The organism is Rhodococcus sp. 5G237 (assembly GCF_053764735.1).
In genome coordinates this window covers 1-57,671 of record NZ_JBSNCD010000006.1, presented here as the reverse complement: position 1 = coordinate 57,671, position 57,671 = coordinate 1, and the positions used below count along the sequence as shown (strand labels likewise).

At 69.1% G+C, this 57,671-nt stretch carries 51 protein-coding genes, 1 rRNA gene and 1 pseudogene; 37 read left to right on the top strand and 16 right to left on the bottom strand.

Annotated features, from left to right (window positions below):
• Positions 1-152: 152 nt before the first annotated feature.
• Together ACWPOC_RS15150 and ACWPOC_RS15145 are read right to left on the bottom strand one after the other, a co-directional pair.
• Positions 153-1,184, bottom strand: coding sequence for a GlxA family transcriptional regulator (locus tag ACWPOC_RS15150; RefSeq protein ID WP_183070715.1), 1,032 nt, complete (start codon positions 1,182-1,184; stop codon positions 153-155).
• Between the two features lie 232 nt (positions 1,185-1,416).
• Positions 1,417-1,935, bottom strand: coding sequence for a 2'-5' RNA ligase family protein (locus ACWPOC_RS15145; RefSeq protein WP_120283060.1), 519 nt, complete (start codon positions 1,933-1,935; stop codon positions 1,417-1,419).
• Between the two features lie 37 nt (positions 1,936-1,972).
• Between ACWPOC_RS15145 and ACWPOC_RS15140 the strand changes: the two genes are divergently transcribed.
• The 4 genes from ACWPOC_RS15140 to ACWPOC_RS15125 all read left to right on the top strand — a co-directional run bounded on the left by ACWPOC_RS15140 (position 1,973) and on the right by ACWPOC_RS15125 (position 5,801).
• Positions 1,973-3,040 carry an isocitrate/isopropylmalate dehydrogenase family protein gene (locus ACWPOC_RS15140; protein ID WP_174247137.1) on the top strand — a complete coding sequence of 356 codons (1,068 nt, stop codon included), beginning with the start codon at positions 1,973-1,975 and terminating at the stop codon, positions 3,038-3,040.
• 120 nt (positions 3,041-3,160) lie between these two features.
• Positions 3,161-4,033 (top strand): ABC transporter substrate-binding protein, encoded by an 873-nt coding sequence (locus ACWPOC_RS15135; RefSeq protein ID WP_230791392.1) that lies wholly within the window; start codon positions 3,161-3,163, stop codon positions 4,031-4,033.
• A gap of 11 nt (positions 4,034-4,044) precedes the next feature.
• A complete protein-coding gene (locus ACWPOC_RS15130) occupies positions 4,045-5,031 on the top strand; it encodes an amino acid ABC transporter permease (RefSeq protein WP_016691439.1) in 987 nt (328 codons plus the stop codon).
• Positions 5,028-5,801, top strand: coding sequence for an amino acid ABC transporter ATP-binding protein (locus ACWPOC_RS15125; RefSeq protein ID WP_120283054.1), 774 nt, complete (start codon positions 5,028-5,030; stop codon positions 5,799-5,801). Before ACWPOC_RS15130 ends, ACWPOC_RS15125 begins: the two co-directional genes overlap by 4 nt.
• A 39-nt stretch (positions 5,802-5,840) precedes the next feature.
• Here ACWPOC_RS15125 and ACWPOC_RS15120 read toward each other — a convergent pair whose 3' ends face one another.
• Positions 5,841-6,749, bottom strand: coding sequence for a class I SAM-dependent methyltransferase (locus tag ACWPOC_RS15120; RefSeq protein WP_159418112.1), 909 nt, complete (start codon positions 6,747-6,749; stop codon positions 5,841-5,843).
• A gap of 219 nt (positions 6,750-6,968) precedes the next feature.
• Here ACWPOC_RS15120 and rpsA point away from each other — a divergent pair, with 219 nt between their 5' ends.
• The gene (gene rpsA, locus ACWPOC_RS15115) at positions 6,969-8,429 is read left to right on the top strand and encodes a 30S ribosomal protein S1 (RefSeq protein WP_016691436.1); all 1,461 of its coding nucleotides are present in this window, start codon (positions 6,969-6,971) and stop codon (positions 8,427-8,429) included.
• A gap of 177 nt (positions 8,430-8,606) precedes the next feature.
• Here the strand turns inward: rpsA and ACWPOC_RS15110 are convergent, their stop codons facing one another.
• Entirely contained in the window at positions 8,607-8,819 is a 213-nt protein-coding gene (locus ACWPOC_RS15110; RefSeq protein ID WP_016934979.1) for a hypothetical protein, read from the bottom strand.
• A gap of 293 nt (positions 8,820-9,112) precedes the next feature.
• On the opposite strand from ACWPOC_RS15110, the gene ACWPOC_RS15105 reads away from it, so the two are divergent.
• The 4 genes from ACWPOC_RS15105 (at position 9,113) to ACWPOC_RS15090 (ending at position 12,639) form a co-directional block, all read left to right on the top strand.
• The gene (locus tag ACWPOC_RS15105; RefSeq protein ID WP_183070714.1) at positions 9,113-9,475 is read left to right on the top strand and encodes a hypothetical protein; all 363 of its coding nucleotides are present in this window, start codon (positions 9,113-9,115) and stop codon (positions 9,473-9,475) included.
• A 47-nt stretch (positions 9,476-9,522) separates the two neighbouring features.
• The gene (gene coaE, locus ACWPOC_RS15100) at positions 9,523-10,740 is read left to right on the top strand and encodes a dephospho-CoA kinase (RefSeq protein WP_183070713.1); all 1,218 of its coding nucleotides are present in this window, start codon (positions 9,523-9,525) and stop codon (positions 10,738-10,740) included.
• Positions 10,741-10,837: 97 nt separating this feature from the next.
• Complete coding sequence (locus ACWPOC_RS15095) at positions 10,838-11,980, top strand: LLM class flavin-dependent oxidoreductase (RefSeq protein WP_455408925.1); 1,143 nt, start codon at positions 10,838-10,840, stop codon at positions 11,978-11,980.
• Positions 11,977-12,639, top strand: coding sequence for a CE1759 family FMN reductase (locus ACWPOC_RS15090; RefSeq protein ID WP_120283046.1), 663 nt, complete (start codon positions 11,977-11,979; stop codon positions 12,637-12,639). Before ACWPOC_RS15095 ends, ACWPOC_RS15090 begins: the two co-directional genes overlap by 4 nt.
• 512 nt (positions 12,640-13,151) lie before the next feature.
• Here ACWPOC_RS15090 and ACWPOC_RS15085 read toward each other — a convergent pair.
• From ACWPOC_RS15085 to ACWPOC_RS15065, 5 genes and pseudogenes are all read right to left on the bottom strand, one after another.
• Positions 13,152-13,551, bottom strand: a pseudogene (locus ACWPOC_RS15085) (sigma-70 family RNA polymerase sigma factor); the annotation flags it as partial.
• Between the two features lie 170 nt (positions 13,552-13,721).
• A complete protein-coding gene (locus ACWPOC_RS15080) occupies positions 13,722-14,243 on the bottom strand; it encodes a DUF7373 family lipoprotein (RefSeq protein WP_455408924.1) in 522 nt (173 codons plus the stop codon).
• Positions 14,244-14,386: 143 nt separating this feature from the next.
• Positions 14,387-14,518 carry a putative transporter small subunit gene (locus ACWPOC_RS15075; RefSeq protein WP_220659986.1) on the bottom strand — a complete coding sequence of 44 codons (132 nt, stop codon included), beginning with the start codon at positions 14,516-14,518 and terminating at the stop codon, positions 14,387-14,389.
• A complete protein-coding gene (locus ACWPOC_RS15070) occupies positions 14,515-16,230 on the bottom strand; it encodes a sodium:solute symporter family protein (RefSeq protein WP_120284351.1) in 1,716 nt (571 codons plus the stop codon). The genes ACWPOC_RS15075 and ACWPOC_RS15070 overlap by 4 nt, the downstream gene beginning before the upstream one ends.
• A 463-nt stretch (positions 16,231-16,693) precedes the next feature.
• Entirely contained in the window at positions 16,694-17,212 is a 519-nt protein-coding gene (locus ACWPOC_RS15065) for a DUF402 domain-containing protein (RefSeq protein WP_160876903.1), read from the bottom strand.
• Between the two features lie 69 nt (positions 17,213-17,281).
• Between ACWPOC_RS15065 and uvrB the strand changes: the two genes are divergently transcribed.
• The 3 genes from uvrB to ACWPOC_RS15050 all read left to right on the top strand — a co-directional run bounded on the left by uvrB (position 17,282) and on the right by ACWPOC_RS15050 (position 20,968).
• Positions 17,282-19,441 carry an excinuclease ABC subunit UvrB gene (uvrB, locus tag ACWPOC_RS15060; protein ID WP_016692792.1) on the top strand — a complete coding sequence of 720 codons (2,160 nt, stop codon included), beginning with the start codon at positions 17,282-17,284 and terminating at the stop codon, positions 19,439-19,441.
• A 45-nt stretch (positions 19,442-19,486) separates the two neighbouring features.
• Complete coding sequence (locus ACWPOC_RS15055) at positions 19,487-20,359, top strand: SCO6745 family protein (RefSeq protein WP_455408923.1); 873 nt, start codon at positions 19,487-19,489, stop codon at positions 20,357-20,359.
• A 156-nt stretch (positions 20,360-20,515) separates the two neighbouring features.
• Positions 20,516-20,968, top strand: coding sequence for a universal stress protein (locus ACWPOC_RS15050; protein ID WP_059381080.1), 453 nt, complete (start codon positions 20,516-20,518; stop codon positions 20,966-20,968).
• A 4-nt stretch (positions 20,969-20,972) separates the two neighbouring features.
• Here the strand turns inward: ACWPOC_RS15050 and ACWPOC_RS15045 are convergent, their stop codons facing one another.
• The 4 genes from ACWPOC_RS15045 to ACWPOC_RS15030 all read right to left on the bottom strand — a co-directional run bounded on the left by ACWPOC_RS15045 (position 20,973) and on the right by ACWPOC_RS15030 (position 26,916).
• The gene (locus tag ACWPOC_RS15045; RefSeq protein WP_455408922.1) at positions 20,973-21,392 is read right to left on the bottom strand and encodes a DUF732 domain-containing protein; all 420 of its coding nucleotides are present in this window, start codon (positions 21,390-21,392) and stop codon (positions 20,973-20,975) included.
• A 112-nt stretch (positions 21,393-21,504) separates the two neighbouring features.
• Entirely contained in the window at positions 21,505-23,823 is a 2,319-nt protein-coding gene (locus tag ACWPOC_RS15040; RefSeq protein WP_455408921.1) for a HelD family protein, read from the bottom strand.
• A gap of 188 nt (positions 23,824-24,011) precedes the next feature.
• On the bottom strand, positions 24,012-25,055 hold the full coding sequence (locus ACWPOC_RS15035; protein ID WP_202400264.1) for a DoxX family membrane protein: 1,044 nt from the start codon (positions 25,053-25,055) through the stop codon (positions 24,012-24,014).
• A gap of 166 nt (positions 25,056-25,221) precedes the next feature.
• The gene (locus ACWPOC_RS15030; protein ID WP_455408920.1) at positions 25,222-26,916 is read right to left on the bottom strand and encodes an alkaline phosphatase D family protein; all 1,695 of its coding nucleotides are present in this window, start codon (positions 26,914-26,916) and stop codon (positions 25,222-25,224) included.
• Between the two features lie 193 nt (positions 26,917-27,109).
• Between ACWPOC_RS15030 and ACWPOC_RS15025 the strand changes: the two genes are divergently transcribed.
• The gene (locus ACWPOC_RS15025) at positions 27,110-27,364 is read left to right on the top strand and encodes a hypothetical protein (RefSeq protein ID WP_120284349.1); all 255 of its coding nucleotides are present in this window, start codon (positions 27,110-27,112) and stop codon (positions 27,362-27,364) included.
• A 310-nt stretch (positions 27,365-27,674) separates the two neighbouring features.
• Here ACWPOC_RS15025 and ACWPOC_RS15020 read toward each other — a convergent pair whose 3' ends face one another.
• The gene (locus ACWPOC_RS15020) at positions 27,675-28,364 is read right to left on the bottom strand and encodes an MBL fold metallo-hydrolase (RefSeq protein ID WP_455408919.1); all 690 of its coding nucleotides are present in this window, start codon (positions 28,362-28,364) and stop codon (positions 27,675-27,677) included.
• A gap of 131 nt (positions 28,365-28,495) precedes the next feature.
• Between ACWPOC_RS15020 and uvrA the strand changes: the two genes are divergently transcribed.
• Positions 28,496-31,504, top strand: a complete 3,009-nt coding sequence (gene uvrA / locus ACWPOC_RS15015) for an excinuclease ABC subunit UvrA (protein ID WP_455408918.1) — start codon at positions 28,496-28,498, stop codon at positions 31,502-31,504.
• A 96-nt stretch (positions 31,505-31,600) separates the two neighbouring features.
• Here uvrA and ACWPOC_RS15010 read toward each other — a convergent pair whose 3' ends face one another.
• Positions 31,601-31,966, bottom strand: a complete 366-nt coding sequence (locus ACWPOC_RS15010) for a DUF1844 domain-containing protein (protein ID WP_016692782.1) — start codon at positions 31,964-31,966, stop codon at positions 31,601-31,603.
• 319 nt (positions 31,967-32,285) lie between these two features.
• Between ACWPOC_RS15010 and infC the strand changes: the two genes are divergently transcribed.
• From infC to pheT, 6 genes are all read left to right on the top strand, one after another.
• Positions 32,286-32,999 (top strand): translation initiation factor IF-3, encoded by a 714-nt coding sequence (gene infC, locus ACWPOC_RS15005; RefSeq protein WP_080597679.1) that lies wholly within the window; start codon positions 32,286-32,288, stop codon positions 32,997-32,999.
• A 71-nt stretch (positions 33,000-33,070) separates the two neighbouring features.
• Positions 33,071-33,265 (top strand): 50S ribosomal protein L35, encoded by a 195-nt coding sequence (rpmI, locus tag ACWPOC_RS15000; protein WP_006553978.1) that lies wholly within the window; start codon positions 33,071-33,073, stop codon positions 33,263-33,265.
• Between the two features lie 67 nt (positions 33,266-33,332).
• Positions 33,333-33,713 carry a 50S ribosomal protein L20 gene (rplT, locus tag ACWPOC_RS14995; RefSeq protein ID WP_006553977.1) on the top strand — a complete coding sequence of 127 codons (381 nt, stop codon included), beginning with the start codon at positions 33,333-33,335 and terminating at the stop codon, positions 33,711-33,713.
• A gap of 38 nt (positions 33,714-33,751) precedes the next feature.
• Positions 33,752-34,564, top strand: a complete 813-nt coding sequence (locus ACWPOC_RS14990; RefSeq protein WP_455408917.1) for a TrmH family RNA methyltransferase — start codon at positions 33,752-33,754, stop codon at positions 34,562-34,564.
• 83 nt (positions 34,565-34,647) lie between these two features.
• Positions 34,648-35,718 carry a phenylalanine--tRNA ligase subunit alpha gene (gene pheS / locus ACWPOC_RS14985; protein WP_120283025.1) on the top strand — a complete coding sequence of 357 codons (1,071 nt, stop codon included), beginning with the start codon at positions 34,648-34,650 and terminating at the stop codon, positions 35,716-35,718.
• Between the two features lie 59 nt (positions 35,719-35,777).
• Positions 35,778-38,264: a phenylalanine--tRNA ligase subunit beta gene (pheT, locus tag ACWPOC_RS14980; RefSeq protein ID WP_120283023.1), complete on the top strand. Its 2,487-nt coding sequence runs from the start codon at positions 35,778-35,780 to the stop codon at positions 38,262-38,264.
• Here the strand turns inward: pheT and ACWPOC_RS14975 are convergent.
• Positions 38,253-39,320 carry an Lrp/AsnC family transcriptional regulator gene (locus tag ACWPOC_RS14975; protein WP_455408916.1) on the bottom strand — a complete coding sequence of 356 codons (1,068 nt, stop codon included), beginning with the start codon at positions 39,318-39,320 and terminating at the stop codon, positions 38,253-38,255. The genes pheT and ACWPOC_RS14975 overlap by 12 nt on opposite strands.
• A 58-nt stretch (positions 39,321-39,378) precedes the next feature.
• Here ACWPOC_RS14975 and ACWPOC_RS14970 point away from each other — a divergent pair, with 58 nt between their 5' ends.
• From ACWPOC_RS14970 to ACWPOC_RS14890, 17 genes are all read left to right on the top strand, one after another.
• Positions 39,379-40,710 (top strand): flavin-containing monooxygenase, encoded by a 1,332-nt coding sequence (locus ACWPOC_RS14970; RefSeq protein ID WP_455408915.1) that lies wholly within the window; start codon positions 39,379-39,381, stop codon positions 40,708-40,710.
• Complete coding sequence (locus ACWPOC_RS14965) at positions 40,707-41,618, top strand: bile acid:sodium symporter family protein (protein WP_455408914.1); 912 nt, start codon at positions 40,707-40,709, stop codon at positions 41,616-41,618. The genes ACWPOC_RS14970 and ACWPOC_RS14965 overlap by 4 nt, the downstream gene beginning before the upstream one ends.
• Positions 41,615-42,619 (top strand): SDR family oxidoreductase, encoded by a 1,005-nt coding sequence (locus ACWPOC_RS14960; RefSeq protein ID WP_120283017.1) that lies wholly within the window; start codon positions 41,615-41,617, stop codon positions 42,617-42,619. Before ACWPOC_RS14965 ends, ACWPOC_RS14960 begins: the two co-directional genes overlap by 4 nt.
• On the top strand, positions 42,616-43,131 hold the full coding sequence (locus tag ACWPOC_RS14955; RefSeq protein ID WP_120283015.1) for a PspA/IM30 family protein: 516 nt from the start codon (positions 42,616-42,618) through the stop codon (positions 43,129-43,131). Before ACWPOC_RS14960 ends, ACWPOC_RS14955 begins: the two co-directional genes overlap by 4 nt.
• Before the next feature lie 60 nt (positions 43,132-43,191).
• The gene (gene argC, locus ACWPOC_RS14950; RefSeq protein ID WP_120283013.1) at positions 43,192-44,265 is read left to right on the top strand and encodes an N-acetyl-gamma-glutamyl-phosphate reductase; all 1,074 of its coding nucleotides are present in this window, start codon (positions 43,192-43,194) and stop codon (positions 44,263-44,265) included.
• Entirely contained in the window at positions 44,262-45,512 is a 1,251-nt protein-coding gene (gene argJ, locus ACWPOC_RS14945) for a bifunctional glutamate N-acetyltransferase/amino-acid acetyltransferase ArgJ (RefSeq protein WP_120283011.1), read from the top strand. The genes argC and argJ overlap by 4 nt, the downstream gene beginning before the upstream one ends.
• Positions 45,509-46,447, top strand: coding sequence for an acetylglutamate kinase (gene argB / locus ACWPOC_RS14940; RefSeq protein ID WP_120283009.1), 939 nt, complete (start codon positions 45,509-45,511; stop codon positions 46,445-46,447). The genes argJ and argB overlap by 4 nt, the downstream gene beginning before the upstream one ends.
• Positions 46,444-47,631, top strand: coding sequence for an acetylornithine transaminase (locus ACWPOC_RS14935; protein WP_120283007.1), 1,188 nt, complete (start codon positions 46,444-46,446; stop codon positions 47,629-47,631). Before argB ends, ACWPOC_RS14935 begins: the two co-directional genes overlap by 4 nt.
• A gap of 6 nt (positions 47,632-47,637) precedes the next feature.
• Positions 47,638-48,567 (top strand): ornithine carbamoyltransferase, encoded by a 930-nt coding sequence (argF, locus tag ACWPOC_RS14930; RefSeq protein WP_120283006.1) that lies wholly within the window; start codon positions 47,638-47,640, stop codon positions 48,565-48,567.
• 2 nt (positions 48,568-48,569) lie between these two features.
• A complete protein-coding gene (locus ACWPOC_RS14925) occupies positions 48,570-49,079 on the top strand; it encodes an arginine repressor (protein ID WP_016692767.1) in 510 nt (169 codons plus the stop codon).
• 47 nt (positions 49,080-49,126) lie between these two features.
• Positions 49,127-50,326, top strand: coding sequence for an argininosuccinate synthase (locus ACWPOC_RS14920; protein WP_060652959.1), 1,200 nt, complete (start codon positions 49,127-49,129; stop codon positions 50,324-50,326).
• Positions 50,327-50,328: 2 nt separating this feature from the next.
• Positions 50,329-51,750, top strand: a complete 1,422-nt coding sequence (argH, locus tag ACWPOC_RS14915) for an argininosuccinate lyase (protein ID WP_455408913.1) — start codon at positions 50,329-50,331, stop codon at positions 51,748-51,750.
• Positions 51,751-51,903: 153 nt separating this feature from the next.
• Positions 51,904-54,888, top strand: coding sequence for an AMP-binding protein (locus ACWPOC_RS14910; RefSeq protein ID WP_455408912.1), 2,985 nt, complete (start codon positions 51,904-51,906; stop codon positions 54,886-54,888).
• A 39-nt stretch (positions 54,889-54,927) separates the two neighbouring features.
• A complete protein-coding gene (locus tag ACWPOC_RS14905) occupies positions 54,928-55,149 on the top strand; it encodes a Trm112 family protein (RefSeq protein WP_024101120.1) in 222 nt (73 codons plus the stop codon).
• A complete protein-coding gene (locus ACWPOC_RS14900) occupies positions 55,134-55,784 on the top strand; it encodes a DNA-3-methyladenine glycosylase (RefSeq protein WP_230791387.1) in 651 nt (216 codons plus the stop codon). Before ACWPOC_RS14905 ends, ACWPOC_RS14900 begins: the two co-directional genes overlap by 16 nt.
• Before the next feature lie 15 nt (positions 55,785-55,799).
• On the top strand, positions 55,800-57,077 hold the full coding sequence (gene tyrS / locus ACWPOC_RS14895) for a tyrosine--tRNA ligase (RefSeq protein WP_455408911.1): 1,278 nt from the start codon (positions 55,800-55,802) through the stop codon (positions 57,075-57,077).
• A 474-nt stretch (positions 57,078-57,551) separates the two neighbouring features.
• A 16S ribosomal RNA gene (locus ACWPOC_RS14890) occupies positions 57,552-57,671 on the top strand; the annotation flags it as partial.

Below are 57,671 nucleotides of genomic sequence, written 5' to 3'. Positions count from 1 at the left end.
CGGTCGGGCGTGTCGACGGGTCCAACATCCGGCCGCCGCTGTTTCTTCCCGTTCGTTCCCTCCGCCACGCCTCGTGACGGGGTTCCTTCCGCCACGCTACGTGACGTGCCTGCTCCGGGGGCGCCGTCGGGAGGTGTCGATCGAGGGATGCGTCACACGCCGACCGGCTCGTGGCGTCCCACGCCGACCGGGTCGACGGACCGCCGGAAGGTCCGTCGGTAGGCCTGCGGCGTGGTCTGCCGCAGGCGCAGGAAATGCTGGCGCAGCACCGCCGCGGTACCGAAACCGACGCGGTCGGCCACCACGTCGATCGGAAGGTCGGTCTCCTCGAGCAGGCGCTGCGCGGCCAGAACCCGCTGGTCGCGGAGCCAGCGCGCGGGCGTGACCCCGACCTCGGCGACGAACCGCCGCGCGAAGGTACGCGCCGACATGTGCGCCTTCTGCGCCAGTGCGGCCACCGGAAGTTCCTGATCGAGGTGCTCGCTCATCCAGTCGAGCAACGGTGCGAGCGATTCGTCCTTGCATTCGGGCAGCGGCATCGCGACGTACTGAGCCTGTCCGCCGTCGCGGTGCGGTGGCACCACCATGCGCCGGGCGATCGTGTTGGCGACCTGGGCTCCCTGGGCGGAGCGGACGATGTGCAGGCACAGATCGATGCCGGCCGCGGTGCCTGCAGCCGTGAGAACCGGATGGTCGTCGACGTAGAGCACGTCCCGGTCGACCTGCGCCGTCGGATAGGTCCGGGCGAGTCGGTCGGCGTGCATCCAGTGGGTCGTGCAGCGACGCCCGTCGAGCAACCCGGCCGCGCCGAGGATGAACGCCCCGGTGCACATGCTCGCCACACGCGCACCGCGGTCGACGGCGGCGCGCAACTTCGCGAACAACGGTTCGAGGCGTTCGTCGTCGAGCGCGATGCCCTCGCTGTTCACCGCCGGCAGCAGGATCAGGTCGGCGTCGTCGAGGAGATCGAGCGTGTGCGGCACCTCGATGGTGTAGCCGAAGCGGGTGCGCACCGGATCGGAGGTCGCGGCGACCAGGTGGAAGTCGTAGGTGGGCAGGCCGTCGTCGGAGCGGTCGAACCCGAACACCTCGCATGCCACGCCGAGTTCGAAGGTCTCGACGTAGGGGAGGACGGGGACGACCACCTTCTCGAGCCGGCCGGTGGTTCCAGGTGTTCCGGACACGGCATCCAGTGTGACACCGCGGTGGCAGAAAATCGATGTTCTCCGACGGCTCTGCCACTGTCGGGCCGGTTCCCGGCGCGGCAGGCTCGAAGCATGATCCTGCTGGTCCTCGTACTTCTGGCAGTCTTCCTCCTGCTCGACGTGCTGGCCCTCACCGGACGCACGCCCGACACCCATATGGAAGTGACGCAGTTCGGCGACTACCGCTTCTGAACCGCTCACCGCCGCCCGCTCAGGAGAGCAGCCACTCCCGCTTGGCCTCGCCGTCCCAGCGCCGCACACCCGCACTCGACCCGGTCAGCTGCCGCTCCGGCGTCTGCGCCGCCAGGACCGCCGCACCGACCCGCGCGGCAGGCACCCGCCGCGCGAGGGTGACGTGCGGCGTCCACTCGCCGGGCCGGATGTGCGCGGGGATCCCGGGGCAGTCCGAAAGCACCTCGAACACCCGCGCCTGGAGTTCGAGCAGCTCGATCGACGGCACGACCGTGCGGGCGAGCGTCGCGTATCGGCCACCGAAGATCACCACGCCACCGAGCCGGAGGGTGATCCGCCGGACCGCGATGGCGGTCCGCAGCGCGTCCTCGAGTTCGTCCGGCACGGCATGGGCGACGAACAGCGTCACGTGCGGACGGTTGGATTCGGAACGGACCCGTCCCTGACTGTGCAGACCGGCGTCGAGCAGCCGCGTCCACTCGTCGCGCACCGCCGCGTCGAGCGGGGCGTCGAGGAGGAGTTCCACCGACTGGACCACGGTAGGCAATGATGGCCGGGTGACCGACGACACCGCAATGCTCCAGACCCACCGCATCGGACTTCTCGAGGGGGACGGCATCGGTCCCGAGATCGTGCCGGCGACCCGCAGGATCGTCGACACCGCCGTCGCGGTAGCCGGGGTCGCGGTCGACTGGGTGCCGCTGCCCGTCGGCGCCTCCGCGATCGAGACACACGGCAGCCCGCTGCCGCAGGTCACCCTCGACACCCTCGCCGAGCTCGACGCGTGGATCCTCGGCCCGCACGACAGCGCCTCGTACCCACCGGAGTTCCGGGGTCAGCTCACGCCCGGCGGACGGATCCGCAAGCATTTCGACCTGTACGCGAACATCCGGCCCGCATGCGCACTGCCGGGAGCGCCGTCGGTGTCGCCGAAGATGGATCTCGTCGTCGTCCGGGAGAACACCGAGGGTTTCTACGCCGACCGGAACATGGCCGTCGGCAGCGGCGAGTTCATGCCCACACCCGACATCGCGCTCGCGGTCGGGGTGATCACCCGCGCGGCCTGTGAACGCATCGCGCACACCGCCTTCGATCTCGCGTCGCGACGCCGCAAACGCGTGACCATCGTGCACAAGGCGAACGTGCTCTCCCGCACGACCGGCCTCTTCCGGGACGTGTGCCAGGAAGTGGGTCGCCTCTACCCGAGCGTCACCGTCGACGACCAGCACGTCGACGCGATGGCCGCGTTGCTCGTGCGCCGCGGCGCCGAGTTCGACGTGATCGTGACGGAGAACATGTTCGGCGACATCCTGTCCGACCTCGCCGCCGAACTGTCCGGCTCGCTCGGCACCGCGGCGTCGATCAACGCCTCGCGCACGAAGGCCATGGCCCAGGCCGCGCACGGCGCCGCACCGGACATCGCCGGGCAGGGCCGCGCCAACCCGATCGCGCTGATCCTCTCCGCCGCCATGCTTCTCGACCGTCTCGGGGCGCGCGCGGACATCGAGTTCTCCGCGGCCGCCCGCAGCATCGAGGACGCGGTGCGCGCGACCGTCGCGGCGGGTGTCGCGACCGCCGATCTCGGTGGCACCGCGTCGACGGACGAGTTCACCGCCGCCGTCGTCGCCCGCCTCGAGGCCTGAGCTTCGGGTTTGCATTCGGACCCCTCCCGGGTTGGATACTGTTCGACTGTGAATCGAGCAGTGCACACCCGCCGCGCGGCCTCGCGCGCGACCTCGTGGGGGCGTCGTCGTGTCCGGACCCTGAACAGGCTGGCGGCGGGAGCAGCGGTGCTCGCCCTCGCGACCGGGTGCGTGGTGAACACCGAATCGACCGTCCCGCCCGGCGATCGCGTCACCGTCGAGAAGGTCGACGCCATCGCGAGTCAGTTGCCGCCCGACATCGCCGACGGCGGCACCCTCGAGGTCGGAGTGAACGTCCCGTACGCCCCCAACGAGTTCAAGGACGACGACGGCACCATCGTCGGCTTCGGTGTCGAACTCGTCCAGGCCCTCGGCGACGTACTCGGACTCGAGGCGGTGCTCAACGAAGCCGACTTCGACCGGATCATCCCGGCCGTCCAGGCGGGCACCTTCGAGATGGGTTCGTCGTCCTTCACCGACACGAAGGAACGCGAGGAATCGGTCGACTTCGTCACCTACTACAGCGCCGGGGTGCAGTGGGCGCAGCGCACCGGCGAATCCGTCGACCCCGACAACGCGTGCGGACTGCGCGTGGCGGTGCAGACCACCACCATCGAGGACCTTGAGGAGGTCCCCGCCAAGAGCGAGGAGTGCGTCGCCCGCGGACTGCCGCCCATCGACAAGGTCAAGTACGACAGCCAGGACGAGGCCGCCAACGCCCTGATCCTCGGCCGGGTGGACGCACTGTCCGCCGACTCACCGGTCACGGCGTACGTCATCGCCCGCAGCGAGGGACGACTCGAACCGGCCGGTGAGGTCTTCGACGCCGCGCCCTACGGATTCGTCGTCGCGAAGGGTTCGCCCTTCGGTCCCGTACTGCAGCAGGCGGTGCAGTACCTCATCGACTCCGGTGCGTACGACGAGATCACCGCGCGCTGGGGCATGGAGGACGGCGCGATCACCGCCTCGCAGATCAACGGCGCGACGAGCTGAGAAAGGGAACCATGAGCGAGTCCACGTCCGCGAGATCCGCGGAACCGCGACCGGACGAACCGGAGCCGATACGCGCAGTACCCCTGCGGCATCCCGGACGATGGATCTCCGGTGCGATCGTCCTGATCGCGCTCGGGTTGTTCGCCTGGGGAGCGGCGACCAACGAGGCCTACCGCTGGGACATCTACGCCCAGTACCTGTTCGACGCCCGCATCACCGCAGCCGCCTGGAAGACCGTCCAGCTGACGGTGCTTGCCATGGCCATCGCCGTCGTCCTCGGCGTGGTGCTCGCCGTGATGCGTCTGTCCCCGAATCCCGTGCTGCGTTCCGTCGCCTGGCTGTACCTGTGGGTCTTCCGCGGTACCCCCGTGTACGTCCAGCTCGTGCTGTGGGGACTGTTCCCGTCGATCTACAAGCAGATCGACCTCGGGATCCCGTTCGTCCACCAGTTCGTCCACATCGACGTGCAGGGACTGAACGCGGCGTTCCTGTTCGCCGTCATCGGTCTGGCACTCAACGAGGCGGCCTACATGGCGGAGATCGTGCGCGCCGGCATCACCTCCGTGCCCGAGGGGCAGCTGGAGGCGTCGACCGCGCTCGGCATGTCGTGGTCGCAGACCATCCGCCGCACCGTCCTGCCGCAGGCGATGCGGGTGATCATCCCGCCCACCGGCAACGAGCTGATCAGCATGCTCAAGACCACCTCGCTGGTCGCCGCCGTGCCCTACAGCCTCGAGCTGTACGGCCGGGCCCGCGACATCTCGGGTGCGAACTTCCAGCCGATCCCGCTACTGCTCGTCGCCGCGACCTGGTACCTGGCGATCACCAGCCTGCTCATGATCGGCCAGTACTACCTCGAACGGCACTACTCGAAGGGTCTGAGCCGGCAGCTCACCGCCCGCCAGCTGCAGGCACTCGCCGACGCACAGAACGCACCGGTCACCGAGGCCGGCAAACCGACGCCGAAGCCCGGCGCACCGGGGGAGGAACGCATATGACGTCCGTCGACACGCCGATGGTGCGGGCCGACCGGGTCTGCAAGAGTTTCGGCGCCGTCAAGGTGCTCAAGGGCATCTCGCTCGAGGTCGGACGCGGCCAGGTGACCTGCCTGATCGGCCCGTCCGGATCGGGCAAGTCGACCTTCCTGCGGTGCATCAACCACCTCGAACGCGTCGACGCCGGTCGCCTGTACGTCGACGGCGATCTCGTCGGCTACGCCGAGCGGGGTTCGAAACTGTACGAACTGCATCCGCGGGCCGCGGCGAAACAGCGCCGCGACATCGGAATGGTGTTCCAGCACTTCAACCTGTTCCCGCACCGCACCGTGCTCGAGAACGTCATCGAGGCGCCGATGCTCGTGAAGAAGACCAAGCGCAACGAGGCGGTCGACAAGGCCCGGGATCTGCTCGCGCGGGTGGGGCTGGCCGACAAGGTCGACGCCTATCCCGCGCAGCTGTCGGGCGGCCAGCAGCAGCGCGTGGCGATCGCCCGTGCGCTCGCCATGGATCCCAAGCTCATGCTGTTCGACGAGCCCACCTCGGCTCTCGACCCCGAACTCGTCGGCGAGGTGCTCGCGGTGATGCGCGATCTCGCGGACGGCGGCATGACGATGGTCGTCGTCACGCACGAGATGGGCTTCGCGCGGGAGGTCGCCGATCAGCTCGTGTTCATGGACGGCGGCGTGGTCGTCGAGGCCGGTGATCCCCGCCAGGTGCTGGCCGACCCGAAGGAGAGCCGGACCCGGGAGTTCCTGTCCCGACTGCTGTGAACACCGAAACCCGAATCCGGCGCGGGTTGTGAGTCGGGGTCAGTGGGGTTTGCGGCTGCAGAAGATGGCGGTGCCCGGGAAGATCGACCCGCGCAGCGGGCTCCACTGCCCCCACTCACGGTCGAGATGCTCGGGCCACTCGGGTTCGACGATGTCGTAGACCTCGAGGCCGGCGGCGACGAGCTCGCGCACCCGGTCGCCCACGGTGCGGTGGTGCTCGGCGTAGGTCGCCCGTCCCGTTGCGTCGACCTCGACGTAGGGGGTCCGGTCGAAGTACGGGAACATCGCGACCAGGCCCGGTTCGCCCGGGTCGTCGGGGAAGATCCATCGCATCGGGTGGTTCACGGAGAACACCCACCGTCCGCCGGGCCGCAGTACGCGCGCGACCTCGCGCATCACCCGGGCGGAATCGGCGACGAAGGGCACCGCGCCGAACGCCGAGCACACGATGTCGAAGCTCGCGTCGGCGAACGGCAGGTTCTCGGCGCCGGCCTGCACGAGCGGAACCGTCGGACCGGAGGCGGCCATCGCCGCGCGTCCGCGCTGCAGCATCCCCATGGAGATGTCCAGTCCGACCGCGCGGGCACCCTGTCCGGCGAGCCAGCGGGCGCACGGCGCCGAACCGCATCCGAGTTCGAGGACGTCCCGGCCGGCGACCGGGCCGAGCAACTGCACATCGCCCTCGTGCAGGCCCTCGGGGCACCACACGAACTCGCCCGCGGCCGAGTCCACGCCGAGGAACTCGCCGTGGGTGCGGTGGTAGTCGTCGGTGTCGGCGTCCCACCACACCCGGTTCGCGCGTTCGCTCTCGAGGGAGCCGAGGCGGGTTCGGGTGGGTCGTGTCTCGCCGAGGATCGTCTCGGCGTCCGCGTGCCGCGCGGCCTCCTCGTCGGTTGCCTCCGGGGCGCCCGAAAGGTCTGGAAAAGGGGTGTTCGCGGAGCCCGACATGGGTGTGAGCCTATCGGGTGCGGGGGAGCGGTCCCGATATCGGTTTGCCCGGGTCCCCTCGAGACGCGTAGCCTGGTGATCGCGAGTGTCCGCAGCGCGGCTTCAGGGCCGAGCGAGGAACTCGCCGTGACTCGCACATCGCCGTATCGCAGTGGGTGTTTCACGTGCCCGACCGAATTTGACCAACCGACTATCAACCCGTCCGGAGCAACTCAACACATGGCCTCCACCACCGTCACCTCGCCGCAGGTAGCCGTCAACGACATCGGCTCCGCCGAGGATTTCCTCGCCGCCATCGACGCCACGATCAAGTACTTCAACGATGGCGACATCGTCGAGGGCACCATCGTCAAGGTCGATCGCGACGAGGTGCTGCTCGACATCGGTTACAAGACCGAAGGCGTCATCCCGTCCCGCGAGCTCTCCATCAAGCACGATGTCGACCCCAACGAGGTCGTGTCGGTGGGCGATGAGGTCGAGGCTCTTGTTCTCACCAAGGAGGACAAGGAAGGCCGTCTGATCCTGTCCAAGAAGCGTGCTCAGTACGAGCGCGCCTGGGGCACGATCGAGGAGCTCAAGGAGAAGGACGAGGCCGTCAAGGGCACCGTCATCGAGGTCGTCAAGGGCGGCCTGATCCTCGACATCGGCCTGCGTGGCTTCCTGCCCGCGTCGCTCGTCGAGATGCGTCGCGTCCGCGACCTCCAGCCGTACGTCGGCAAGGAGATCGAGGCCAAGATCATCGAGCTCGACAAGAACCGCAACAACGTGGTCCTGTCGCGCCGCGCATGGCTCGAGCAGACCCAGTCCGAGGTCCGCAGCGAGTTCCTGCACCAGCTCCAGAAGGGCCAGGTCCGCAAGGGCGTCGTGTCCTCCATCGTCAACTTCGGCGCCTTCGTCGATCTCGGCGGTGTCGACGGCCTCGTGCACGTCTCCGAGCTGTCCTGGAAGCACATCGACCACCCGTCCGAGGTCGTCGAGGTCGGCACCGAGGTCACCGTCGAGGTTCTCGACGTCGATCTCGACCGCGAGCGTGTCTCCCTGTCGCTCAAGGCGACGCAGGAAGACCCGTGGCGTCAGTTCGCCCGCACCCACGCGATCGGTCAGATCGTGCCGGGCAAGGTCACCAAGCTCGTTCCGTTCGGCGCGTTCGTCCGCGTCGAGGAGGGCATCGAAGGCCTCGTCCACATCTCCGAGCTGGCCGAGCGCCACGTCGAGGTCCCGGACCAGGTCGTTGCCGTCGGCGACGACGCGATGGTCAAGGTCATCGACATCGACCTCGAGCGTCGTCGTATCTCGCTGTCGCTGAAGCAGGCGAACGAGGACTACACCGCCGAGTTCGATCCGTCGAAGTACGGCATGGCCGACAGCTACGACGAGCAGGGCAACTACATCTTCCCCGAGGGCTTCGATCCCGAGACCAACGAATGGCTCGAGGGCTACGAGAAGCAGCGTGAGGAGTGGGAGTCCCGCTACGCGGAGGCCGAGCGTCGCCACAAGATGCACACCGCTCAGATCGAGAAGATGGCTGCCGACGAGGCTGCCGAGGCTGCGGCCGGCGTGTCCGGTGGCAACTACTCGTCCGAGTCGGGTGCCGAGGCTGCTCCGGAGACCGGCGGCGGATCGCTCGCGAGCGACGCCCAGCTCGCCGCTCTGCGCGAGAAGCTGTCGGGCAACGCCTGACACAGGGTTCCACGGACGGCCCCGCACCATTCGGTGCGGGGCCGTCCGCGTTCTACAGCGGCACCGGTGCTCGGGCGCAGAGGCTCCCGGAACACGACGAGACCGGCCCCCTCCGCAACGGCGGAGGGGGCCGGTCTTCGTTCGTTCTGGACAGCAGGCGTTCAGCTCACGGCGAGCTCACCCCACGGCGGGAGTGGCCCACTGCGCGGGCAGGGCCGTCGCCCGCTTGCGCATCGCGGCGTGGCTGTGGCGCGCGTTCGTCAGCAGCGCGGTGAACCAGTTCCGCCGGTGCTCGGCGAGGGCGGCAGCGACCTCGGGGATGAGGATGCAGTGAACACCGTTTTCCATGCCGAGGCGATGCCGACCTGTGGTGGAGGTGGAGGATCGCATGGCCTGCCTTCTCGAATGCTCCGGACGAGCCGGGACGGACGCTTCGCAACGACGATATCGGACACGACGTCGAATTCTCCGCATTTGCCCCAGGTAGGAGGGGGTGTGTCCGGTTCCCGAGCGGTGCTGCGACCGCCCCGTGACCCTGCCGTGATCGGCGTGTGATCCCTGGCCGCTCCGACGGGGAGATGTCGGTGACTCCCGAGCGGTCCGAGAAGTGCACCCGGTTCGTCCCAAGCGACGCGGTGCACCGTGTCCGAGGTCCACACACCTCGACACGGATCGTCCTCGAGGTGTTCCTGTCCGCCGAGTCGCTGTTGCCCGGCGGGCCACCGGAGGGCTTCGTCGCCGGCCTGCAGGGGGCGCTCGTGGCGGCGGCGGTCGTCGCGGCCCGCGCCACCCTCGGCCGCCGCACCCGAGTTCGCGGAGCGCGCGGCGCGGCTGCCGGGTCGTGGGACGGGGAGTTCATCTTCATCGAGCCGATGATGACGCGGGAGTGGCCGGCGACGAAGCCGTCCCCGCGGGAGGTCCTGAAACAACCGTCGTCCTACCGGCGGACCGGCTACTACCCGACGGTGTACACGGTCGACTTCGATGAGCAGACGGGCGAGTATGTCGTCGCGCTGTCGGGACTGACGATGCGCGAGGCGTCGTAGGGACCGCGAAGATGCCTCGGCGACGCGCTGATGCGAGACTGGGCAGCGTGCTGCGAATGGGGTTGACCGGAGGAATCGGCGCGGGCAAGTCGACCGTCGCCAAGGAGCTTGTCGAACTCGGGGCGGTGATCGTCGACTCCGATGTCGTCGCCCGGGAGATCGTCGCTCCCGGCTCCGAGGGACTCGCCGAGCTCGTCGACGCCTTCGGTGAGGACATCCTGCAGCCCGACGGCACCCTCGACCGCCCGGCCCTGGCGGCGAAAGCGTTCGCCAGCGAGGATGCCCGCGCGGTTCTCAACGCCATCACCCATCCCCGGGTCGGGCGCCGTACCGCCGAGCTGGTCGCCGCTGCGCCCGACGACGCGGTGGTCGTGCAGGACATCCCGCTGCTCGTCGAGGGCGGGATGGCGCCGGCCTTCCACCTCGTCGCCGTCGTGCATGCCGACGAGACGGAGCGGATCCGGCGCCTCGTCGAACTGCGCGGCATGCCCGAGGCGGACGCCCGCGCGCGGATCGCGGCGCAGGCGACGGAGGAACAGCGGCGCGAGGTCGCCGATGTGTGGCTCGACAACACCGGTGATCAGCAGGTGCTGGTCGAACAGGTCCGGACGCTGTGGAACGACCGCCTGGTGCCGTTCGAGAAGAATCTGCGCACCGGCACGGTGGTCGGGGTTGATCCGGTGCTCGTGCCCGCGCGCGAGGAGTGGCATCGACAGGCGCAGCGGCTCATCGCCCGGCTGGCCCTCGCAGCCGGAGGCGCAGCCAAGCGCATCGACCACGTGGGCTCCACCGCGGTGCCCGGCCTGGCCGCCGTCGACGTCATCGACCTGCAGATCACCGTCGGCGACCTCGCGGCCGCCGACGCGCTCGCACCCGCGCTGGCCGCTGCGGGCTTCCCGGGCATCGACGATGTGGTGACCGACGAACCGAAGCCGTCCTACGGTGCCGGGGGAGAGACCGACCCGGCGGTCTGGGAGATGCGGTTGCACGGCAGCGCCGATCCCGGTCGTCCGGCGCGGGTGGCGGTCCGGGTGGACGGCTGGCCCGCCCAGCAGTTCGCGTTGCTGCTGCGCGACTGGCTGTCCGCGGTCGACACCGCGAGGCGCGAGTACGCCGACCTCAAGGCCGATGCCGCCACTGAAGCGGCACAGAAGTCGGATCCTGCCGAGGCGGCCGCGACCTACGCGGCGCTCAAGGCACCGTGGTTCGACCGGGCGCATCATCGCGCGTGGGAGTGGGCCGAGAGCACCGGCTGGTCGGCCTAGGGAGTCCGGATCCCGGGCGGAGACCCGCCCGGGAATCTTCCGGACGCTCCGTCCGTTAGGGTAGTTGACAGTTCAACTACTTGACGGAGGTTCGACCGTGCAGTTCGGCATCTTCACCATCGGCGACGTCACGCGCGACCCCACGACGGGCCGGGTCCCCACCGAACACGAGCGCATCGTCGCGATGACGAAGATCGCGCTGAAGGCCGAGGAGGTGGGTCTGGACGTCTTCGCGTCCGGCGAGCACCACAATCCACCCTTCGTCCCGTCCTCGCCGACGACGATGCTCGGCTGGATCGCCGCGAGGACCGAGAAGCTCATCCTCTCGACCGCGACCACCCTCATCACCACCAACGACCCGGTGAAGATCGCCGAGGACTTGGCGATGCTGCAGCACCTCTCCGGCGGCCGCGTCGACCTCATGATGGGACGCGGGAACACCGGACCGGTCTACCCGTGGTTCGGCAAGGACATCCGGCAGGGCATCCCGCTCGCCATCGAGAACTACCACCTGCTGCGACGGCTCTGGCGCGAACGCGTCGTCGACTGGGAGGGCAAGTTCCGCACACCGCTGCACGGCTACACCTCCACCCCGTGGCCGCTCGACGACACCCCGCCCTTCGTCTGGCACGGCTCCATCCGTTCGCCCGAGATCGCCGAGCAGGCCGCCTTCTACGGCGACGGCTTCTTCCACAACAACATCTTCTGGAACAAGGAACACATCCAGCAGATGATCGCCCTCTATCGGCAGCGGTTCGAGCAGTACGGTCACGGCGCCGCAGACCAGGCCATCGTCGGGCTCGGCGGCCAGGTGTTCATGGCGGAGACCGAGGCCGAGGCGAAGCGGATCTTCCGTCCCTATTTCGACAACGCTCCCGTCTACGGTCACGGCCCGTCGCTCGAGGACTTCTCGACGATGACACCGCTGACCGTCGGCACACCCGAGCAGGTCGTCGAACGCACGCTCGGTTTCGCCGACTACGCCGGCGACTATCAGCGTCAGCTGTTCCTCATGGACCACGCCGGCCTGCCGCTCGACGTCGTGCTCGAGCAGATCGAGATCCTCGGCCGGGAGGTCGTGCCGGTGCTGCGAACGGAATTCGAACGTCGCCGCCCCGCCCACGTGCCGTCCGACCCGCCCACGCACACCACCCTCGCCGCGCAGGGGGCCGACTCGGCGCACCGCCAGGTGATCCCGGCCCGCATCGACCTCGTGCCCGAGGAGGCGGACGTCCGATGACCCGCCGCATCGTCGTCGTCAGCGGCGGCTTGTCCGAACCGTCCACCACCCGTCTGCTCGCCGACCGCATCGCCGAGGCCACTCGCGTCGCGGTCGGCGCGCGGGGCGACCACGCGGAGATCGAGGTGATCGAACTGCGCAGCCTCGCGACGGATCTCGCCACCACCTTCACCGCCGGTGTCCCCACCGCGGCGGTCGCGCGGGCCCGCGAACAGCTCGCGACCGCCGACGCGCTGATCGCGGTGAGCCCGGTCTTCGCCGCCGGCTACTCGGGCCTGTTCAAGATGTTCTTCGACGCGCTCGATCCGGACACGCTCACCGGTGTGCCCACGGTGATCGCCGCGACCGCGGGCAGCGCCCGGCACTCGCTGGTCCTCGACCATGCGATGCGGCCGCTGCTGAGCTACCTGCGCGCGCTCGTCGTGCCCACCGGCGTCTTCGCCGCCACCGACGACTTCGGAGAGAGCGATGCCGCCACGGCGCTGAAGGCGCGGATCGACAGGGCTGCGGACGAACTCGCCGAACAGATCACCCGTAGCACGGGATCACCACACGTGGTCTCGGACGCCTCGCCCGCCGGACGGCCGCGCGTGTCGGGGAACGCGGTCCATACGGACGGACCGTCCTTCCGGGAACTGCTCGGTGCTCACCTGGGGTGACCCCCGACGTCGCGGTCCGGTCGGCCGTCGGCCGGTAGGTGCGCGCTGAGCAGGTCCGCGGCCAGAGCGCGCAACTCGGCCGCCGGGCCGTTCACCCGATACAGTCCGCCGACCGCCAGTGCCCCACGATCGAGAGGTGCAGTCGATCGGCCAGCCGGTCGCTGTGGCCCGGCCGTGTACTGCGCATACGTTCCGGCGGGATAAGGGAACCAGGCCAAACCGAATACCCGGTCCCCGACCTCGGACCACAGGAACCAGCTCGGTTCCGATGCGAGGGGTGAGGGGATCGGTGGCGATATCGAGCACCCGACACCAGACGCTCTCGGGTAGTTCGGGTATCCGGTCCATCAGGTCGAGACCCAGCGATTCCCCCGACGAGGGCAACGGATTCGGTTCGCTTCGTGTCATTGCTCATCCTTCCGGGTTTCTCCGGCCGTTCGGTGCCCTCCGTGCCGGCCGCCCCGATCGTCGTTGCCGGATCGATATGGGGCCGACCGCCGGTCGGAGGCGACTCATTCTGCGCCGAGCAGTGCCGGACTCCGCAGATCGACGAGTTGCCCACGGGCGCGACTGATTCGGCTCTTCATCGTCTGCACACCCACTCCCTGATGGGCTACGATCTCGGCGTAACCGAGTTGTGCATCTTCGCGCAACACGATCGCGACCCGAAACTGTTCGGGGAGAAGGAAAAGGGCTCGACGGACCGCATCACCGTCGACCGCGCTTCTCGGCGAGAAGTATTTCCCCGGATGCGTATTCGTCCCCGACCCGGTCGCCGGGGACCTCGCCACGTCGTCTGCGCACGACGGCGAGCGCCGCATTGCTCGCGATGCGATACAGCCACGTTCCGAATGCTGCTGTGCCACGGAACGTGTCGAGATTCCTCCACGCCGCGATCAGTGCATCCTGCAGTCAACTCGGCCTCGTTCATCGAGCCCCCTGACCACCCCGAGCAGTCACATTGTCCCGCATGCACATTCGAGGCTCTGCTCGACGGGCGGGGGAGTTACGAATATGCCGTGGTTCGACGTGGTCGACGCCGTCGGGGGTAGCGTCGACCACCCGTCGACAATACCGCGAGATCAGTTCTCTCCCAAGATCATCTCCTCGGATCGGACGAATTTCACGTACTGGGTGGCCACCCGCTGTGACATCGTACGAAGCGAGTCGTTCTCGGGAGCCTCGTTCCCCACCGGTCGCAGTCCCGAGGACTCTGCCATGTACCACCCGTGGACCATCAGGCACACACGCGCCCGCCCCTGCGCCACATCACCCGACCAGCAGCGTGTGTCGGGGATGTTCTGCGGAACCGTCTCGTCCTCGACGAGGTCCGGATACATCTCCCGGGTCGTCTCGACGAAGTCGTCCCGCAGTAGCTCCACCTCTGCGGCACCGGCCATGCGGTAGACGTTCGACGCGGCCTTGGCGATCCGGTCGGTTCCGGTGACCTCGATGATCCTCTCGGTACGTGCGGGATGAGGAGATCGCCGGCACCGTCCGCCAGGACGGCGCGCGTGGCACGAGATGTACGCCTGGGCCGGCTCTCTCCTCGGCGTGCGAACACGGATCGATACGTGACGCGGATCGGAGAGCGCGGACCGCATGAATGTGCCCCGCCCCGGCGGATCCGTGACGCCATTCACAACTGTTCGGTGGGAACGTGCCGAACGCCATGACCTCACGAACTCGGCGCCCGGGACCGCGCGCATGCGGTCCCGGGCGCCGAAAGGAAATTCCGCGGGGAGGGTCAGATCAGATCTTCGCCGTTCCGTCGGGCCTGCAGCCACTCCTTGAAGAACCCGCGGCACAGCACCGCCAGTACACCGGCGACGAGTACGGGCCACATCAGGACGTAGATGGTCAGTGCGAGCGTGCTCATCGATTCTCCTTCTCCAGAGTGGTTGCCGCGGGGTTCTTCTCGGGCGCAGCGTCGTTCTCGGGTGCGTTGTCCTCCGCCACGTCGAAGTCACCGACACGCTGCGCGATGACCTCGAAGTCGAAGTCCTCGTCGGAGTTCACGGACATCGCCCAACAGATGACCGTGCTGACGGCGTAGGCGACGAGCGAGGCGCTGAGCACGGCGTAGTCGTGGACCGAGCCGAGCGCGAAGGGCGCCACGGCCACGGCGGCGACGACACCGACGATGCGTGCGGCCCGGAGTCCGAAGAAGCCGAACGCCATGAGGCCCGCGATCACGCCGACACCGATCACCGATGCGATGTCCACCGTCCAGGGGATCACCCCGTCCATCGGGAACCATCCGAAACGCACCGGCAGGAACGCCGCCAGGGCGACGAGCACCGAAATCGTGAACGCCTTGTTGGTGACCTTGTGCCAGTAGAAGCTCGCGATGACGGGGAAGACCAGCGCACCCCACAGTGCACCGACGAACACGAGCAGGTCGAGGATGCTCAGCCGCATGCTCGCGAACGCCACGGCGGCGGCGGTCGCGACGACCATCGTGGCGCGCCCGATGAACAGCATCCGCTTCGGATCGGCGTTGCGAGTGCCGCCGGCGATGTTCTGGCCGTAGATGTCTGCCATGACGATCGACGACAGCGCCGACAGATCGGAATCGGCCGTGGACGACAACGCGCCGATGATCATGACGAAGAACACGACGACCAGTGCCGTGGGCAGGAACGACGCCACCATCTGCGGCACGATGTTGTTGACGTCGCCGTCCATCGGATCGACGCCCAGGTACAGCGCGAGCACACCGAACATGCCGACGCCGATGACGGTCGCGCCGTAACCGATCGTCGCGGTGACGAAGGTCGGCTTGATGAGATCCTCGCGCACCGCGAACAGGCGCTGCGCGATCGTCTGGTTGCCGATGGCGTACGCGAGCACGGCTGCGATGTACGGCGCGCCCTGGTTCAGGAAGGCGTCGCTCGAGAAGAAGTCGCCCTGCTGGTCGGTGAGGTTCGCGGACCCACTGTCGAACGCGTCGGGGAAGCCGGTGACGAAGAAGACCGCCGGGATGATGACGACGACCGCACCGAGCATCGCCACGACCTGCACGAAGTCGGTGAGCACGGACGCGCGGAAGCCGGACCACAGCGTGTAGAGCAGCACACCGGCAGCGATGAAGACGACGCCCTGGACGAAACCGAACGGCGAGATCAGCGAGATGAGCACGCCGCCGGCGATGAAGTTGGACATCAGGCTGATCAGGCTGCCGACGAGGTTCGAGCCGGCCAGCATGAGCTGGCTCGACCGTCCGTGCCGGGCGAACATGACCTCGGCGAGGGTGTGCGCCTTCGGCGCGACCGCGCGGATCCGCTTGCCGAAGGGGTAGATGAACAGGATCATCAACGCGCCCCACAGCCCGTAGTGGATGGGGCCGGAGATGCCGTAGGTGTATCCGGAGGTCGCCGAGGCGTACAGCGAGGACGCCCAGATCCAGGTGGCAGTCATGCTGGCCGCCGACACCCCGAAACCGACCTTGTTGCCGGCGGTCATGTAGCCGTCGGCGTTCTCGTCCTTCTTCCCGATGCGGGCGGAGATGAGAAGCGTTCCGCCGTAGAAGAATACGAGTAGAGCAACGATCGTCGCGGCGCTGAACTGAACGAGCTCGGTGCCGTTCACTGCGACCTCCTTCGTCTTCGCGTCACGTCCGCAGCGTTCGGAGCGCAGCGGAACCCCGGGGCGCGCTGTGCGCGTCCTGTCCGTCGGTTCCGCTTCGGTGTCGGTCCGATCCACTGCCGGACGGTGGGCATGCGTCGAGCGCCCGATCGGCCAGGGGCCGGCGGGCACGGCATACCGCTCCAGCAGGGCACGCCCGGATCCGGGCGTGTGCCGACGAAGAGATCGGCGGCGTTCTCGTCGGCGCTCGTGGGCTGCACGGGCGCGCGCCGCCGGCGCGAGGGGTGTCCTCGGTCGGGCGATGTGCACGCGGAGGGGCGATCCGGGCCGGCCCCGATGGTCGCCTTCTCGGTGCACTGCTTCGCCGGCCGAGGCAGATTACCATGTCCTTTGCGGCAGTAACTTTTTCGCTCCTGCACCCCCGCTGTCTGCGCAGGTGACGGCACCTGCGCAGCGGTGGTGCGCGTCAGCGCCAGGAGACGGGCGCGCCCCGTTCCCGCAGCCACGCATCGAGGTCGTGCCCGTGCGCGGCGATGCCGTCCACCGCCCGCAGCGCCGTGTCGATCGCCGTCTCGGCCGCGGCCGCGTCGATCATCCCGGTGGTGACCGCGACCACCAGTTCGTCGATGTCCTCGACGATCGTGTCGCGGCCGGTACGGACGATCAGGTCGAGATAGTGGTCGCGGGAGTACCAGACGTCGCCCTCGCGCCGGAACTCGCCGACGTCGACGTACCGGTCCTGGTCGCGTTCGTTGCCCGGCGTGAAGTGGAAGATCGAGGCCCGCAGGCGCAGGTCCGGCAGCAACCACGATTCGAGATAGTGGAACTGCGGGTGGTCGGACGGTCGCGCCATGTACAGGCCCCACTCCTCGACGCGGTACTCGTCGACCGCGCGCACGAAGCCCTTCGGGTCGATGTTGGTCTTCGCGGCGACGTCGAACGTCTCGGTCTTCACGGGATGCGGGGTCGCGGACACGGGATGCACGCTAGCGGGCGAACCGTGCCGCACGCAGGACCACGATACGTGTCGGTGGGAGCGCTTACTCTGGATTCCATGGCGTTCGCAAGTGAACATCCCGTCGTCGCACACTCCGAGTTCCGGCCGGTGGGTGAGATCGAGCGCACCGAGGCCCGCTTCGAGGTCGTCAGCGAGTACGAACCGGCCGGCGATCAGCCCGCCGCCATCGACGAGCTCGAGCGCCGGCTGAAGTCGGGGGAGAAGGACGTCGTCCTGCTCGGTGCCACCGGTACCGGCAAGTCCGCCACCACCGCGTGGCTCATCGAGCGCGTCCAGCGACCCACCCTCGTGATGGCGCCCAACAAGACCCTCGCCGCGCAGCTCGCCAACGAGCTGCGAGACATGTTGCCCAACAACGCGGTCGAGTACTTCGTCTCGTACTACGACTACTACCAGCCCGAGGCGTACATCGCGCAGACCGACACCTACATCGAGAAGGACTCGTCGATCAACGACGACGTCGAGCGGCTGCGGCACTCCGCCACCTCGTCGCTGCTGTCCCGCCGCGACGTCGTGGTGGTCGCGTCCGTCTCGTGCATCTACGGTCTCGGTACCCCGCAGTCCTATCTCGACCGGTCCATCCAGCTCGAGGTCGGTGTGGAAGTGCCGCGCGACGCGCTGCTGCGCCTGCTCGTCGACGTCCAGTACGCCCGCAACGACATGGCGTTCACCCGCGGATCGTTCCGCGTCAAGGGCGACACCGTCGACATCATCCCCGCCTACGAGGAACTCGCCGTGCGGATCGAGTTCTTCGGCGACGAGATCGACGCGCTGTACTACCTGCACCCACTCACGGGCGATGTCGTGCGCAAGGTCGACTCCCTGCGCATCTTCCCGGCGACCCACTACGTGGCCGGCCCCGAGCGCATGGAACGCGCCGTCGCGAGCATCGAGGCCGAGCTCGAGGAGCGCCTGGCCGATCTGGAGAACCGCGGCAAGCTGCTCGAGGCTCAGCGTCTGCGCATGCGCACCCAGTACGACATCGAGATGATCCGGCAGGTCGGCTTCTGCTCCGGCATCGAGAACTACTCCCGTCACATCGACGGACGCCCCGCCGGGTCCGCGCCGGCGACGCTCATCGACTACTTCCCGGAGGACTTCCTCCTGGTCATCGACGAGTCGCACGTCACCGTGCCGCAGATCGGCGCGATGTACGAGGGCGACATGTCGCGCAAGCGCAACCTCGTCGACTTCGGTTTCCGTCTCCCGTCGGCGGTCGACAACCGGCCCCTGACCTGGGAGGAGTTCGCCGCCCGCATCGGGCAGACGGTCTACCTGTCGGCCACCCCCGGCCCGTACGAGCTCGGGCAGACCGGCGGCGAGTTCGTCGAGCAGGTCATCCGCCCCACCGGCCTCGTCGACCCGCAGGTCGTCGTCAAGCCCACCAAGGGTCAGATCGACGATCTCGTGCACGAGATCCGCGAACGCGCCGAGCGCGACGAACGTGTCCTCGTCACCACGCTCACCAAGAAGATGGCCGAGGACCTCACCGACTACCTGCTCGAACTCGGTATCCGGGTGCGCTATCTGCACTCCGACATCGACACCCTGCGCCGGGTCGAACTGCTGCGACAGCTGCGTCTGGGCGAATACGACGTGCTCGTCGGCATCAACCTGCTTCGTGAGGGTCTCGACCTCCCCGAGGTGTCGCTGGTGGCGATCCTCGACGCCGACAAGGAAGGCTTCCTGCGGTCGACGACCTCGCTGATCCAGACCATCGGCCGCGCGGCCCGCAACGTCTCCGGCGAAGTGCACATGTACGCCGACAAGATCACCGACTCGATGGCGCGGGCCATCGAGGAGACCGAACGGCGTCGCGAGAAGCAGATCGCCTACAACACCGAACACGGTCTCGATCCGAAGCCGCTGCGCAAGAAGATCGCCGACATCCTCGACCAGGTCTATCAGGAGGCCGAGGACACCGAGGCCGTCGAGGTGGGCGGCTCCGGCCGCAACGCCTCGCGTGGTCGCCGAGCCCAGGGCGAGTCCGGGCGGGCCGTCAGCTCCGGTGTCGTGGAAGGTCGCGACACCTCGACGATGCCGCGCGCCGAGCTCGCCGATCTCGTGCAGCAGCTCACCGACCAGATGATGCAGGCCGCCCGCGACCTGCAGTTCGAGTTGGCCGCACGGCTCCGCGACGAGATCTCCGATCTGAAGAAGGAACTACGCGGGATGGACGCCGCGGGCCTGAAGTAGTCACCCGCCCCGGTCGGCGCCGGCGACTCGGTAGGGTCGCTTCCCATGGATCCCACTTCGGCCGGGCGTGCTGCCCGCGCACTCGAACTGCTGCACGCGGTCGTCTACTTCGCGCCGGACATCGCGAGCGAACTCGCCGCGCTGGGCGTCGACAGACCGGCTGCGCAGTACTTCGGTGGACGCGCGGCACCTCTGGGTGCTGTCGGCCCCGGGGTGGTGACGGCGACGTTCTACAGCTTCTCGCCCCGCCTGGTGGCATCGGCCGTCCCGGCCGTGTGGCAGAGCGCCGAACCGGCCGCGATCATCGCGGCGCGGTTGCGCGGACTCGACGCTCTCCACCGGCGGGTCCTCGGGCAGGACGTGCTCGATTCTGCGGAGATGAGCGAGGCTGCGGAGCTCGCGGCAACCGCGGCGCGGGCGATCCCCGGTCCCGACGGGCGCCCACTCTACGCCGCCCACGCCGACCTGCCCTGGCCCGAGGTGGCGCACCTGCGGCTGTGGCACGCCCTGACGCTGTTGCGCGAGTATCGCGGCGACGGTCATGTCGCGGCGCTGCAGACCGCGGGACTGGCGGGTCTCGATGCGCTCGTCACCCACACGGCGACCGGTATCGGCTTCGCCACCGATCCCGCCCGGAAGCTGCGGGGCTGGTCGCGGGACGAGTGGGCGGACGCCGAGAAGGAACTGCGCGGGCGCGGGCTGCTCGACAAGCGTGGCGAGCTCACCGGCGAAGGATTCGAGGTGCGTGAGCTCGTCGAGGATCTCACCGACGACCTGGCGGTCGCGCCGTGGATTGCGCTCGGTGACGAGGGTGTGGAGCGTCTGCTCGACCTCGCGTTGCCGTGGCGCGATGCCTTCGTCGACGCCGAGGTGTTCCCCGCCGGCCTCTTCGGCCCGCGTTACGGTGACGCGCGGTAACATCAAACGCGATTGTGGGATGAGACCCAAACGTCCCACCCGGGCCGCCCATCCCGCTACTGTCGACGCAGCGTATGGCGGGGGAGCGTGCGTGTCCTCCGTCGACGACGGCATCGGCGGCACGCGTCGATGGACCACACACCTGATGGAGGATGAATGAGCGCCTACCGGACCATAGTCGTCGGAACCGACGGTTCCGAATCGTCGTATCGGGCCGTGGAGAAGGCAGCTGCTCTGGCCGGCGACGCCGGCGCCCAACTGGTGATCGCCTGCGCCTACTACCCGGCCGACCCCAAGGACACCGCGCAGGCCGCCGACGCGCTGCGCGACGAGGCGTACCAGGTCACCGGCTCGGCACCGACCTACGAGATCCTGCGCACCGCACGGGAGAAGGCGACCGTCGCCGGTGCCCGCAAGATCACCGAGCGCCCCATCGTCGGTGCCCCCGTCGAATCGCTCCTCACGCTCGTCGAGGAGGTCGACGCCGATCTCATCGTCATCGGCAACCGCGGCCTCAACACCCTGACCGGGCGCCTGCTCGGCTCCGTCCCGTCGGACGTCGCCCGCAAGGCCCTGTGCGACGTGCTGGTGGTGCACACCGTCCGCTGACGGATCAGCAGTACTCCTCGCGGACGGTCTCGAGGTAGCGCGCGGCGGCATCGTCCGCCGACATGCGCGACCCCGAGGCGCCCGCGGCATAGGCGGCGATCGGCCGGAGCGTGACGAGGACGTCGTGCTCCGGCACGCCCGCGCTCAACTGGTCGCACACCCCGCGCACCACCGCAAGCACCGTGTCGTCCTTGACATCGGCGACCAGACCGGAGGCATCCAGCGCCTCCCTCACCCGCAGGAACCGCACGTCGGGCGGCGTCGACGAGGTCGGGGTGATCGACGTCGTGGACGTCGCGGCCTGCGCTTCGTCCTGGGTCGGCGTCGCCGATCCGCACGCGGCGGAGACGAGGAACCCGCTCAGCGCCGCGATCGCCGCGCACCCCGCTCGACGTATCCGGTGGTGCGCTGCCCGATAGGCCACGTGTTCGTTCCCTCCGCGGATGATCCGTCCCAGTCTCCCTGCCCCGAAGGACGGTACCGTCCGGTGACCGGTCCTGGGGTCCGCTCGACGGTGTCGGCCGAACCGTGTCGCCTCAGCAGTGTGTCGGTGCCGCGAGACCGGTCAGCACGTCCGGCAACGGCTCCGAGTGCACCACCCCGAGACGCTGGGTGGCGCGGGTCAGCGCCACGTACAGGTCGTTCATCCCGCGTGAGGAATCGGTGAGGATCTCCGCCGGTTCGATGAGCAGCACCGCGTCGAACTCGAGACCCTTGACCTCCTTGACGGTCGCGACCGTGACCGACTCGGACGCGAGATGCTCCCACGCACCCACGAGCCGCGCCGGAACGAGCACGGCCGTCGTGCCCGGGCCGGTCTCGGCGTCGAGCGCGGCCTGGACGGTGGTGAGCACCGCGTCCGCGTCGACGTGCTGCGCCCACGGCTCGAAACCGGACTCGCGCACCGACTGCGGCGGCACCTGGTCGGGATCGATCTCCGCGAGCACCGCGTGGGCGATCCGCATGATCTCCGCCGGGGTGCGGTAGTTGACCGTCAGTTCGGTCTTCTTCCACCGGTTCGCGACGTACGGTTCGAGGATCTGCTGCCACGACTCGGTTCCCGCCGGATCCCCGGTCTGCGCGGTGTCGCCCACCAGGGTCATCCAGCGATTCGGGATGCGGCGCATGATCGTTCGCCATGCCATCGCCGACAACTCCTGCGCCTCGTCGACGATCACGTGACCGTACGTCCAGGTGCGATCGCCGGCCGCCCGCTCCGCCGTGGTCTCGTGGCGACGGTGGTTCTGTCGTTCGGCGAGCTGGGTGGCGTCGATCAGGTCGTATGCCATGAGCAGTTCGGGATCGAGATCGTCCTCGAGATCCTGCGGTGCCGAACCGGTGAGGATGTCGAGTGCGCCCTGCGCGTCGGCGATCTGCTTGCGCCAGCGCCGCTTCGCGCGCTCACGTTCGGCGGCGTCGTCCACACCGAGCAGCTCGGCGAGCTCGTCGAGCAGGGGAGCGTCGGCGGCGCTGAAATGCCCCGGTGCATCGGGGCGGTGCAGCGCGTCGAGCTGCTCGTCGGTCAGCGCCGGGGCCGCCGACGCGATCCGGTCGCGGGAGGCCAGCAGATCCGAGAGCACCTGCTGCGGGGACAGTTCCGGCCACAGCGCGTCGATCGCAGCGACGATGTCGGGGTCCGAACGCATCTCGGACCGGATGTCGTGGATGTCCTCCCGGCTCAACAGATTCGCGCCGCCGAGCGGGTTCGATCCGATGATCCCGGCGAGCTGGTCGGCGAGGGCGTCGATGACCCCGTTCACGAAGATGGGCCGGGCCAGGTTGTGCGGTCGGCGGGACGACCGGGCGCGACCCCGCGCGCGGGTCACCATCTTGCGGTCGAGGGTGAGTGCGTAGGTGTCGAAGCTCAGCTGCACGGGGGAGCGGGGCACCTCCTGCCGGTCGCGGACGGCCTTCTCGAGCACCTTCACCATGTCCAGGGAGCCCTTGAGCTCGCCGGCCACGGGATCGTCCTCGACTGTCGGCGTGACGCCCGGATACAGATCCCCGACCGTCGACAGCAGTACCCCGGTCTCACCGAGCGAAGGCAGCACCTGACCGATGTAGTCGAGGAAGCGGCTGTTCGGGCCCACGATGAGCACACCGCTCTTGGCCAGCTGCTTTCGGTAGGTGTAGAGCAGGTAGGCCGCGCGGTGCAGCGCGACCGCGGTCTTGCCGGTGCCCGGACCACCCTGGACGACGAGGACACTGCGATGCTCGGACCGGATGACCGCGTCCTGCTCGGCCTGGATCGTCGCCACGATGTCGTGCATCTGCCCGGTGCGCGCGGCGTTCAGAGCGGCGAGCAGTGCCGATTCTCCGGCCACGCCACCGGCCGGCGGGGTGTCGGCGTGCTCGAGGGCGGCGTCGAGGTCGAGGTACTCGTCGTGCAGTGCGGTGACGGAGCGGCCGCGGCTGCGGATGTGGCGACGCAGCACGACACCGTCGGGCGCGGCGGGGGTCGCGAGGTAGAACGGGCGGGCCTGCGGCGCGCGCCAGTCGAGCAGCAGCGACTCGTAGTCGTTGTCCTCGTCGAGGATGCCGAGGCGGCCGATGTAGCGGGTCTCCGCGCCGTCCTTCGTCGTAGGTCCGGAGGCGTCCGTCCCGTCGTCCCGCACGTCGATGCGACCGAAGCACAGGCCGTGCTCGGCGGCGTCGTACTTCGCGATGTCCTCGGTGTACATGTGGGTGTACGACTCGCGTTCGCTGCGCGCCTGAGGGGTGCCTCCGGTCTCGCGCAGCACGCGGGCCAGCCGGGTCTTCGCGTACTCGCGCAGACCGTCGAGATGCGTGTAGAGCATCGCCACGTAGGCCTGCTCGCGATCGAGCTCCGGATGGGACGCGCCATCAACCGGCACAGGGACTCCTCGGGGATAGACAGGACGAGATCGCTCGCCGCCGCAGGGGTGACGCGTCGACGAAAGTGCCCGAGAAGTCTAGTCGCCGCAGGAGGGAAACGGGCAGAAAGCCTGATCACAGCAGTGTGGGTGTGCGATTTTCCCGCACGCCCTCCCCCCCCCCCCCCCCACCACTGTGCCGTACCGGACTACTTCTTCTTCTCGATGCTCTTCTCGAGCGCCTTCAGGTTCTTCGCGAGCTTCTTCTCCGCCTTCGTGCCCTGCTTGCGCGCGGCCTCGGCACGCAGACGGGCCTTCTCCGCGGCGACGTGGGCCCGAGCATTCAGGATCGCGGACTGCTCCTCGGCGAGCTTGGCCCACTCCGAGCTGCGATCGACCGTGGTGTCCCACAGCTTCGAGCCACGCTTGCGGGCGACGTCGGCGAGCTCGGGGGTGCGTTCGCGCGCCAGCCCGAGGAGTTCGGTGCCGCGTTCGCGGGCGCCCTCGGCGAGCTCTGGGGCGCGCTCCCGCGCGACACCGAGGATCTCGGCGCTGCGATCGCGCGCACGCTCGGTCAGCACCGGGCCGCGGTCGCGGGCGACCTCGAGCAGTCCGCTGCCCCGCTCGCGCGCGGCCTCCGCGAGTTCCGGTGCCCGTTCCTTGGCGATCTCCAGGAAGTGGCCGCCCTGCTCGCCGGCTTCCTCGGTCAGCGTCTTCACCCGCTCGGCGACGGTGTGCAGCGCTTCGGCGGTGTGGCCGTCCGAGGAATGGCTCGGCAGCGCGGCGGCCACCGACTTCTGCGCGGCACGCGCGGCGCGACGGCTCCGCCAGCCGAGCGACGGCTTGCCCTCGGTGTCCACGGCGGCGATGAGCAGACCACCCATCAGGCTCACGTTCTTGATGAGCTGGGTGCGCTGCTGGGCGCGGGCATCGGGGTCCTCGACGTTCCAGAAGTCGTGTCCCGCAACGGTTGTCGGCACGAGGCTGCCGATCAGGGCGAGAGCGGACAGGCGAGGCGCCTTGCCGAGTGCGAACAGCGTCCCGGCGCCGATCTGCACTGCGGCGTTGATCTGGACGAGAGTCTCGGGATTGCTGGGGAGCCGGTCGGTGATCGACGCCGGCAAGGCGTTCACAGCCTGATCGAGCCCGGGCTGCGCGGCACCTGCTTTCGGCTCGGGCTTCCGCAGGGCGTCGATACCCCCGGCGATGAAGATGGACGCGAGCATGGGCCGCGCAATTCTCCGGACGAGCATGTGGTTCCTCCCGTGGTCGGCTGTGTTTCCAAACCCTGACACAGGTACCCCGGGCGTCACGGGAATATGCGCGAAGCAGGGTCGAAGGACACGAAGCGGTATTTCGGACCGTACGGAAATCAAAGAAATCCCGAATCAGACGCCGATGGGTGCCACCTCTCCGGGCTCACCTCGACGGCTGTTCCTCCGCGCAGGCGGACGGAACCTCGGGCGGTCGATCCTCGGTGGTCAGGGGTACTTCCGCGACGGTCTCGAACAGATGCGGACCCGACGCGGTCTCGACGCTCCGCTCGATGGTCAGACGCGCAGCACGTCCTCGTGTCCGCAGCGTGGCGATCTGGTTCCCGAAGCTCGGACCTGTCATCTTCGACCACGAGAACGACGCCTCGGGAACAGCCGTCACCCGGCCGAGGATCAGTCGCACGACGCGCTCCGCCGCGCGGCTCCACGCAGCGCGGAAGGCGAGCCGGACGGCTGCCGGGACGTGGTTGTGCAGGGGCGAACAGGTCAGCTGGTAGACCGCGCCGGCGGTCGGCGTCGCGAATCGGACGCGGGCGGCGTAAGCATGGTGCACGTCGCCCGAGAGGACGCAGATCGTCGCGGGCGCGCGGCCGGACGTTCCGGCGCGACGTCCGGCGGCAACATCCCGCAGCAGCCGTGCGAGTCGCTCGAACGAATCACGGAAGGCCGACCAGTGTTCGAGATCCGCGGCGCGGCGGAGTTTCTCGGCCCAGCGTGCCGATCGGGCACCGCGCGCACCGGATGCAAGCTTCTCGTCCCACGCCTCGAGGTCGTGCATCGCGCGGGGGAGGAGCCACGGCAGCGACGTGCCGATCAGCAGGTGGTCGTAGTCGCCGTCGGTCTGCTCCTCGATCCAGTCGAACTCCGGATCGGACACCATGTCGCGCCGGTCGGGGGTGAGCACCCGGCCGCACCGCGAATCGATCACCAACAGACGCACCGGTCCGAAATCGCGGCGGTACGACCATCGCACCCCTTGACTGCCGTCGGCTTCCTCGTCGGCACCGGACGCGAACGCACGCAGGATCGGTTCGGCGTCCCCGGCGCAGTTCCGCACCCGATCGTAGAGGGGGTCCTCGTCCAGTTCGGCGGGGGAGAGGTTCCCGAGATGCTGATAGATCCAGTACGACGCCAGCGCCCCGACGATGCGTTCCTCCCACCACGTGGAGGCCTCCACCTCCCTGCGCCACGAATAGGAGGTGTTCCAGTCGTCGTGCACGTCGTGATCGTCGAAGATCATCGAGGTCGGCACGGTCGACAGCAGCCACCGGACGTTGTCCTGGGACCACGACCGGCTGTACAGCCAGGTGTACTCCTCGAAGTCGCGTACCTGGGCCCCGGGCGGTTCCGACAGATCGTGACGCTCACCGACCCGGCGCTTCATTTCCTCCGACAACTCGTCGGCGTAGACCTGATCTCCCAACAGCAACAACGCGTCGGGCCATTCGTCGATCGGCAGGGAACGCATACGTTGCGCGTAGGCGACGAGGGCATCCTTCCCGAGTACGGTTGTCGGTTCCGCGCTCGCCGAGGCAACCCGGCACGATCCGAAGGCGAGCACGAAGCCCTCGGGGTCGTCTCCCGCGGTCCTGATCAGCGGCGGTGCAACGCTGGCGGGCGGCCACACGACCCGGCCGTCGAGATCCACCTCGTAGGGCGTCACCGATCCGGGTTCGAGGTCTCGGACGGTGACGAGCGCGTAGTGGTGTCCCGCAACCGTCCATGTGGGTTCCGAACTGCCGAGCACGCGCACCGTGCAAGGCTCGGACGTCTCCACCCAGATCGTGGCGTCCGTGTCGCCGATGTGCCGAAGCACCGGCCCCAGTACGAGATCCGCCACAGTGTCAGGCCTCCGTGCTCGTGCGAGCTCGTCCGGTTTTCGAGCGTACTCGCGGCAGTGGCGCACAGGAGGATTCCGGCGAACTCCGATCCCCGTTCGGCCTCCGGGACTCCGCGACGGGGCGCACCCTGGAACGGACGCAACCGCATCGTCCCGCTCGGGTCGGTGCCGCGTGCTGGAAGGGGGCCCGGACATGACCGACGCAGAGGATCCGACCCGCTGGGATCGGCTCGACGACGAAGAGAAGAGACAGGCGAAGGAGAAGGCCGAGGAGATCGACCGCATGTACGAGCCGGGAGCACGACCGACCACGGTCGTGCCGGGCACGAACGGGATGGTCTCGGGAACGGCCTTCGCGGACACGGTGGGCGAGCGCTCGAACGACGCCGAGCAGGTCGATGGAGAGAACGGTGAGTCGGGCCCGAGTGCGGAACACGCACCCGAGTGAGTTGCCTCAGCGACCGGTACGAAGATCACCGTCAACGGAGCGTTGTGCCAGGCAGCTTGATGGAGCGGCGTGTACCGCGACCGACCGCCGGGTCGCCACAGGTTGGGCCCGAGGTGCGAAGCGGTGGTGTCGAGGAGTGAACACGGTCGACCAATCCGCCTTACGGGCGGCATCGGCCAGCGCGTGCGCGGTTACGAGCCCGTCGCCAACGAAATGGTCCGAACTGCCGTGCCAGACTGCTTCGGGTGAGGGGTCGGTCATCGGACGGCACCTGCCGACCACCGAACGACGTGTGCCGCGTGCAGAACAGTCACCAACCCCGCTCGCGCCACTCGCCGAGATGCGGACGCTCGGCGCCGAGGGTCGAGTCCTTCCCGTGTCCGGGGTAGAAGATCGTCTCGTCGTCGAACCGGTCGAAGATCTTGGACTCCACGTCGCCGAGGAGCGATCGGAAGGCGTCGTCGTTCGGGGTCTTGCCGACCCCGCCGGGGAACAGCGAGTCGCCGGTGAAGATGTGCGTGCGATCCGTGCCCTGTTCCGTGAGGACCAGCGCAACCGAGCCCGGAGTGTGCCCTGAGAGATGGATCACCTCGAGATTCAGCTCACCGATCTGCACGGTGTCGCCCTCGGCCAGGATCCGGTCGGGCTTCACCGGCAGGGGACCGGCGTCGAGCTCGTGCGAGGCGGTCGGCACACCGGTCTCGGCGGCGACCCGCTCGAGGCCCTGCCAGTGATCCCAGTGCTGATGGGTGGTGACGATCAGTTCGAGCTCCGGCGCATTGTCGCGGAGGAACTGCACGAGACGGTCGGGTTCGTTTGCGGCGTCGATGAAGACGGACTTGCCGGTGGCATCGTCGGTGACGAGATAGGTGTTGTTGTTCATCTCGCCGACGGCGAGTTTGACGATGCTCGCTCCGGGAATCCTTCGGCGTTGCGCGGGTCCGCCGGGAGTGACGTCGCCGGTGTAGGTGTCCTCGATGATCACGGGCTGCTGCGTCATGCAGCCAACCTACCTTCGCGTGCACGCGCGTGAGCCCCGGGCGCGCGGTGTTCGTCACGGAAACGTGTCGGTACCCGCGCCTACCATGGCTGAGGGCCGAACTCCGGCCTTGTCTACAGGAAGGATGTGGCGTGGCAGACCGCCTGATCGTGCGTGGAGCCCGGGAACACAACCTGCGTGGTGTCGACCTGGACCTGCCGCGCGACAGTCTGATCGTTTTCACCGGACTGTCGGGTTCGGGCAAGTCGAGCCTCGCGTTCGACACCATCTTCGCCGAGGGGCAGCGGCGCTACGTCGAGTCGTTGTCGGCCTACGCCCGCCAGTTCCTCGGACAGATGGACAAGCCGGACGTCGACTTCATCGAGGGCCTGTCGCCCGCGGTGTCGATCGACCAGAAGTCCACCAACCGCAACCCGCGGTCCACCGTCGGCACCATCACCGAGGTCTACGACTACCTGCGTCTGCTCTATGCGCGGGCCGGCACTCCGCACTGCCCGGTCTGTGGTGAGCAGATCTCCCGGCAGACGCCGCAGCAGATCGTCGACCAGGTGCTCGAGATGGAGGCCGGAGCCCGATTCCAGGTCCTCGCGCCCGTCGTGCGCACCCGCAAGGGCGAGTTCGTCGACCTCTTCGAGCAGTTGACCATCCAGGGCTACTCCCGCGTGCGCGTCGACGGGGTCGTCCACCCCCTGTCCGATCCACCGAAGCTGAAGAAGCAGGAGAAGCACGACATCGAGGTCGTCGTCGACCGCCTCGCCGTCAAGCCCAGTGCTCAGCAGCGCCTCACCGACTCCATCGAGACCGCGCTGCGACTCGCCGAGGGTGTCGTCGTGCTCGACTTCGTCGATCGCGAGGAGGACGCCCCCGACCGCGAACGCCGGTTCTCCGAGAACCTGGCGTGCCCGAACGCGCACCCGCTGTCCATCGACGAACTCGAGCCTCGGTCGTTCTCCTTCAACTCCCCCTACGGCGCGTGCCCCGAGTGCGCGGGTCTCGGCGTGCGCAAGGAGGTCGATCCCGATCTCGTCGTGCCCGACCCGGATCTGAGCCTGGCCGACGGCGCGATCGCGCCGTGGTCGATGGGTCAGAGCGCCGAGTACTTCGGCCGACTGCTGTCCGGCCTGGCCGACGCCCTCGAATTCGACATCGACACCCCGTGGCGGAAACTGCCCGCCAAGGTGCGCAAGGCCGTGCTGGAGGGCAGCACCGAGCAGGTGCACGTGCGCTACAAGAACCGCTACGGCCGCGTCCGCTCGTACTACGCCGAGTTCGAGGGCGTCATGCCGTTCCTGCACCGCCGCCTCGAGCAGTCCGAGTCCGAGCAGGCCAAGGAACGCTACGAGGGCTACATGCGGGAGATCCCGTGCCCGGCCTGCGCCGGTGCCCGCCTTCGTCCCGAGATCCTGGCCGTGACGGTCAGCGCGGGCGACTTCGGAGCGATGTCCATCGCCGAGGTGAGCGACCTGTCGATCGCCGAGTGCGCACGCTTCCTCGACAGCCTCGTCCTCGGCGCGCGCGAGGCCGCGATCGCCGGGCAGGTCCTCAAGGAGATCCAGGCCCGGCTCGGCTTCCTGCTCGACGTCGGACTCGACTACCTCACCCTCTCGCGCGCCGCGGGCACCCTCTCCGGTGGTGAGGCCCAGCGCATCCGTCTCGCCACGCAGATCGGTTCCGGTCTCGTCGGCGTGCTGTACGTGCTCGACGAACCGTCCATCGGTCTGCACCAGCGCGACAACCGTCGCCTCATCGACACCCTCACGCGACTGCGCGATCTCGGCAACACGCTCATCGTCGTCGAGCACGACGAGGACACCGTCCGCGCCTCCGACTGGGTCGTCGACATCGGACCGCGCGCGGGCGAGCACGGCGGGAAGGTCGTCCACAGCGGCACCTACAAGGAACTGCTCGACAACCCCGAATCGCTCACCGGTGCCTATCTGTCCGGACGCGAGGAGATCGAGATCCCCGCGCTCCGGCGGCCGATCGACAAGGGCCGGCAGGTCACCGTCCTCGGTGCCCGCGAGAACAACCTGCGCGAGATCGACGTGTCGTTCCCGCTCGGCGTTCTCACCTGCATCACCGGTGTGTCCGGCTCCGGGAAGTCGACGCTCGTCAACGACATCCTCGCCACGGTGATGGCCAACAAGCTCAACGGCGCGCGGCAGGTCCCCGGACGGCACACCCGCATCAACGGACTCGACCAGCTCGACAAGCTCGTCCAGGTCGACCAGTCGCCGATCGGCCGCACCCCGCGGTCGAACCCCGCGACCTACACGGGTGTGTTCGACAAGATCCGCAGCCTGTTCGCGTCCACCACCGAGGCGAAGGTGCGCGGCTACCAGCCGGGCCGGTTCTCCTTCAACGTCAAGGGCGGCCGCTGCGAGGCGTGCTCGGGCGACGGCACGCTGAAGATCGAGATGAACTTCCTGCCCGACGTGTACGTGCCGTGCGAGGTGTGCCACGGCGCCCGCTACAACCGCGAAACGCTCGAAGTGCACTACAAGGGCAAGACCATCGCCGAGGTGCTCGACATGTCGATCGAGGAGGCCGCGGAATTCTTCAAGCCGGTCACCTCCATCCACCGCTACCTCAACACGCTGGTGGAGGTCGGTCTCGGTTACGTCCGCCTGGGCCAGCCGGCGACGACTCTGTCCGGTGGTGAGGCGCAGCGCGTCAAGCTCGCCGCAGAGCTGCAGAAGCGCTCCAACGGGCGCACCGCGTACATCTTGGACGAGCCCACCACGGGTCTGCACTTCGAGGACATCCGCAAGCTGCTCGGGGTCATCAACGGTCTGGTCGACAAGGGCAACACCGTGATCGTCATCGAGCACAACCTCGACGTCATCAAGACCGCAGACTGGATCATCGACATGGGTCCCGAGGGCGGTTCCGGCGGCGGCACAGTGGTCGCGGAGGGCACTCCGGAAGAGGTGGTCACGGTGGAGGAGAGCTACACCGGACGCTTCCTCGCGGAGATCCTCGATGGACGAACCACCGCGCCCACTCCGGCGCCTGCACGCAAGCGGGCGGCGAAGACGACCAAGGCGACTGGAAGCAAGGCTGCTGCGACGAAGACGGCCGCCACGAAGACGGCAGTGAAGGCGAAGACCACCAAGAAGAAGGTGGCCGCCGCGAGCTGACGAGCCGAGCCGCCCACCTCAGCGGTGGGCGGCTCGGTCGCGTCGATCGTGAAGTAAGGCGTGGATCGTGAAGTAGGCGAAAAGTGCCGGTTCGGCTCAGTAGACCGGGCCGGTGTACTTCTCGCCCGGGCCCTTGCCGGGCTCGTCGGGCACGGCCGACGCCTCGCGGAAGGCACGCTGCAGTGCCTGCAGTCCTTCACGCAGCGGACCGGCGTGCGGACCGAGATATTCCACCGACGAGGTGATCAGGCCGGCGAGGGCGGTGATCACGCGGCGGGCCTCGTCGAGGTCGCGTCGTGCGCTGCTGTCGGGATCCTCGTCGGCGAGACCGAGCTTCTCGGCAGCCGAACTCATGAGCATCACGGCTGCGCGGCTGATCACCTCGACGGCCGGGATGTCGGCGAGTTCGCGCACATCCTCTGCCGCAGCGTCCTGATCGGGGGTCTCGGGGGCATCCGTCATAGCGTCGAGCATAGGGTCGCGCCGGTCGTCGCCGCCCGCGCGGGTGGGGCGCCGACGCGCCGATTCGTCGTCGACGTGGCTTTTTGTTAGACTTGATCCCACGACCGCCCGCGGTGATCCTCCGTGGGCAGCAAAGTGGAGTCCGACTCCCACCTCTGGCGGCACATCGATGCAGCTCAGGGGTCCGGTCCTCCGGGTGCGGAAGCCCCGGACGTCCGCCCTTCATCGGGCGGTGCGGATCACCCGGCGCGAGCCGGTTGACCGTCGACCGGTCGGTATCGGACCCCGCGTGGAGCCTCGGCACCACAGCGGGGTCTTCTTGTCGAGGAGTAGGGCCACGTGCTGCGGTGCGGTCAGACCGACCACACCGCTCTACCTAGGAGGCCCCATCAGCGCTGAGACCCGCATCAACGAACGCATCCGAGTTCCCGAAGTCCGACTCGTCGGACCCGGCGGTGAACAGGTCGGAATCGTGCGTGTTGAAGATGCCCTCCGCCTGGCAATCGAAGCCGACCTCGACCTCGTCGAGGTGGCACCCGACGCCCGGCCGCCGGTCTGCAAGATCATGGACTACGGCAAGTTCAAGTACGAAGCCGCGCAGAAGGCGCGCGAATCGCGCAAGAACCAGCAGCAGACCGTGATCAAGGAGCAGAAGCTCCGTCCGAAGATCGACGACCACGACTACGAGACCAAGAAGCGCAACGTCGTGCGCTTCCTCGAAGCCGGTTCGAAGGTCAAGGTCACGATCATGTTCCGCGGCCGCGAGCAGTCGCGCCCCGAACTCGGATTCCGGTTGCTGCAGCGCCTCGGCGCCGATGTGGCCGAACTCGGTTTCATCGAGACCAGTCCGAAGCAGGACGGCCGGAACATGACGATGGTGCTGGCCCCGCACAAGGGTGCGAAGACCCGCGCGAAGGCTCAGGAAGCCGCGCAGGCCGCACCGGCGAAGTCCGCTCCGCGCCCGGCAGCCTCCGCAGCCCCGTCCACGGAGTCCGCGCCGGCTCCCGAGACGGGCGACGCCCAGAGCAACTAGCCCGCTCAGGCAGCACATCCGGTGCTGTCCGTGAGCACCGATGTACGCACACGACAAGAACTGAGGACTCCATGCCCAAGTCGAAGACCCACAGCGGCACCGCGAAGCGATTCAAGGTGTCCGGTAGCGGAAAGGTCCTGCGCCAGAAGGCGGGTCGCCGCCACCTGCTCGAGCACAAGTCCTCGCGGGTGACGCGTCGCCTCGACGGCAAGGCCGTCGTCGCCGATGCCGACGCTCCGCGCGTCAAGCGCATGCTCGGGCTCTGAGCCTCTCCGACCGATCCATCCGGGGACACCTCGTTCGTCCCCCGAACTCTGACAGGACACATAACCAGTGGCACGCGTGAAGAGGGCCGTCAACGCCCAGAAGAAGCGTCGTTCGATTCTCGAGGCCTCGAAGGGCTACCGCGGACAGCGCTCGCGCCTGTACCGCAAGGCCAAGGAGCAGCAGCTTCACTCGCTGACCTACGCCTACCGCGACCGTCGCGCCCGCAAGGGTGATTTCCGCAAGCTGTGGATCAGCCGCATCAACGCTGCTGCCCGCGCCAACGACATCACCTACAACCGCTTCATCCAGGGCCTGAAGGCCGCGGGTGTCGAGGTGGACCGCAAGATCCTCGCCGAGCTCGCCGTCTCCGACGCCGAGGCCTTCGCCGGCCTCGTGGCCGTCGCCAAGGCTGCCCTGCCGGCCGACGTCAACGCTCCGGCTGCCTGAGTGCTGCCCTGAGCTACGACAACATCCAGGAACGACCCGTGGACACGCTCACCGAGCGCACACCACGGGTCGTTTCTGCTGTGAAACTGCTCCGGACCGCCGAGCGTCGCAAGACCGGGCGGTTCCTCGCCGAGGGTGAGAACTCCGTCACCGAGGCGCTCGCCGCCGCACGCGTGCACGAACTGTTCGTCACCGAAGCGGCCGCGGGCCGGTACGCGACGGTTGTCGACAAAGCGCGCCACAAGGGTGTGCGGGTGGGGATCGTCACCGAGCGGGCCGCCGCCCGGTTGTCCGACACCGTCACCCCGCCCGGCCTCGTCGCCGTGTGCGACACCCTCGACGTGCCGCTCGCCGAAGCGGTGACCCCGCGGTCGCGGCTGCTCGCAGTGCCCGTCGCGGTCGCCGAACCCGGCAACGCCGGCACGCTCATCCGCGTCTCCGACGCCGTCGGCGCCGACGCCGTGGTCCTCGCCGGCGACAGCGTCGACCCGCACAACGGCAAGTGCGTGCGCTCCTCGGCCGGCAGCATCTTCCACCTGCCGGTCGCGCGCGAACGCGACACCGACCGGGTGCTGGCCGCGCTCGCCGAGGCCGGCGTGCAGATCCTCGCGACGGCTGCCGACGGTGAGATCGACCTCGACGACGCCGACGAGTTGCTCGCCGCGCCCACCGCGTGGTTGTTCGGCAACGAGGCCCACGGACTCGATCCGCAGGTCGCCGCCCGCGCCGACCATCGCGTCCGCATCCCCATCCGCGGACGCGCCGAATCGCTCAACCTCGCCACCGCCGCCTCGATCTGCCTGTATGCGAGCGCGCGGGTGCAACATCGGGCCGCTCGGCCCATCACATAGGATTTCCCGGTGCGCCGCGGCCTCCGGTCCGGACCGCACCCACCGAGATCACCCGTTCGTCCGAAGAAGGAGATGCACCGGTCGTGGCCAAGAAAGAGGGCGGCACCCCGCCGGCAGTCGATCCGAGCGCCCTGACCGAGGACGCGCTCACCGCCGCCGAGAAGTCCGCGATCGACGCGTTCGCCGCTGCGGCCGACCTCGACGAACTCGCCCAGGCGAAGATCGACCACCTCGGCGACAAGGCGCCCATCTCCCTCGCCAAGCGCGCCCTCGGCTCGCTGCCCGGCAACGAGCGCGCCGATGCCGGCAAGCGGGTCAACGCCCACCGCACCACCGTGCAGGCCGCCTTCGACGACCGCAAGGCGGTGCTGCAGGCCGAACGCGACGCCGCGGTCCTCGTCGCCGAGGCCGTCGACGTCACCTTGCCCGCGACCCGCCGCGCGCTCGGCGCCCGCCACCCGATCTCGATCATCTCCGACGAGATCGCCGATGTCTTCGTCGCGATGGGCTGGGAGGTCGCCGAAGGCCCCGAGGTCGAGACCGAGCACTTCAACTTCGACGCCCTGAACTTCCTGCCCGACCATCCGGCGCGCACGATGCAGGACACCTTCCACATCGCCCCGGAGGGTTCGCGGCAGGTGCTGCGCACCCACACCTCGCCCGTGCAGGTCCGCACCATGCTGCACCGCGACATCCCGATCTACGTCGTGTGCCCCGGCCGCACCTTCCGCACCGACGAACTCGACGCCACCCACACCCCGGTCTTCTCGCAGGTCGAGGGTCTCGCCGTCGACAAGGGCCTGACCATGGCGCACCTGCGCGGCACCCTCGACGCGTTCGCGCGGGCGCTGTTCGGTCCGGAGACCCGCACCCGGATGCGCCCGAACTACTTCCCGTTCACCGAACCGTCCGCCGAGGTGGACGTGTGGTTCCCGAACAAGAAGGGCGGCGCCGGCTGGGTCGAGTGGGGCGGCTGCGGCATGGTCAACCCCAATGTGCTCCGGGCCTCGGGCATCGACCCCGACGTGTACACCGGGTTCGCGTTCGGTATGGGCCTCGAACGCACCCTGCAGTTCCGCAACGGCATCCCCGACATGCGCGACATCGTCGAGGGCGACGTGCGCTTCACCCTGCCGTTCGGCGTGCAGGGCTGAGAGCCCGCTCCCGACACCGACTCCACCGACCGACGACCGAACGAAAGAGCTGAGCACAAGTGCGAGTAGCGCAGTCCTGGCTGACCGAGATCCTGCAGCGCGCCACCCCGGAGTGGAACGTCACCGCCGAGGAACTCGACGCGGGATTCGTCCGGGTCGGACTCGAGGTCGAGGACATCGAGACCCTCGGCCGCATCGACAACCTCGTCGTCGGACGGGTCGTGGAGATCACCGAGCTCACCGAGTTCAAGAAGCCCATCCGCTTCTGCAAGGTCGACGTCGGTGAGGACGAACCGCGCGGCATCGTGTGCGGTGCCCGCAACTTCGCCGAGGGCGACCTCATCGTCGCCGCCCTGCCCGGCGCCGTGCTCCCCGGCGACTTCGCCATCGCCTCGCGCAAGACCTACGGGCACGTCTCCGACGGCATGATCTGCTCGCTGTCCGAGCTGGGCATCGGCAAGGACCACTCCGGCATCCTCGTGCTCGAGCCCGGCACCGCCGAACCCGGCACCGACGCCAACGACCTGCTCGGCCTCGGCGACACCGTCATCGAACTGAACATCACCCCCGACCGCGGATACTGCTTCTCCGTCCGCGGACTCACCCGCGAACTCGCGTGCGGCTTCGACCTCGAATTCGCCGATCCCGCGGCCGTGCCGGCGCTGCCGTCCGACGCCGGCGAGGCCTACCCGATCCGGCTCGAACCCGAGACGAAGGCCACCCGGTTCGCCGCGCGGCGCGTCACCGGCATCGACCCGAAGGCCGTCACCCCGTGGTGGATGCAGCGCCGCCTGCACACCGCCGGTGTCCGCCCGATCTCGCCCGCGGTCGACGTGACCAACTACGTCATGCTCGAACTCGGCCAGCCGCTGCACGCCTTCGACGCCGCCACCCTGCAGGGTGAGCTGGTCGTGCGGCGCGCCCGGGCAGGGGAGAAGCTCACCACCCTCGACGGTGTCGAGCGCGACCTCGATCCCGAGGACGTCGTCATCACCGACGACTCCGGAGTGATCTCCCTCGCCGGCATCATGGGCGGCGCCACCACCGAGGTCGGCGACAGCACCACCGACGTGCTGCTCGAGGCCGCCACCTGGGATCCGCTCGCCGTCTTCCGCGGCAACCGCCGGCACAAGCTCAGCAGCGAGGCCGGCAAGCGCTTCGAGCGCACCGTCGATCCGGCTCTGGCCCCCGCCGCGCTCGACCGGGCCGCGAGCCTGCTCGTCGAGATCGCCGGTGGACAGGTGGAATCGACCCTCACCGACATCGTCGTGCCCACCGAGAGCCCGACGATCCGCATGGACATCGACCTGCCCGACCGCATGGCCGGGGTGAGCTACCCGAACGGCACCGCCGCCCGCCGCCTCACACAGATCGGGTGCGCGGTCGAGGTCGGCGTCGGCGAGGACGGCCACGGTCAGCTCGTCGTCACCCCGCCGACCTGGCGCCCCGACCTGCGCCAGCCCGCCGATCTGGTCGAGGAGGTGCTGCGCCTCGAAGGTCTCGAGCAGATCCCGTCGGTGCTGCCCACCGCTCCCGCCGGTCGTGGTCTGACGGCCACGCAGAAGCGTCGCCGCGCTGTCTCCCGCGCCCTCGCCCACGACGGTTACGTCGAGGTGCTCGCCCCGGTGTTCCTGCCGGCCGGCGTGTTCGACACCTGGAAGCTCGACGCCGACGACCCGCGACGGGTGACCACCAAGGTGCTCAACCCCCTCGAGTCCGACCGTCCGGAGCTGGCCACCACTCTGCTGCCGGGTCTGCTCGAGATCCTCGGCCGCAACGTCTCGCGCGGACAGCGCGACCTGTCGCTCTACGCGATCGCGCAGGTCGTGCAGCCCACCTCCGAGACGAAGCCGGTCGACCTGCTGCCGGTCGACCGTCGTCCCACCGACGACGAGATCGCCCTGCTCGAAGGGTCGCTGCCGAAGCAGCCCGTCCACGTCGGTGGTGTGCTCGCCGGGCTGCGTGAACCGGCCGGTCCGTGGGGCACGGGCCGCGCCGCCGATGCCTTCGACGCCTTCGCCGCCGCGGAGACCGTGGCACGTGCTGCCGGGGTGCGCCTCGAGCGCCGCGCCGCCCAGTACCTGCCGTGGCATCCCGGCCGCTGCGCCGAACTGCTCGTCGACGGGGTCGTCGTCGGCCACGCCGGCGAACTGCACCCCGCGGTGATCGAACGGGCCGGCCTGCCCGCACGCACGTGCGCCTTCGAACTCGACCTCGACGCGTTGCCGCTCGTGGAATCGCTTCCGGCACCGGTGGTCTCGCCCTTCCCGGCGGTCCTGCAGGACGTCGCGGTCGTGGTCGACGCGGACGTGCCGGCCACCGACGTCGAGAGCGCCCTGCGCTCGGGTGGCGGCGACCTGCTCGAGGACATCCGCCTGTTCGACGTCTACCAGGGCGCCCAGCTGGGGGAGAACCGCAAGTCCCTCGCATTCGCGCTGCGTTTCCGCGCTCCCGATCGCACCCTCACCGAGGACGAGGCCAGCGCCGCCCGCGAGGCGGCGGTCGCCGCCGCGGCCACCGCGGTCGGTGCCGAGCTACGCGCCTGAGACGACGTCCGCGTCCCCGCCCGGCAGCCACACGTCGGGCGGGACCGTGGTGACCTTGCGGCCCGCGCGGTCGAGGATGTGCCCGGCGAGCTTGTGAATGCGCAACACCAGCACCCGGTCCCGCACGGTCAGGTCCGGGCAGCGCGCGAGCAGTCGGGCCTCGAAGTCCGGGACCTCGGCGGGGGAGTGCAACCACGCCTGCACTACGAGGTTCGCGGCGCCGACGACGGCGAAACAGTTGCGCACCTCCGGCTCCCGGCTCACCACCCGCCCGGTGGCGGTCAACCGCTCCACGGGCACCGTGCACCACAACGTGACGAGCACCGCGAAACCTGCTGCGGGATGAGCGAACTCGCATCGTAGGCCGACGACGTCGGCGGCCAGCAACGCCTCGACCCGGCGTTTGACCGTGGCCGCGGCAGCCCCGGCGATCTCCGCCAGGGTGCGCATCGGGGTGCGGCCGTCCACCGCCAACGCCGACAGGATCGCGCGATCGGTGGCGGAGATCGCCGTGCGTCCGCGCCGCTCACCCACCCGCCGCGAGCCCGTGGCCAGTTCACCGCGCTCGCCGGGGCCGAGCGCGTTCAGTCGCCACGCCCCGCCCTCGGTGAACCACTCCGAGACCACGTGGGTGCGGATCGACGCGACACCGGGCAGGTGTGCCAGGTCGTCGACGACCAACCGGGTCATCTGCTCGTAGGTCGCGGTCGCGGCGGTGACGAGCAGGTCGGCGCCCGCCGACGGCACCTCGACGGTCACCGCGTGCGGACGCCCCGTCATCACCTCGGTCACCGACCTCCTCGCGCCGGGCACCACGGTGATCTCGAGCAGTGCGGTGGTCACCTGCGCGAGGATGCGCGGCCCGGGGGTGATCGTGGTCCACGCCAGACGTTCGTGTTCGAGGCGACGCCAGTGCCGGGCCACCGTGGCGGCATCGAGACCGAGCGGCCCGGCCAGCGCATCCCACGTCGAACGCGGGGACCACTGGAGCGCATTGATTATTCTCAGGTCGATTTCATCGATCGATCGCGCAGTTCCGTACTCGGAATCGTCCATTTCGTCATTATCCTGCAAAATCCGTGCCGAATTCGCGCGGCCTGCCAGCCTACGACACATGGAGACGGAACAGAAGTATGCGCTGATCGGGGCGGGGCCCTCGGGACTCGCCGGGGCCCGCGCGCTCTCCCGGCACGGCATCGACTTCGTCGGCTTCGAATCCCACAGCGCCGTCGGGGGGTTGTGGGACATCACCAACCCGGTGAGCACGGTCTACGAGTCGGCGCATCTGATCTCCTCGAAGACGACCACCGAGTTCACCGAGTTCCCCATGCCGCCGCAGACACCGGACTATCCGGGGCACGCGGAACTCGCCCGGTACTTCCGCGACTACGCCGACGTCTTCGGCCTGCGTGAGCGCTACCGCTTCGACACGACCGTGACCCGCGTCGAACCGGACGGCGACCGGTGGCGGGTGACCGCCACCGGCCGGGACGGCACCGCGACCACCGAGTTCTACCGCGGTGTCGTGGTCGCCAACGGCACCCTCGCGACCCCGAACCACCCGCAGATCCCCGGCGAGTTCGACGGTGAGATCCTGCACACCAGTGCCTACAAGGACCCGACGATCTTCCGCGGCAAGCGGGTCCTGATCGTCGGCGCCGGCAACAGCGGCTGCGACATCGCCGTCGACGCCGTCCATCACGCCCGGTCGGTGGACCTGAGCGTGCGCCGCGGCTATCACTTCGTGCCCAAGTATCTGTTCGGGCGTCCCGCCGACACCCTCACCCGCGGCCGGCCGCTGCCGGCGCCGATCAAGCAGCGCCTCGATGCGCTGGTGCTGCGCCAGTTCACCGGCGACCCCACCCGCTTCGGGCTGCCCGCACCCGACCATCGTCTCTACGAATCGCACCCGGTCGTCAACTCGCTGATCCTGCACCACCTCGGCCACGGGGACGTGCAGGTGCGGCCCGACATCGAGCGCTACGACGGCGCCGAGGTCCGGTTCCGGGACGGTTCGGCCGCCGGCTACGACATGATCGTGCACGCCACCGGCTACGTCCTCGACTATCCGTTCCTGGACCGGGACCTGCTCGACTGGCGCGCCCACGCACCGGACCTCCTGCTGAACATGATCAGCCGCCGGTTCGCGAACCTGTTCGTGCTCGGCATGGTCGAGTCGTCCGGGCTCGGCTGGCAGGGCCGCTACGAACAGGCCGAACTCGTCGCCGCCGCGATCGGTCTCGCCGACACCGATCCGGCGGCCGCGGCGCGATGGCGCGCGGCGCTGGCGGCCTCGCCCCCGGACCTCACCGGCGGTTACCGCTATCTGAAGCTCGGCCGGATGGCCTACTACGTCAACAAGGACGCCTACCGTGCCGCGCTGCGCGAGCAGACCCGCGCGGTCCGCGAGGCCGCCGCCTCGTCCCCCGGGGCGGGCGTGCGGTGAACGTCGACGACGTCAGGCTCTTCTTCGACTCCGGTTCGCTGCTCGCCCTCAACGTCGTGCTCGCGGCGATCATGCTCGGCATCGCCCTCGACACCTCCGTCGACGACTTCCGCCGCGCGCTGCGCGCACCGAAGGCCATGGCGGTGGGCATCGCCGCGCAGTTCCTCGCGCTGCCCGCCGTGACCTGGCTGCTGACGTTGCTGCTCGACCCCGCCCCGTCGATCGCGCTCGGCATGATCCTCGTCGCGTGCTGCCCACCCGGGAACATCTCCAACGTCCTCACCCACCGCGCCGGCGGCGATGTCGCCCTGTCGGTGTCGATGACGGCCGTGTCGAACGTGCTCGCCATCGTGCTCATGCCGATCAACTTCGCGTTCTGGGGCAGTCGCAGCGACGGCACCCCGGCACTGCTGCGTTCGGTCGAACTCGACGGTCTCGACATGGTCGTGCAGATCGCCCTGATCATCGGGCTGCCGTTCGTCCTCGGGATCTGGGCCGCGCAGAAGGCGCCCGGCTTCGCGTCCCGCGCCCAGCCGTGGGTGAAGAACGGATCCCTGCTCGCACTGCTCGCGTTCATCGTCGCCGGGCTCGCCGGCAATTTCGCCGACTTCCTCGACTACATCGGGCTCGTCCTGCTCGCGGTGTTCCTGCACGACGCAATCGCGCTCGGCCTCGGTTATCTGTGCGGATGGGCCAGCGGACTGCCCGAGTACAGCCGGCGGGCGGTCTCGTTCGAGGTCGGCATCCGCAACGCCGGCCTCGGGCTCGGCCTCGTCATGACCTTCTTCGACGGCCTCGGCGGCATGGCGATCGTCGCCGGCTGGTGGGGGATCTGGGACATCGTCGCCGGACTGCTCCTGGCCACCGTCTGGGCCCGTCGCACCGCAACCCGAAAGGTGACCGCATGACCTCTCTCACCGCCCTCGTCACCGGCGGCAACGGCTTCCTCGGCAGCGCCGTCGTCGCGGCTTTGCGCTCGCGCGGCGTCCGGGTGATCAGCGCCGACATCCACGAACCCGCCGACCGCCACGAACGAACAGGCGCCGACGATGCGGTCGTCCACGTGATCGCCGACGTCCGTGACCGCCGCAGGATCGCCGAGGTCGTCGGCACCCACCGCCCCGACGTGATCGTGCACCTGGCGTCCATCGTCAACCCCGGGCGTGACACCACCCCGGAGCAGGAATACGCCGTCGACGTCGACGGCGCACGCAACGTCGTCGACGCCGCACTGACCTACGGGGTGCGACGCCTGGTGGTGGCGTCCTCCGGCGCCGCCTACGGCTATCACGCCGACAACCCGGTCCCGCTCACCGAGGACGATCCGATCCGCGGCAACGACGAGTTCACCTACAGCCGGCACAAACGCCTCGTCGAGGAGATGCTCGCCGCCACCCGGGTCGAGCATCCGCAGCTCGAACAGGTGATCCTGCGGATCGGCACGATCCTGGGGGAGACCGTCCGTAACCAGATCACCGCACTGCTCGACCGTGAGCGGCTGCTCGTCGTCGCCGGCAGCGACAGCCCGTTCGTGTTCGTCTGGCACACCGACGTCGCGGCGGCCTTCGCCGAGGCCGTGCTCGGTCCGGTCACGGGCATCTTCAATGTCGCGGGCGACGGGGTCGTCACCGTGCCCGAGATCGCCGCGATGACGAACCGCAGGACCCTCACGGTGCCCGCCGCGGTGCTGAAGCTCGCCCTGCGGATCGGGCGCGCGTTGCGTCTGACGGAGCACGGCCCGGAGCGGGTCGGCTTCCTGCAGTACCGTCCGGTGCTCGACAACCGGCGGTTGCGCGAGGAGCTCGGGGTGCGGCTGCAGTACACCAGCCGGGAGGCCTTCGAGGCGTATTTGCGGGCTCGCGCCGAACAGGACGCAGCGGGAGCCCAGCGACGTAGCCTGGATGCATGAGCAAGGACGAAGCCGGCCGGGTGCCCTCTCCCGAGGAACCCGACAAGCCGGAGCAGCCCGTCCCCGACGTCACCCCGGCCGGGCCGGAGACGCCGACCGTGCCGGATGTGCCGCCGGGCCCGGACATTCCGGACGTGCCGCCGATCGACCCGGAGCCGAGCCCCGATCCCGACGTGACCCCGCGCGAGGAAGACGCCCACGAGGCCCAGGTGCACGAGGCTCAGGTCCACGAGGCCGAGATCGTCGAACCGGGTGCCGTCGATGCCGGAATCGTCGACAGCGGGGTCCGCGCACCGACGATCGAGGAGATCACCGGATACACCGCGGACGGGGTGCCGACCTTCGAATCGGTGCGTGAGAAGATCGAACAGCGTTCGGCGACCGCGCTCGGCGCGGAGGAACTCGCTCACGCGACCGGGGCGGGTCGCACGCTCGAGGAGCAGTACGAGGAGCGCAAGGCAGCTGCTGCCGACCGGCTCGCGGAGATCCGGCGGTCGTTGCGGTCGGAGTGAATCCTCCCGGAAGGGACACCCCCTATGAAATGATTTGCATGAGGGTGCATAATCATTCGTATGGGTACTTCACCGGACTTCACCGCCACCCCCGAGTCGCCGCTACGGGTCGCCGTGGCCGGCGCCAGCGGCTACGCGGGCGGCGAGATCCTGCGCCTGCTCCTCGGCCACCCCGCCTACCAGGACGGCTCACTCGTCATCGGCGCGCTCACCGCCGGGGGTAATGCCGGCGCCACCCTGCGTGAGTTCCATCCCCATCTGCTGCCGCTCGCCGACCGCGTGCTCGGCGCCACCGACATCGACACCCTGCTCGGGCACGACGTCGTCTTCCTCGGCCTGCCGCACGGCCACTCCGCCGTGATCGCCGAGCAGCTGCCCGAGACGACCGTCGTCATCGACTGCGGCGCCGACTTCCGGCTCGAGAGCGCCGCCGACTGGCAGCGCTGGTACGGCAGCGACCACGCCGGCACCTGGCCCTACGGCATGCCCGAGCTGCCCGGCAAGCGCGACGCCCTCGTCGGCGCCACCCGCATCGCGGTCCCCGGTTGCTACCCGACCTCCGCCTCCCTCGCCCTCGCCCCGGCCGTCGCCGCCGGCATCGTCGAACCCGTCGTGAACGTCGTGGCCGTCTCCGGCACCTCCGGCGCCGGGAAGTCCCCGAAGGTCGACCTGCTCGGCTCCGAGGTCATGGGCTCGGTCCGCGCCTACGGCGTCGGCGGCGCCCACCGACACACCCCGGAGATCAAGCAGAACCTCTCCGCCCTCGCCGGCACCGACGTGAAGGTCTCGTTCACCCCCGTCCTCGCGCCCATGCCGCGCGGCATCCTCGCGACCTGCACCGCACCGACCACGGTGACCGCCGCCGAGGCCCGCGCCGTCTACGAGAAGGCCTACGCCGACGAACCCTTCGTGCAGCTGCTGCCGGAAGGCGCGCTGCCCGCCACCGGCGCGGTGGTCGGCTCGAACGCCGTCCAGATCGCCGTCACCGTCGACGCCGACGCCGGACTGCTCGTCGTCGTCGCCGCGCTCGACAATCTCACCAAGGGCACCGCCGGTGCCGCCGTGCAATCGATGAACCTGGCACTCGGCCTGCCCGAGACCGCCGGCCTGTCCACCGTGGGAGTGGCTCCGTGACCGAGAACAAGTACGCAGACGACGTCTACACCGGCGCCACCGAGATCGCCGGGGGACGCCTGATCCGCACCCAGGGTGTCACCAGCCCCGCCGGCTTCCGAGCCGCCGGCATCCCCGCCGGCATCAAGGTCTCCGGCAAGCAGGACCTCGCGCTCGTGGTCAACGAGGGCCCCGAACTCACCGCCGCCGGTGTGTTCACCACCAACAAGGTCAAGGCCGCCCCCGTCCTGTGGTCCCAGCAGGTGTTGAAGTCCGGCAGCCTGCGCGCGGTGATCCTCAACTCCGGCGGCGCCAACGCGTGCACCGGCGCCGGTGGTTTCCAGGACACCCACGCCACCGCCGAGGCCGTCGCCGACGCCCTGAGCAACTGGGGCACCGAGACCGGTGCCGGTGAGGTCGCCGTGTGCTCGACCGGCCTGATCGGCGACCGTCTGCCCATGGACAAGGTGCTCTCCGGCGTGCAGGAGATCGTCCACGAACTCGCCGGGGGCATCTCCGGCGGCACCGACGCCGCGTACGCGATCATGACCACCGACACCGTGCCCAAGCAGGCCGCCCTGCACCACGCCGACAAGTGGAATGTCGGCGGCATGGCTAAGGGCGCCGGCATGCTCGCCCCCGCCCTGGCGACGATGCTGTGCGTGGTCACCACCGACGCCGTCGCGACCGCCGAGCAGCTCGACACCGCGCTGCGTCACGCGTCCCGGCTCACCTTCGACCGCCTCGACGTCGACGGCGCGACCTCCACCAACGACACCGTGCTGCTGCTGGCCTCCGGCGCGAGCGGGATCACCCCGAGCCAGGACGAGCTGAACGCCGCCGTCCTCGCCGTGTGCGACGACCTCGCCGAGCAGATGATGGCCGACGCCGAGGGCGTCACCAAGCGGGTCACCGTGACCGTCCGCGGCGCCGCCAGTGAGGCCGACGCCCTGATCGGTGCCCGCACCGTGGCCCGCGACAGCCTCGTCAAGACCGCCCTGTTCGGCTCCGACCCCAACTGGGGCCGCGTGCTCGCCGCCATCGGCATCGCCCCGATCGAACTCGACCCCGACAAGATCTCCGTGTCGTTCAACGGCAATCCGGTGTGCATCGACGGTGTCGGTGCCCCCGGCGCCCGCGAGGTCGATCTGTCCGCCGCCGACATCGCCCTCGACATCGACCTCGGTCTCGGCGACGCGCAGGTGTCCATCCGCACCACCGACCTCTCGCACGCCTACGTCGAAGAGAACTCGGCGTACTCGTCGTGACCGGAACGAGCACAGGAGACGACGTGACCGACGCACTGATCGCCGACCTCACCTCGCACCAGAAGGCGTTCGTCCTCGCCGAGGCTCTGCCGTGGCTGCAGAAGTTCCGCGACAAGATCGTCGTCGTCAAGTACGGCGGCAACGCCATGATCGACGACACCCTCAAGACCGCCTTCGCCGCCGACATGGCGTTCCTGCGCACCGTCGGCATCCACCCCGTCGTCGTGCACGGCGGCGGCCCGCAGATCAACGCCATGCTGAAGCGACTCGGCCTGGAAGGTGAATTCCGCGGCGGCTTCCGCGTCACCACCCCCGAGGTCATGGACGTCGTGCGGATGGTGCTCTTCGGGCAGGTCGGGCGCGAACTCGTCGGCCTGATCAACAGCCACGGGCCCTACGCCGTCGGCACCTCCGGCGAGGACGCCGGACTGTTCACCGCGACCCGCCGCACGGTCGTCGTCGACGGCGAGGCCACCGACATCGGCCTCGTCGGCGACGTCACCAGCGTCCACCCCGGCGCGGTGCTCGACCTCATCGCCGCCGGCCGCATCCCCGTGGTCTCGACGATCGCGCCCGACGCCGACGGCGTGGTGCACAACATCAACGCCGACACCGCCGCGGCCGCCCTCGCCGAAGCGCTCGGCGCGGAGAAGCTGGTCGTGCTCACCGATGTCGAAGGCCTTTACACGAACTGGCCCGACCGCAGCTCGCTCACCTCGCGGATCGACGCCGACGCGCTCACCGCGCTGCTGCCGTCGCTCGACTCCGGCATGGTCCCGAAGATGGAGGCGTGCCTGCGCGCCGTGCAGGGCGGAGTGCCCACCGCACACGTCATCGACGGGCGCCAACCGCACTCCGTGCTCCTCGAACTTTTCACCGAAGAAGGCATCGGCACCATGGTGGTGCCGTCCTCCGAGAAGGAAGGCCCCGCATGACCGGCACGTCCGACCTCCAGCAGCGCTGGGCGGGTTCGCTGATGAACAACTACGGCGTGCCCAAGGTCGCGCTGGTCGAGGGCGACGGTGCCGTGCTCACCGACGCCGACGGCAAGCAGTACCTCGACCTGCTCGGTGGCATCGCCGTCAACAGCCTGGGCCACCGCCACCCGGCGATCATCGAGGCCGTCACCGCGCAGCTGAACCAGCTCGGCCACGTGTCGAACCTGTACGCCTCGCCGCCGGTGCTCGAACTCGCCGAGAAGCTCCTCGACCGCTTCGGTCACGAGGGCCGCGCCTTCTTCTGCAATTCCGGCACCGAGGCCAACGAAGCGGCCTTCAAGATCGCCCGGCTCACCGGACGGCCGAAGATCGTCGCGTGCGAGAAGGCCTTCCACGGCCGCACCATGGGCGCGCTCGCCCTGACCGGCCAGCCCGACAAGCGCGCCCCCTTCGAACCGATGCCCGCCGGCGTCGAGTTCGTGCCCTACGGCGACCTCGACGCCCTCGAGGCCGCCGTGGACGAGAACACCGCCGCCGTCTTCCTCGAACCGATCATGGGCGAGTCCGGCGTCGTCGTCCCGCCCGAGGGTTATCTCGCCGGCGCGCGTCGCATCACCACCGAACGCGGTGCACTGCTCGTGCTCGACGAGGTCCAGACCGGCATCGCCCGTACCGGCAGCTTCTTCGCCCACCAGGCAGCGGGCATCACCCCCGACGTGATGACCCTCGCCAAGGGTCTCGGCGGCGGACTGCCCATCGGCGCCGTCCTCGCCACCGGCCCGGCCGCCGAGCTGTTCCAGCCCGGCAAGCACGGCACCACCTTCGGCGGCAACCCGGTGTGCGCCGCGGCCGCCCTCGCGGTGCTGCGCACGATCGACGAGCAGAACCTGCTCGACCACGTGAACACCGTCGGCAAGACCCTCGCCGTCGGCATCGAGGAACTCGGGCACCCGCTCGTCTCGCACGTGCGCGGCTCCGGGCTGCTCCTCGGTGTCGTCCTCACCGCCGAGAAGGCACCGGCTGTCGAGACCGCCGCCCGAGAGGCCGGTTTCCTCGTCAATGCCGCCGCACCCGACGTGATCCGCCTCGCGCCCCCGCTGATCCTCACCGAACAGCAGGCCGAGAGCTTCGTGACGGCGCTGCCCGCCGTCCTCGACACCGCCGACCGGGAAGGGAACTGACGACCCGTGCTCCGCCATTTCCTGCGCGACGACGACCTCACCCCGGCCGAACAGACCGAGGTGCTCGAACTCGCCGCCGAACTGAAGAAGGCACCGCTGTCCCGCCGCCCCCTCGAAGGGCCCCTCAGCGTCGCCGTGCTCTTCGACAAGACCTCCACCCGCACCCGCTTCTCCTTCGACGCCGGCATCGCCCAGCTCGGCGGACACGCCATCGTCGTCGACACCGGCTCCACCCAGATCGGCAAGGGTGAGACCGTCGAGGACACCGCCCGGATGTTCTCCCGGTTCACCGAAGCGGTCGTGTGGCGCACCTACGGCCAGGACCGCATCGAGACGCTCGCCGAGCACTCGACCGTGCCCGTCGTCAACGCGCTCACCGACACCTTCCACCCCTGCCAGGTCCTCGCCGACCTGCAGACCATCCGCGAGAACAAGGGCGCCACCGCGGGCTTGCGGATGACCTACTTCGGCGACGGCGCCAACAACATGGCGCACTCGCTGATGCTCGGCGGCGTCACCGCCGGCATGCACGTGACCATCGCGTCCCCGGCCGGGTTCACCCCCGACCCGCAGGTCGTTGCCGCGAGCCGCGCACGGGCGGAGGAGACCGGCGGCAGCGTCACCGTCACCGACGACCCGCGCACCGGAGCCACCGGCGCCGATGTGCTCGTCACCGACACCTGGGTGTCGATGGGGCAGGAGGACGACGGCAAGGACCGCGAGGCTCCCTTCCGGCCGTTCCAGCTGAACGACGCCCTCGTCTCCCTCGCCGACACCGACGCGATCGTGCTGCACTGCCTGCCGGCCTACCGCGGCAAGGAGATCACCGCCGAGGTCATCGACGGACCGCGGTCGGTGGTGTGGGACGAGGCCGAGAACCGCCTCCACGCACAGAAGGCCCTGCTCGTGTGGCTGCTCGAGCAGAGCCGGAGCTGACCGTGAGCACCGCGGCGAACCATGCGGACAGCGCAGCGACCGCGCCGACGCGCGCGGCGCGGCAGGCCCGCATCGTCGCACTGCTCGCCGCACACCCGGTGCGCAGCCACACCGAACTCGCCGCCCTCCTCGCCGAGGACGGCATCGAGGTGTCCACCGCCACCCTGTCCCGCGACCTCGAGGAACTCGGTGCCGTCAAGCTCCGCGCAGCCGACGGCGGCGCCGGGGTGTACGTCGTCCCGGAGGACGGCAGCCCCGTGCGCGGTGTGACCGGAGGCACCGACCGTCTGTCCCGGTTGCTCGGCGAACTGCTGGTGTCCACCGACTCCAGCGGCAACATCGCCGTGCTGCGCACCCCGCCCGGGGCGGCGCACTATCTGGCCAGTGCACTCGATCGGGCATCATTACCCGAGGTGGTCGGAACGATCGCCGGCGACGACACCATCGCGGTCATCGCCCGCGAACCGACGACGGGAGCCGAACTGGCCGCGAAAATCGAATCACTCGCCTGACCTACCACTCATAGACGCACGTCGAAATACGAAGGAGCACAAAGACAATGGCCGAACGCGTCGTACTCGCCTATTCGGGCGGGCTGGACACCTCCGTCGCCATCAGCTGGATCGGCAAGGAGACCGGCAAGGAGGTCGTCGCCGTGGCCATCGACCTCGGCCAGGGTGGCGAGGACATGGAGGTCGTGCGTCAGCGCGCCCTCGACTGCGGTGCCGTCGAATCGATCGTCGTCGACGCCAAGGACGAGTTCGCCAACGAGTACTGCCTGCCCACCGTCCAGGCCAACGCGCTCTACATGGACCGCTACCCGCTCGTCTCGGCCATCAGCCGCCCGCTGATCGTCAAGCACATCGTGCAGGCCGCCCGCGAGCACGGCGGCACCGTCGTCTCCCACGGCTGCACCGGCAAGGGCAACGACCAGGTCCGCTTCGAGGTCGGCTTCGGCGCCCTCGCCCCCGACCTCCAGGTCATCGCACCGGTCCGCGACTACGCCTGGACCCGCGAGAAGGCCATCGCCTTCGCCGAGGAGCACGGCCTGCCCATCAACGTCACCAAGCGTTCGCCGTTCTCCATCGACCAGAACGTCTGGGGCCGCGCCGTCGAGACCGGCTTCCTCGAGGACCTGTGGAACGCCCCCACCAAGGACGTCTACGACTACACCGAGGACCCCACCGCCCACTGGCAGGCCCCCGACGAGCTGATCATCAGCTTCGAGGCCGGCCGCCCCGTCGCGATCGACGGCAAGCACGTCACCGTCCTCGAAGCCATCCAGGAACTCAACCGTCGCGCGGGCGCCCAGGGTGTGGGCCGCCTCGACATGGTCGAGGACCGCCTCGTCGGCATCAAGAGCCGCGAGATCTACGAGGCCCCCGGCGCCATCGCCCTCATCACCGCCCACCAGGAACTCGAGCACGTCACCCTCGAGCGCGAACTCGGCCGCTACAAGCGTCGCGTCGAGGAGCGCTGGAGCGAGCTGGTGTACGACGGCCTGTGGTACTCGCCGCTGAAGACCGCCCTCGACGCCTTCATCAAGAACACCCAGGAGCGCGTCACCGGCGACATCCGCATGGTGCTCCACGGCGGACACATCACCGTCAACGGCCGTCGCAGCCCCGAGTCGCTGTACGACTTCAACCTCGCCACCTACGACGAGGGCGACAGCTTCGACCAGTCCAACGCCAAGGGCTTCGTGCAGATCCACGGCCTGTCGTCGAAGGTCGCCGCGAAGCGCGATCTGGGCCTGTAGTCATGACAGCTCACGGCACCAACGAAGGTGCCCTGTGGGGCGGCCGGTTCGCATCCGGACCGGCCGCCGCCATGGCGGCGCTGAGCAAGTCCACGCACTTCGACTGGGCGCTCGCCCCGTACGACGTGCGCGCCTCGCAGGCCCACGCCAAGGTGCTGCACCGCGCCGGACTCCTCACCGACGACGACCTCGCCACGATGCTCGACGGCCTCGACCGTCTCGCCGGCGATGTGGCCTCCGGTGCGTTCGGTCCCGCCGAGTCCGACGAGGACGTGCACGGCGCGCTCGAACGGGGACTCATCGAGCGGGTCGGCCCCGAGGTCGGCGGCCGGCTCCGCGCGGGCCGCTCCCGCAACGACCAGGTCGCGACGCTGTTCCGGATGTGGCTGCGCGACAGCGCGCGGCGCATCGCCGACGGTGTCCTCGACGTGGTCGACGCCATCGCCGGCCAGGCCGCAGCGCACCCCGATGCCGTGATGCCCGGCAAGACGCACCTGCAGGCGGCGCAGCCCGTGCTGCTCGCGCATCACCTGCTCGCCCACGCGCATCCGCTGCTCCGCGACGTCGACCGGTTGCGCGACTTCGACAAGCGCGCGGCGGTCTCGCCGTACGGGTCGGGCGCGCTGGCCGGATCGTCGCTCGGTCTCGACCCCGACGCGATCGCGGCCGATCTGGGCTTCGACTCGGCGGCGGACAACTCGATCGACGCGACCAGCTCCCGCGACTTCGCGGCGGAAGCGGCGTTCGTGTTCGCACAGATCGCCGTCGACCTCTCCCGCATGGCGGAGGAGGTCATCCTATGGAGCACCCCCGAGTTCGGGTACGTCACCCTCGCGGACGAATGGTCGACCGGGTCGTCGATCATGCCCCAGAAGAAGAATCCGGACGTCTCCGAGCTCACCCGCGGTAAGGCCGGTCGTCTCATCGGTAACCTCACCGGTCTGCTGGCCACGCTCAAGGCGCAGCCGCTGGCCTACAACCGCGACCTGCAGGAGGACAAGGAGCCGGTCTTCGACTCCGTCGCACAGCTCGAGCTGCTGCTCCCGGCGATCGCGGGCCTCGTCTCGACGCTGACCTTCCACACCGAACGCATGGCCGAGCTCGCACCCGCCGGATTCACCCTCGCGACCGACATCGCCGAGTGGATGGTTCGCCAGGGCGTTCCGTTCCGCGTCGCCCACGAGGCGGCCGGGGCATGCGTGCGGGTCGCCGAAGGCCGCGGGGTCGGTCTCGAGGACCTCACGGACGAGGAGCTCGCCGGTGTCGATCCGGCGCTGACCCCGCAGGTGCGGGAAGTGCTCACCGTCGAAGGATCCATCGCCTCGCGCGACGCGCGTGGTGGCACCGCGGGCGTGCGGGTGGCCGAGCAGCTCGGCCGCGTGCGCGACGCCGCGGCACACCTGCGCAGCTGGGTGCGCGGCTGACACGCCTGCCGTCCCGGGCACACCCCGAGTTGCCCGGGACGGTGAGGGCGGTGTGGCAGGCTGACACATACTCTCGGCATGCAGCGGGTACCGGTGTAGAACCGCAGGTGCCGGGGACCGCTGCGGATACATCGTCGAGAAGGGGAGCGGACCGTGGGACTGGACGCCGATGTAGTGACCGAGTCGGTGCGACGGCTCGTCGCCACTGCCCAGAACGGTCTCGAAGTCCTGCGTTTCGGTGGTCTCGAACCCGGCCGCTCGTCCTCGCCGTACCAGGTCGTCGAGCGCACCTCCATGTACCGGCTCCGCCGGTACTTCCCCGAATCCGACACCGCCTCCACGGGCATCCCGATCGTCCTCGTGCCACCGATGATGGTGTCCGCCGAGGTGTACGACGTCACCCGTGACGCCGGCGCCGTCGGCACCCTCCACGAAGCGGGTCTCGACCCCTGGGTCGTGGACTTCGGGTCGCCCGACCAGGAAGAGGGGGGCTGGAAACGCACCCTCACCGATCACATCCTCGCCCTCGACGAAGTCGTCGACTGCGTCCGCGCCTATACCGGTCGCGACGTGCATCTCGGTGGGTACTCGCAGGGCGGCATGTTCTGCTATCAGGTCGCGGCGTACCGGCGTAGCCGCGGCATCGCGAGCCTGACCACCTTCGGCAGCCCGGTCGACACCCTCGCCGCCCTGCCCTTCGGGATTCCGGAGATCGTCGCGACCCACTCCGCGGACTTCCTCGCGGACCACGTCTTCAACCGCCTCGCGATCACGGGATGGATGGCGCGCACCGGATTCCAGCTGCTCGATCCGGTCAAGACCGTGCGCTCGCGCATCGACTTCCTGCTCCAGCTCCACGACCGGGAAGCGCTGCTGCCGCGAGAACCGCAGCGCCGGTTCCTCGACACCGAGGGGTGGGTGGCGTGGTCCGGACCGGCCGTCGCCGAGGTGTTGCGCCAGTTCATCGCTCACAACCGCATGGTCAGTGGCGGTTTCGTCATCAACGACCGGGCAGTGAGCCTCGCCGAGATCACCTGTCCCGTCCTCGCGTTCATCGGTGAGGTCGACGACATCGGGCAACCGCTCGCCGTACGCGGTATCCGCAAGGCGTCGCCCCGCGCGGAGGTCTACGAATACACCTTGCGCGCAGGGCATTTCGGTCTGGTTGTGGGCAGTGTCGCCGGTCAGCAGACGTGGCCGTCGGTCGGGGAGTGGGTGCAGTGGCGCGAGGGCGTCGGGGACCGGCCCGTCGGCATCGCGCCGATGGCGGTGCCGAACCCCACCGATGAGGGCACCGGCGTCTCGGTCGCATCCCGCATCACGCACACCGCCGCGACCCTCGCCGACGTCGGAACCGATTTCGGCAAGGGGATCGCGGGGATCGCGGTGGGTGCCGTCCGCGGAGCACGCGATCTCACCGGCGAGGCCGCCCGCGCCCTTCCCCGCCTCGCGCGGCTCGGGCAGATCCAGCCGCGCACCCGCATCTCCGTCGGCGGCCTGCTCGCCGAAATCGGCCGAAAGTCGCCGAAGCGGGAGTGCTTCATCTTCGAGGACCGGGTCTACACCTTCGACGCCGTCAACCGGCGGATCGACAACGTCGTCCTCGGGCTCGTCGACAACGGCATCCGTCCCGCGATGCACGTCGGCATCCTCATGGACGTGCGCCCCAGCGCGATGGCGGCGGTCGCGGCGATCTCCCGCCTCGGCGGCGTGTCCGTCCTGATCCCGCCCGGACCGGACATCGCCGAGGCCGTGCGACTCGGCGGTGTCGAGAAGATCGTCGCCGATCCCGAGAACCTCGACGCGGCCGTCGCGACAGGCCTGCCCGTGCTGGTACTCGGGGGCGGCGACGTCCGCGACCTCGACATCGAACCCGGCGCCGACGTCGTCGATCTCGAACGACTCGACATCTCCTCCGTGCAGCTGCCGGGCTGGTACGTCGCCGATCCGGGACTCGCGCGCGAACTTGCGTTCATCCTGTTCTCCGGTGGCGGCGACACGCTCGCGGTGCGACGGGTCACCAACTACCGATGGGCGCTGTCGGCCTTCGGGACCGCCACCGCGGCCTCGCTCGGACGTGGCGACACCATGTACTGCCTTGCACCGCTGCATCATTCGTCGGGTCTGCTCGTCAGTTTCGGTGGGGCGCTCGCCGGTGGGGCGCGTATCGCGTTGTCGCGCGGGTTGAATCCGTCGCTCTTCAGCGACGAAGTGCACCGCTACGGCGTCACCGTCGTCACCTACACCTGGTCGATGATGCGTGAGGTGCTCGACAGCCCGTCGCTGCACATCGACGCCATCCACCCCATCCGGTTGTTCATCGGCTCCGGCATGCCACCGGGGTTGTGGCGCCGCACCCTCGACCGGTTCCAGCCCGCACGGGTTCTCGAGTTCTACGCGTCGACCGAGGGAAACGTCGTGCTCGCGAACGTCTCCGGTTCGAAGATCGGCTCGAAGGGCCGGCCGTTGCCCGGTAGCGCCGACGTGCGCCTCGCCGCCTACGACGCCGGCGTCGGCCGACTCGTAGAGGACGAACGCGGCTTCGTGCGGGAGGCGCAGGTCGGCGAGGTCGGACTGCTGCTCGGCAGGCCCGGACCCGCCGCCTCGGCGATCACCGGTGTGATGCGCGGCGTGTTCGAACCGGGCGACGTGTGGGTGCCCACCGACAACCTGTTCCGACGCGACGACGACGGCGACTACTGGTTGCTCGACAGTCGGCGGACGGTGATCCCCACCTTCCACGGCCCGGTCTTCACCCAGAGCGTGGCGGACGTGCTCGAAGCGATCCCGCGTGTCGATCTCGCCGTCGCCTATGGCATCTCGGTAGGAGGTCGCGACATCGCGGTGGCCGGCTGCTCGCTGCGGGGCAACCGTGCACCGACGGCCGCGGAGATCACGGCGGCGTTCGACTCGGTCCCGGCCGACGAACGACCCGATCTCGTGCACGTCGTGCCCGACATCCCGTTGGGCCCGTCCTATCGCCCGTCCGCCGATCGTCTGCGCGAACAGGGATTGCCCGTGCCCACCGTCCGTACCTGGTACCTGAACCCCGACACCGGGACGTACAAGCGGTTCACCAAGGCCGTGGCCACGGCGTGGAAGACGGGCACGGCGGGTTCGCCCGCCGGAGCGCGGTAGCCTGGGACCGGTTCGGTTCCGCCCTTCGAAAGGACATCCGTGGCTGTCGATCCCACGTTGCTGAGCATTCTGGCCTGTCCGGAGGACAAGGGGCCGTTGCTTCTCGTCGACGACGCCGTCCTGTACAACCCGCGACTGCGGCGGGCGTATCCGATCGAGAACGGCATTCCCGTCCTCCTCGTCGACGAGGCCCGCGAGGTCAGCGACGCCGAGCACGAGGACTTCACCGCGCGCGGTGTCGCCGGATGGAGCACCGACTGAGCCGCAATCGTCGATCCGTCCGCGGCGAACTCGAAGGACTCGATCCGGTCGAGGCTGCCGAAGCGCTGCTCGGAGCAACCGTCCGAGTGGGGGAGACCGCCGTCCTGCTGACGGAGGTCGAGGCCTACGGCGGCCCCGAGGACGGACCGTGGCCGGACCCGGCCGCGCACTCGTACCGCGGACCCACCCCGCGTAATTCGGTCATGTTCGGACCTGCGGGGCATCTATACGTCTACCGCAGCTACGGACTGCACTTCTGCGCGAACGTCTCTCTCGGTCCCGACGGCACCGCCGCGGCAGTGCTGTTGCGCGGTGGTGAGGTGATCGAGGGAGAGCAGGCGGTCCGTTCCCGGCGCACGTCCGGCACTCCATTCTCGAACCTCGCACGGGGGCCCGGCAATCTCGCTGCTGCGCTCGGCCTCGATCTGGCCGACAACGGTATCGACGTGGACGCGGCCGACGCTCGGGTGCGCGTGGAACTTCCGGCCGAGCCGCTGGTCGGGGAGGTCGCGCGGGGGCCGCGGGTGGGGATCAGCGTGGCGGCCGACAGGCCGTGGCGGTTGTGGGTTCCCGGGGCGATCGGGGTCTCCGCGTACCGGCGCAGCCCACGCGCGCCCGCTGCGCCTCGGGCGTGATGGGATGATCGAACGGTGACTGAGCACATTCTCGACGAACTGACCTGGCGCGGGCTCATCGCGCAATCGACCGATCTCGACGCACTTCGAGGCGAACTCGACAAGGGTCCGATCACCCTCTATGCCGGTTTCGATCCGACCGGCCCGAGCCTGCACGCCGGTCACCTCGTTCCGCTCCTCGCACTCAAGCGTTTCCAGCGCGCCGGCCATCGGCCCATCGTTCTCGCAGGTGGCGCAACCGGCATGATCGGCGACCCGCGGGACGTGGGGGAGCGCACCATGAACTCCGCCGACACCGTCGCCGAATGGGCAGGACGGATCCGTGGGCAGCTCGAACGGTTCGTCGACTTCGACGACTCCCCGACGGGAGCCGTGGTCGTGAACAACCTCGACTGGACCGGCAAGCTGTCCGCGATCGACTTCCTGCGCGATATCGGCAAGCACTTCTCGATCAATGTGATGCTCGCCCGCGACACCGTCAAGCGCCGCCTCGAAGGTGACGGCATCTCGTACACCGAGTTCAGCTACATGCTCCTGCAGGCCAACGACTACGTGCAGCTGCGCCGCGAGTACGGATGTGCGCTGCAGGTCGGCGGTTCCGATCAGTGGGGCAACATCATCGCCGGTGTCGAGCTCAACCGCCGTACCGACGGTGAGAGTGTGCACGCCTTGACCGTCCCGCTCGTGACCTCGTCCGACGGCAAGAAGTTCGGCAAGTCCACCGGTGGGGGCAGCCTGTGGCTCGACCCGGAGATGACCAGCCCGTACGCCTGGTACCAGTACTTCGTCAACGCGGCCGACGCCGACGTCATGAAGTACCTGCGGTGGTTCACCTTCCTCGACAAGGACGAACTCGCCGAGCTCGAGACCGCCACCATGGAGCGTCCGCATGCACGGGAGGCCCAGAAGCGCCTGGCAGCCGAGATGACCACCCTCGTGCACGGGGCGCACAACACCGCAGCGGTCGAGTTGGCCAGCCGCGCCCTGTTCGGTCGGGGGGAACTCGGCGAGCTGGACGAGCCCACGCTCGCGGCCGCCCTGACCGAGGCGTCCGTGACGGAGCTCCGCGCCGGCGAGCCGGACACGATCATCGATCTGCTCGTCGCGTCGGGTCTGTGCGAGAGCAAGGGAGCCGCGCGTCGCACCATCAAGGAAGGCGGGGCGTCGGTCAACAACGTCCGCATTTCCTCGGAGGAGTGGACCCCGCGTGACGGAGAGTTGCTGCATGGACGCTGGCTCGTCCTGCGCAGGGGCAAGCGGAACTTCGCCGGCGTACGAGTCGTCCGCGACTGACGCCTTCGCCGACGCTGGCGAGCCTCTGACCAGCGGATTTGACGGCGCGTTAGCGTCGGCGTAACTTAGTCGTCGTTCGAGCGACACCGAACAGCCCGCCGGACCGAAAGGTTCGGAAACAGGCATGTTCGATGTCGCATCGATCGGCTCTCACGGAAGAGAACGGGAAAGCAGCGATTTGCGGCCCTGAAATCGGATGTGATAGCTTGGAACGGTTGCCTCGGAGCGCGCCGGACAGGTGTCCGGTAACGTAACGATGTGCGCGTGTTCTTTGAGAACTCAACAGTGTGCCGATGAATGTCAGTGCCAAATAATATTTGGTGCGACCATCGAATTTGTTCGGTGGTTGTTGCTGGACATCGCATTCTTCCGTCTGCGGTGGTCCAGTGTTTGAGCTAGTTTGAGTTTGTATGCTAGTGATTTGACTCGATGTCTTTGACTGATTACCTCGCTTCGGTGGGGAATCTTGAGTCTTCAACGGAGAGTTTGATCCTGGCTCAGGACGAACGCTGGCGGCGTGCTTAACACATGCAAGTCGAACGATGAAGCCCAGCTTGCTGGGTGGATTAGTGGCGAACGGGTGAGTAACACGTG

What these genes read in the sequence shown, in the direction of transcription:
- ACWPOC_RS15140 (WP_174247137.1), top strand. Translation starts at nt 1,973, where the DNA reads ATGCTCCAGACCCACCGCATCGGACTTCTCGAGGGGGACGGCATCGGT.
- ACWPOC_RS15130 (WP_016691439.1), top strand. Translation starts at nt 4,045, where the DNA reads ATGAGCGAGTCCACGTCCGCGAGATCCGCGGAACCGCGACCGGACGAA.
- ACWPOC_RS15125 (WP_120283054.1), top strand. Translation starts at nt 5,028, where the DNA reads ATGACGTCCGTCGACACGCCGATGGTGCGGGCCGACCGGGTCTGCAAG.
- ACWPOC_RS15120 (WP_159418112.1), bottom strand. Translation starts at nt 6,749, where the DNA reads ATGTCGGGCTCCGCGAACACCCCTTTTCCAGACCTTTCGGGCGCCCCG.
- rpsA (WP_016691436.1), top strand. Translation starts at nt 6,969, where the DNA reads ATGGCCTCCACCACCGTCACCTCGCCGCAGGTAGCCGTCAACGACATC.
- ACWPOC_RS15110 (WP_016934979.1), bottom strand. Translation starts at nt 8,819, where the DNA reads ATGCGATCCTCCACCTCCACCACAGGTCGGCATCGCCTCGGCATGGAA.
- ACWPOC_RS15090 (WP_120283046.1), top strand. Translation starts at nt 11,977, where the DNA reads ATGACCCGCCGCATCGTCGTCGTCAGCGGCGGCTTGTCCGAACCGTCC.
- ACWPOC_RS15080 (WP_455408924.1), bottom strand. Translation starts at nt 14,243, where the DNA reads ATGCGGTCCGCGCTCTCCGATCCGCGTCACGTATCGATCCGTGTTCGC.
- ACWPOC_RS15075 (WP_220659986.1), bottom strand. Translation starts at nt 14,518, where the DNA reads ATGAGCACGCTCGCACTGACCATCTACGTCCTGATGTGGCCCGTACTC.
- uvrB (WP_016692792.1), top strand. Translation starts at nt 17,282, where the DNA reads ATGGCGTTCGCAAGTGAACATCCCGTCGTCGCACACTCCGAGTTCCGG.
- ACWPOC_RS15055 (WP_455408923.1), top strand. Translation starts at nt 19,487, where the DNA reads ATGGATCCCACTTCGGCCGGGCGTGCTGCCCGCGCACTCGAACTGCTG.
- ACWPOC_RS15050 (WP_059381080.1), top strand. Translation starts at nt 20,516, where the DNA reads ATGAGCGCCTACCGGACCATAGTCGTCGGAACCGACGGTTCCGAATCG.
- ACWPOC_RS15035 (WP_202400264.1), bottom strand. Translation starts at nt 25,055, where the DNA reads ATGCTCGTCCGGAGAATTGCGCGGCCCATGCTCGCGTCCATCTTCATC.
- ACWPOC_RS15025 (WP_120284349.1), top strand. Translation starts at nt 27,110, where the DNA reads ATGACCGACGCAGAGGATCCGACCCGCTGGGATCGGCTCGACGACGAA.
- ACWPOC_RS15020 (WP_455408919.1), bottom strand. Translation starts at nt 28,364, where the DNA reads ATGACGCAGCAGCCCGTGATCATCGAGGACACCTACACCGGCGACGTC.
- ACWPOC_RS15010 (WP_016692782.1), bottom strand. Translation starts at nt 31,966, where the DNA reads ATGACGGATGCCCCCGAGACCCCCGATCAGGACGCTGCGGCAGAGGAT.
- rpmI (WP_006553978.1), top strand. Translation starts at nt 33,071, where the DNA reads ATGCCCAAGTCGAAGACCCACAGCGGCACCGCGAAGCGATTCAAGGTG.
- ACWPOC_RS14975 (WP_455408916.1), bottom strand. Translation starts at nt 39,320, where the DNA reads ATGGACGATTCCGAGTACGGAACTGCGCGATCGATCGATGAAATCGAC.
- ACWPOC_RS14970 (WP_455408915.1), top strand. Translation starts at nt 39,379, where the DNA reads ATGGAGACGGAACAGAAGTATGCGCTGATCGGGGCGGGGCCCTCGGGA.
- ACWPOC_RS14960 (WP_120283017.1), top strand. Translation starts at nt 41,615, where the DNA reads ATGACCTCTCTCACCGCCCTCGTCACCGGCGGCAACGGCTTCCTCGGC.
- ACWPOC_RS14955 (WP_120283015.1), top strand. Translation starts at nt 42,616, where the DNA reads ATGAGCAAGGACGAAGCCGGCCGGGTGCCCTCTCCCGAGGAACCCGAC.
- argC (WP_120283013.1), top strand. Translation starts at nt 43,192, where the DNA reads ATGGGTACTTCACCGGACTTCACCGCCACCCCCGAGTCGCCGCTACGG.
- ACWPOC_RS14935 (WP_120283007.1), top strand. Translation starts at nt 46,444, where the DNA reads ATGACCGGCACGTCCGACCTCCAGCAGCGCTGGGCGGGTTCGCTGATG.
- ACWPOC_RS14920 (WP_060652959.1), top strand. Translation starts at nt 49,127, where the DNA reads ATGGCCGAACGCGTCGTACTCGCCTATTCGGGCGGGCTGGACACCTCC.
- argH (WP_455408913.1), top strand. Translation starts at nt 50,329, where the DNA reads ATGACAGCTCACGGCACCAACGAAGGTGCCCTGTGGGGCGGCCGGTTC.
- ACWPOC_RS14900 (WP_230791387.1), top strand. Translation starts at nt 55,134, where the DNA reads ATGGAGCACCGACTGAGCCGCAATCGTCGATCCGTCCGCGGCGAACTC.